Source organism: Paenibacillus sp. MBLB1832 (assembly GCF_032271945.1).
Lineage (GTDB): Bacteria > Bacillota > Bacilli > Paenibacillales > NBRC-103111 > Paenibacillus_E > Paenibacillus_E roseopurpureus.
Genome location: NZ_CP130319.1, coordinates 5,472,501 through 5,528,045, shown reverse-complemented (window position 1 = coordinate 5,528,045; position 55,545 = coordinate 5,472,501). Strand labels below are relative to the sequence as shown.

General features: G+C 44.7%; 70 protein-coding genes, 1 pseudogene and 1 other annotated feature (2 of these 72 running past the window's edge). Of the genes and pseudogenes, 68 read left to right on the top strand and 3 right to left on the bottom strand.

Annotated features, from left to right (window positions below; all coding sequences use genetic code 11):
• The 5 genes from MJB10_RS25135 to pssA form a co-directional block, all read left to right on the top strand.
• Positions 1 to 877, top strand: partial view of a protein arginine kinase gene (locus tag MJB10_RS25135; protein WP_314799823.1) — the 3' portion only. It extends 185 nt beyond the left edge of the window; 877 of the gene's 1,062 nt are visible here — the last part of the coding sequence; its start codon lies beyond the left edge, outside the window; its stop codon occupies positions 875 to 877.
• A 70-nt stretch (positions 878 to 947) separates the two neighbouring features.
• On the top strand, positions 948 to 3,389 hold the full coding sequence (gene clpC, locus MJB10_RS25130; protein ID WP_314799821.1) for an ATP-dependent protease ATP-binding subunit ClpC: 2,442 nt from the start codon (positions 948 to 950) through the stop codon (positions 3,387 to 3,389).
• A gap of 154 nt (positions 3,390 to 3,543) precedes the next feature.
• Complete coding sequence (gene radA / locus MJB10_RS25125; protein ID WP_314799819.1) at positions 3,544 to 4,911, top strand: DNA repair protein RadA; 1,368 nt, start codon at positions 3,544 to 3,546, stop codon at positions 4,909 to 4,911.
• 39 nt (positions 4,912 to 4,950) lie between these two features.
• The gene (gene disA, locus MJB10_RS25120) at positions 4,951 to 6,030 is read left to right on the top strand and encodes a DNA integrity scanning diadenylate cyclase DisA (RefSeq protein WP_314799818.1); all 1,080 of its coding nucleotides are present in this window, start codon (positions 4,951 to 4,953) and stop codon (positions 6,028 to 6,030) included.
• An 84-nt stretch (positions 6,031 to 6,114) separates the two neighbouring features.
• The gene (pssA, locus tag MJB10_RS25115; protein ID WP_314799816.1) at positions 6,115 to 6,873 is read left to right on the top strand and encodes a CDP-diacylglycerol--serine O-phosphatidyltransferase; all 759 of its coding nucleotides are present in this window, start codon (positions 6,115 to 6,117) and stop codon (positions 6,871 to 6,873) included.
• Positions 6,874 to 6,949: 76 nt separating this feature from the next.
• Here the strand turns inward: pssA and MJB10_RS25110 are convergent, their stop codons facing one another.
• Positions 6,950 to 7,345, bottom strand: coding sequence for a nucleoside triphosphate pyrophosphohydrolase family protein (locus tag MJB10_RS25110; RefSeq protein ID WP_314799814.1), 396 nt, complete (start codon positions 7,343 to 7,345; stop codon positions 6,950 to 6,952).
• Between the two features lie 153 nt (positions 7,346 to 7,498).
• Here MJB10_RS25110 and MJB10_RS25105 point away from each other — a divergent pair, with 153 nt between their 5' ends.
• The 62 genes and pseudogenes from MJB10_RS25105 (at position 7,499) to MJB10_RS24800 (ending at position 53,428) form a co-directional block, all read left to right on the top strand.
• Positions 7,499 to 8,566 carry a PIN/TRAM domain-containing protein gene (locus tag MJB10_RS25105; protein WP_314799812.1) on the top strand — a complete coding sequence of 356 codons (1,068 nt, stop codon included), beginning with the start codon at positions 7,499 to 7,501 and terminating at the stop codon, positions 8,564 to 8,566.
• Between the two features lie 50 nt (positions 8,567 to 8,616).
• Positions 8,617 to 9,318, top strand: coding sequence for a 2-C-methyl-D-erythritol 4-phosphate cytidylyltransferase (gene ispD, locus MJB10_RS25100; protein WP_314799811.1), 702 nt, complete (start codon positions 8,617 to 8,619; stop codon positions 9,316 to 9,318).
• Entirely contained in the window at positions 9,315 to 9,800 is a 486-nt protein-coding gene (ispF, locus tag MJB10_RS25095; RefSeq protein WP_314799810.1) for a 2-C-methyl-D-erythritol 2,4-cyclodiphosphate synthase, read from the top strand. The genes ispD and ispF overlap by 4 nt, the downstream gene beginning before the upstream one ends.
• A gap of 36 nt (positions 9,801 to 9,836) precedes the next feature.
• Complete coding sequence (gltX, locus tag MJB10_RS25090; RefSeq protein ID WP_314799808.1) at positions 9,837 to 11,291, top strand: glutamate--tRNA ligase; 1,455 nt, start codon at positions 9,837 to 9,839, stop codon at positions 11,289 to 11,291.
• A gap of 337 nt (positions 11,292 to 11,628) precedes the next feature.
• Positions 11,629 to 12,330: a serine O-acetyltransferase gene (gene cysE / locus MJB10_RS25085; RefSeq protein WP_314799806.1), complete on the top strand. Its 702-nt coding sequence runs from the start codon at positions 11,629 to 11,631 to the stop codon at positions 12,328 to 12,330.
• A complete protein-coding gene (gene cysS / locus MJB10_RS25080; RefSeq protein WP_314799804.1) occupies positions 12,311 to 13,711 on the top strand; it encodes a cysteine--tRNA ligase in 1,401 nt (466 codons plus the stop codon). Before cysE ends, cysS begins: the two co-directional genes overlap by 20 nt.
• Positions 13,708 to 14,142: a Mini-ribonuclease 3 gene (locus MJB10_RS25075; protein ID WP_314799803.1), complete on the top strand. Its 435-nt coding sequence runs from the start codon at positions 13,708 to 13,710 to the stop codon at positions 14,140 to 14,142. Before cysS ends, MJB10_RS25075 begins: the two co-directional genes overlap by 4 nt.
• Before the next feature lie 11 nt (positions 14,143 to 14,153).
• Positions 14,154 to 14,894 carry a 23S rRNA (guanosine(2251)-2'-O)-methyltransferase RlmB gene (rlmB, locus tag MJB10_RS25070; protein WP_314799802.1) on the top strand — a complete coding sequence of 247 codons (741 nt, stop codon included), beginning with the start codon at positions 14,154 to 14,156 and terminating at the stop codon, positions 14,892 to 14,894.
• A gap of 5 nt (positions 14,895 to 14,899) precedes the next feature.
• Complete coding sequence (locus MJB10_RS25065; protein ID WP_314799801.1) at positions 14,900 to 15,412, top strand: NYN domain-containing protein; 513 nt, start codon at positions 14,900 to 14,902, stop codon at positions 15,410 to 15,412.
• Between the two features lie 118 nt (positions 15,413 to 15,530).
• Positions 15,531 to 16,175, top strand: a complete 645-nt coding sequence (gene sigH / locus MJB10_RS25060) for an RNA polymerase sporulation sigma factor SigH (protein WP_314799800.1) — start codon at positions 15,531 to 15,533, stop codon at positions 16,173 to 16,175.
• A 223-nt stretch (positions 16,176 to 16,398) separates the two neighbouring features.
• Positions 16,399 to 16,548 carry a 50S ribosomal protein L33 gene (rpmG, locus tag MJB10_RS25055; RefSeq protein ID WP_079418041.1) on the top strand — a complete coding sequence of 50 codons (150 nt, stop codon included), beginning with the start codon at positions 16,399 to 16,401 and terminating at the stop codon, positions 16,546 to 16,548.
• A 19-nt stretch (positions 16,549 to 16,567) separates the two neighbouring features.
• Positions 16,568 to 16,780 (top strand): preprotein translocase subunit SecE, encoded by a 213-nt coding sequence (secE, locus tag MJB10_RS25050; protein WP_314799799.1) that lies wholly within the window; start codon positions 16,568 to 16,570, stop codon positions 16,778 to 16,780.
• 24 nt (positions 16,781 to 16,804) lie between these two features.
• Positions 16,805 to 17,338, top strand: coding sequence for a transcription termination/antitermination protein NusG (nusG, locus tag MJB10_RS25045; RefSeq protein ID WP_028557509.1), 534 nt, complete (start codon positions 16,805 to 16,807; stop codon positions 17,336 to 17,338).
• A 135-nt stretch (positions 17,339 to 17,473) separates the two neighbouring features.
• Positions 17,474 to 17,899, top strand: a complete 426-nt coding sequence (rplK, locus tag MJB10_RS25040; RefSeq protein ID WP_028557508.1) for a 50S ribosomal protein L11 — start codon at positions 17,474 to 17,476, stop codon at positions 17,897 to 17,899.
• A gap of 116 nt (positions 17,900 to 18,015) precedes the next feature.
• Complete coding sequence (gene rplA, locus MJB10_RS25035) at positions 18,016 to 18,708, top strand: 50S ribosomal protein L1 (RefSeq protein ID WP_028557507.1); 693 nt, start codon at positions 18,016 to 18,018, stop codon at positions 18,706 to 18,708.
• A gap of 54 nt (positions 18,709 to 18,762) precedes the next feature.
• Positions 18,763 to 18,915, top strand: a sequence feature (ribosomal protein L10 leader region).
• Between the two features lie 67 nt (positions 18,916 to 18,982).
• Entirely contained in the window at positions 18,983 to 19,492 is a 510-nt protein-coding gene (gene rplJ, locus MJB10_RS25030; RefSeq protein ID WP_314799793.1) for a 50S ribosomal protein L10, read from the top strand.
• Between the two features lie 65 nt (positions 19,493 to 19,557).
• Positions 19,558 to 19,923 (top strand): 50S ribosomal protein L7/L12, encoded by a 366-nt coding sequence (gene rplL, locus MJB10_RS25025; RefSeq protein ID WP_314799791.1) that lies wholly within the window; start codon positions 19,558 to 19,560, stop codon positions 19,921 to 19,923.
• Between the two features lie 145 nt (positions 19,924 to 20,068).
• A complete protein-coding gene (locus tag MJB10_RS25020) occupies positions 20,069 to 20,665 on the top strand; it encodes a class I SAM-dependent methyltransferase (protein WP_314799789.1) in 597 nt (198 codons plus the stop codon).
• Positions 20,666 to 21,024: 359 nt separating this feature from the next.
• Positions 21,025 to 24,564: a DNA-directed RNA polymerase subunit beta gene (gene rpoB / locus MJB10_RS25015; RefSeq protein WP_314799787.1), complete on the top strand. Its 3,540-nt coding sequence runs from the start codon at positions 21,025 to 21,027 to the stop codon at positions 24,562 to 24,564.
• A 68-nt stretch (positions 24,565 to 24,632) separates the two neighbouring features.
• Positions 24,633 to 28,253 carry a DNA-directed RNA polymerase subunit beta' gene (gene rpoC / locus MJB10_RS25010; RefSeq protein ID WP_314799786.1) on the top strand — a complete coding sequence of 1,207 codons (3,621 nt, stop codon included), beginning with the start codon at positions 24,633 to 24,635 and terminating at the stop codon, positions 28,251 to 28,253.
• A gap of 174 nt (positions 28,254 to 28,427) precedes the next feature.
• Positions 28,428 to 28,679, top strand: a complete 252-nt coding sequence (locus MJB10_RS25005) for a ribosomal L7Ae/L30e/S12e/Gadd45 family protein (RefSeq protein WP_314799784.1) — start codon at positions 28,428 to 28,430, stop codon at positions 28,677 to 28,679.
• Positions 28,680 to 28,841: 162 nt separating this feature from the next.
• On the top strand, positions 28,842 to 29,261 hold the full coding sequence (gene rpsL / locus MJB10_RS25000; protein WP_314799782.1) for a 30S ribosomal protein S12: 420 nt from the start codon (positions 28,842 to 28,844) through the stop codon (positions 29,259 to 29,261).
• 44 nt (positions 29,262 to 29,305) lie between these two features.
• On the top strand, positions 29,306 to 29,776 hold the full coding sequence (gene rpsG, locus MJB10_RS24995) for a 30S ribosomal protein S7 (protein ID WP_314799780.1): 471 nt from the start codon (positions 29,306 to 29,308) through the stop codon (positions 29,774 to 29,776).
• Positions 29,777 to 29,815: 39 nt separating this feature from the next.
• Complete coding sequence (fusA, locus tag MJB10_RS24990; RefSeq protein ID WP_314799779.1) at positions 29,816 to 31,891, top strand: elongation factor G; 2,076 nt, start codon at positions 29,816 to 29,818, stop codon at positions 31,889 to 31,891.
• A 39-nt stretch (positions 31,892 to 31,930) separates the two neighbouring features.
• Positions 31,931 to 33,121, top strand: a complete 1,191-nt coding sequence (gene tuf, locus MJB10_RS24985; RefSeq protein WP_314799778.1) for an elongation factor Tu — start codon at positions 31,931 to 31,933, stop codon at positions 33,119 to 33,121.
• A 365-nt stretch (positions 33,122 to 33,486) separates the two neighbouring features.
• Positions 33,487 to 33,795: a 30S ribosomal protein S10 gene (gene rpsJ / locus MJB10_RS24980; RefSeq protein WP_023482171.1), complete on the top strand. Its 309-nt coding sequence runs from the start codon at positions 33,487 to 33,489 to the stop codon at positions 33,793 to 33,795.
• A gap of 42 nt (positions 33,796 to 33,837) precedes the next feature.
• The gene (gene rplC / locus MJB10_RS24975) at positions 33,838 to 34,461 is read left to right on the top strand and encodes a 50S ribosomal protein L3 (RefSeq protein ID WP_056618299.1); all 624 of its coding nucleotides are present in this window, start codon (positions 33,838 to 33,840) and stop codon (positions 34,459 to 34,461) included.
• A gap of 16 nt (positions 34,462 to 34,477) precedes the next feature.
• On the top strand, positions 34,478 to 35,104 hold the full coding sequence (gene rplD, locus MJB10_RS24970; RefSeq protein WP_314799773.1) for a 50S ribosomal protein L4: 627 nt from the start codon (positions 34,478 to 34,480) through the stop codon (positions 35,102 to 35,104).
• Positions 35,101 to 35,391 (top strand): 50S ribosomal protein L23, encoded by a 291-nt coding sequence (gene rplW, locus MJB10_RS24965; protein WP_163953722.1) that lies wholly within the window; start codon positions 35,101 to 35,103, stop codon positions 35,389 to 35,391. Before rplD ends, rplW begins: the two co-directional genes overlap by 4 nt.
• Before the next feature lie 29 nt (positions 35,392 to 35,420).
• Positions 35,421 to 36,251, top strand: coding sequence for a 50S ribosomal protein L2 (gene rplB, locus MJB10_RS24960; RefSeq protein WP_314799772.1), 831 nt, complete (start codon positions 35,421 to 35,423; stop codon positions 36,249 to 36,251).
• A 36-nt stretch (positions 36,252 to 36,287) separates the two neighbouring features.
• Positions 36,288 to 36,566 carry a 30S ribosomal protein S19 gene (gene rpsS, locus MJB10_RS24955; RefSeq protein ID WP_314799770.1) on the top strand — a complete coding sequence of 93 codons (279 nt, stop codon included), beginning with the start codon at positions 36,288 to 36,290 and terminating at the stop codon, positions 36,564 to 36,566.
• 29 nt (positions 36,567 to 36,595) lie between these two features.
• Complete coding sequence (gene rplV, locus MJB10_RS24950) at positions 36,596 to 36,928, top strand: 50S ribosomal protein L22 (RefSeq protein ID WP_314799769.1); 333 nt, start codon at positions 36,596 to 36,598, stop codon at positions 36,926 to 36,928.
• Between the two features lie 13 nt (positions 36,929 to 36,941).
• Positions 36,942 to 37,604 (top strand): 30S ribosomal protein S3, encoded by a 663-nt coding sequence (rpsC, locus tag MJB10_RS24945; RefSeq protein WP_314799768.1) that lies wholly within the window; start codon positions 36,942 to 36,944, stop codon positions 37,602 to 37,604.
• A 3-nt stretch (positions 37,605 to 37,607) separates the two neighbouring features.
• Entirely contained in the window at positions 37,608 to 38,042 is a 435-nt protein-coding gene (gene rplP, locus MJB10_RS24940; protein WP_314799766.1) for a 50S ribosomal protein L16, read from the top strand.
• Positions 38,032 to 38,229 carry a 50S ribosomal protein L29 gene (gene rpmC / locus MJB10_RS24935; RefSeq protein ID WP_028557487.1) on the top strand — a complete coding sequence of 66 codons (198 nt, stop codon included), beginning with the start codon at positions 38,032 to 38,034 and terminating at the stop codon, positions 38,227 to 38,229. The genes rplP and rpmC overlap by 11 nt, the downstream gene beginning before the upstream one ends.
• 27 nt (positions 38,230 to 38,256) lie before the next feature.
• Complete coding sequence (gene rpsQ / locus MJB10_RS24930) at positions 38,257 to 38,520, top strand: 30S ribosomal protein S17 (RefSeq protein ID WP_314799764.1); 264 nt, start codon at positions 38,257 to 38,259, stop codon at positions 38,518 to 38,520.
• Between the two features lie 35 nt (positions 38,521 to 38,555).
• Positions 38,556 to 38,924: a 50S ribosomal protein L14 gene (rplN, locus tag MJB10_RS24925; RefSeq protein ID WP_028557485.1), complete on the top strand. Its 369-nt coding sequence runs from the start codon at positions 38,556 to 38,558 to the stop codon at positions 38,922 to 38,924.
• Between the two features lie 55 nt (positions 38,925 to 38,979).
• Positions 38,980 to 39,333: a 50S ribosomal protein L24 gene (gene rplX, locus MJB10_RS24920; RefSeq protein ID WP_079418006.1), complete on the top strand. Its 354-nt coding sequence runs from the start codon at positions 38,980 to 38,982 to the stop codon at positions 39,331 to 39,333.
• A 33-nt stretch (positions 39,334 to 39,366) separates the two neighbouring features.
• Complete coding sequence (gene rplE, locus MJB10_RS24915) at positions 39,367 to 39,909, top strand: 50S ribosomal protein L5 (protein ID WP_056618284.1); 543 nt, start codon at positions 39,367 to 39,369, stop codon at positions 39,907 to 39,909.
• A gap of 36 nt (positions 39,910 to 39,945) precedes the next feature.
• Complete coding sequence (locus MJB10_RS24910) at positions 39,946 to 40,131, top strand: type Z 30S ribosomal protein S14 (protein ID WP_029196455.1); 186 nt, start codon at positions 39,946 to 39,948, stop codon at positions 40,129 to 40,131.
• Between the two features lie 33 nt (positions 40,132 to 40,164).
• Positions 40,165 to 40,563: a 30S ribosomal protein S8 gene (rpsH, locus tag MJB10_RS24905; protein WP_314799758.1), complete on the top strand. Its 399-nt coding sequence runs from the start codon at positions 40,165 to 40,167 to the stop codon at positions 40,561 to 40,563.
• A gap of 29 nt (positions 40,564 to 40,592) precedes the next feature.
• On the top strand, positions 40,593 to 41,135 hold the full coding sequence (gene rplF, locus MJB10_RS24900; protein WP_314799756.1) for a 50S ribosomal protein L6: 543 nt from the start codon (positions 40,593 to 40,595) through the stop codon (positions 41,133 to 41,135).
• Positions 41,136 to 41,236: 101 nt separating this feature from the next.
• Positions 41,237 to 41,605, top strand: a complete 369-nt coding sequence (rplR, locus tag MJB10_RS24895) for a 50S ribosomal protein L18 (protein WP_314799755.1) — start codon at positions 41,237 to 41,239, stop codon at positions 41,603 to 41,605.
• A gap of 27 nt (positions 41,606 to 41,632) precedes the next feature.
• Complete coding sequence (gene rpsE, locus MJB10_RS24890; RefSeq protein ID WP_314799753.1) at positions 41,633 to 42,130, top strand: 30S ribosomal protein S5; 498 nt, start codon at positions 41,633 to 41,635, stop codon at positions 42,128 to 42,130.
• An 11-nt stretch (positions 42,131 to 42,141) separates the two neighbouring features.
• Positions 42,142 to 42,330 (top strand): 50S ribosomal protein L30, encoded by a 189-nt coding sequence (rpmD, locus tag MJB10_RS24885; protein ID WP_314799752.1) that lies wholly within the window; start codon positions 42,142 to 42,144, stop codon positions 42,328 to 42,330.
• A gap of 36 nt (positions 42,331 to 42,366) precedes the next feature.
• A complete protein-coding gene (rplO, locus tag MJB10_RS24880) occupies positions 42,367 to 42,807 on the top strand; it encodes a 50S ribosomal protein L15 (RefSeq protein WP_314799750.1) in 441 nt (146 codons plus the stop codon).
• Positions 42,807 to 44,111, top strand: a complete 1,305-nt coding sequence (gene secY, locus MJB10_RS24875) for a preprotein translocase subunit SecY (protein WP_314799749.1) — start codon at positions 42,807 to 42,809, stop codon at positions 44,109 to 44,111. The genes rplO and secY overlap by 1 nt, the downstream gene beginning before the upstream one ends.
• An 86-nt stretch (positions 44,112 to 44,197) precedes the next feature.
• Positions 44,198 to 44,848: an adenylate kinase gene (locus MJB10_RS24870; RefSeq protein WP_314799747.1), complete on the top strand. Its 651-nt coding sequence runs from the start codon at positions 44,198 to 44,200 to the stop codon at positions 44,846 to 44,848.
• The gene (gene map, locus MJB10_RS24865) at positions 44,848 to 45,600 is read left to right on the top strand and encodes a type I methionyl aminopeptidase (RefSeq protein ID WP_314799745.1); all 753 of its coding nucleotides are present in this window, start codon (positions 44,848 to 44,850) and stop codon (positions 45,598 to 45,600) included. Before MJB10_RS24870 ends, map begins: the two co-directional genes overlap by 1 nt.
• A complete protein-coding gene (locus MJB10_RS24860) occupies positions 45,601 to 45,915 on the top strand; it encodes a KOW domain-containing RNA-binding protein (RefSeq protein WP_314799744.1) in 315 nt (104 codons plus the stop codon).
• A gap of 2 nt (positions 45,916 to 45,917) precedes the next feature.
• Positions 45,918 to 46,136, top strand: coding sequence for a translation initiation factor IF-1 (infA, locus tag MJB10_RS24855; RefSeq protein ID WP_009676800.1), 219 nt, complete (start codon positions 45,918 to 45,920; stop codon positions 46,134 to 46,136).
• Between the two features lie 105 nt (positions 46,137 to 46,241).
• Positions 46,242 to 46,355 carry a 50S ribosomal protein L36 gene (rpmJ, locus tag MJB10_RS24850; protein ID WP_003333770.1) on the top strand — a complete coding sequence of 38 codons (114 nt, stop codon included), beginning with the start codon at positions 46,242 to 46,244 and terminating at the stop codon, positions 46,353 to 46,355.
• 18 nt (positions 46,356 to 46,373) lie between these two features.
• Positions 46,374 to 46,742, top strand: coding sequence for a 30S ribosomal protein S13 (rpsM, locus tag MJB10_RS24845; protein WP_314799735.1), 369 nt, complete (start codon positions 46,374 to 46,376; stop codon positions 46,740 to 46,742).
• Positions 46,743 to 46,760: 18 nt separating this feature from the next.
• The gene (rpsK, locus tag MJB10_RS24840; RefSeq protein WP_028557470.1) at positions 46,761 to 47,156 is read left to right on the top strand and encodes a 30S ribosomal protein S11; all 396 of its coding nucleotides are present in this window, start codon (positions 46,761 to 46,763) and stop codon (positions 47,154 to 47,156) included.
• 125 nt (positions 47,157 to 47,281) lie between these two features.
• Complete coding sequence (locus MJB10_RS24835) at positions 47,282 to 48,226, top strand: DNA-directed RNA polymerase subunit alpha (protein WP_090826685.1); 945 nt, start codon at positions 47,282 to 47,284, stop codon at positions 48,224 to 48,226.
• Between the two features lie 24 nt (positions 48,227 to 48,250).
• Positions 48,251 to 48,616, top strand: a complete 366-nt coding sequence (rplQ, locus tag MJB10_RS24830; RefSeq protein WP_163953683.1) for a 50S ribosomal protein L17 — start codon at positions 48,251 to 48,253, stop codon at positions 48,614 to 48,616.
• 142 nt (positions 48,617 to 48,758) lie between these two features.
• The gene (gene truA, locus MJB10_RS24825; protein WP_314799727.1) at positions 48,759 to 49,520 is read left to right on the top strand and encodes a tRNA pseudouridine(38-40) synthase TruA; all 762 of its coding nucleotides are present in this window, start codon (positions 48,759 to 48,761) and stop codon (positions 49,518 to 49,520) included.
• A 174-nt stretch (positions 49,521 to 49,694) separates the two neighbouring features.
• Positions 49,695 to 50,133, top strand: a pseudogene (rplM, locus tag MJB10_RS24820) (50S ribosomal protein L13).
• A gap of 18 nt (positions 50,134 to 50,151) precedes the next feature.
• Entirely contained in the window at positions 50,152 to 50,544 is a 393-nt protein-coding gene (gene rpsI / locus MJB10_RS24815; protein WP_057313444.1) for a 30S ribosomal protein S9, read from the top strand.
• A gap of 194 nt (positions 50,545 to 50,738) precedes the next feature.
• On the top strand, positions 50,739 to 51,431 hold the full coding sequence (locus MJB10_RS24810; protein ID WP_314799723.1) for a phosphoadenylyl-sulfate reductase: 693 nt from the start codon (positions 50,739 to 50,741) through the stop codon (positions 51,429 to 51,431).
• Between the two features lie 90 nt (positions 51,432 to 51,521).
• A complete protein-coding gene (gene cwlD, locus MJB10_RS24805; protein ID WP_314799722.1) occupies positions 51,522 to 52,283 on the top strand; it encodes an N-acetylmuramoyl-L-alanine amidase CwlD in 762 nt (253 codons plus the stop codon).
• Positions 52,284 to 52,336: 53 nt separating this feature from the next.
• Complete coding sequence (locus MJB10_RS24800) at positions 52,337 to 53,428, top strand: Mrp/NBP35 family ATP-binding protein (protein ID WP_314799721.1); 1,092 nt, start codon at positions 52,337 to 52,339, stop codon at positions 53,426 to 53,428.
• Positions 53,429 to 53,480: 52 nt separating this feature from the next.
• On the opposite strand, the gene gerD is transcribed toward MJB10_RS24800, so the two are convergent.
• Positions 53,481 to 54,251: a spore germination lipoprotein GerD gene (gerD, locus tag MJB10_RS24795; protein ID WP_314799719.1), complete on the bottom strand. Its 771-nt coding sequence runs from the start codon at positions 54,249 to 54,251 to the stop codon at positions 53,481 to 53,483.
• 138 nt (positions 54,252 to 54,389) lie between these two features.
• On the opposite strand from gerD, the gene MJB10_RS24790 reads away from it, so the two are divergent.
• A complete protein-coding gene (locus MJB10_RS24790) occupies positions 54,390 to 54,986 on the top strand; it encodes a KinB-signaling pathway activation protein (protein WP_314799717.1) in 597 nt (198 codons plus the stop codon).
• Positions 54,987 to 55,010: 24 nt separating this feature from the next.
• Here MJB10_RS24790 and pdaB read toward each other — a convergent pair whose 3' ends face one another.
• Positions 55,011 to 55,545, bottom strand: partial view of a polysaccharide deacetylase family sporulation protein PdaB gene (gene pdaB, locus MJB10_RS24785; protein WP_314799715.1) — the 3' portion only. It continues 248 nt past the right edge of the window; the window shows 535 of its 783 coding nt (coding positions 249–783); the start codon falls outside the window, past its right edge; the stop codon is at positions 55,011 to 55,013.

Genomic DNA, 55,545 nt, shown 5'->3' with positions numbered 1-55,545 from the left:
GAATGATGAACTGGAGACGATCAGCAATTTCTCACTGATTCCGCTCGATGAGCTTAATGAGCTGGAGCGAATGGTGCTGGTGGAGAAACATTTAATTAGTCCAAATTTAGCTAACGAATCCAGGAATGGTGCCGTTATTTTAAGCGATAATGAGTCTATTAGTATTATGATCAATGAAGAGGACCACCTTCGCATACAATGTTTATGTCCAGGTTTTCAGATTAAAGAGGTTTGGGACTTGGCCAATCAAATTGATGATATTTTTGAAACTCAGTTGGATTACGGCTATGATGAAAAAAGAGGATACTTAACGAGTTGCCCAACCAATGTGGGTACGGGAATCCGGGCTTCTGTTATGATGCATTTACCAGCGCTTGTACTGAGCCAACAAATTAATCGAATTTTATCCGCGGTTACACAAGTTGGGTTGACGGTTAGAGGATTATACGGGGAAGGTAGCGAAGCATTAGGTAATCTATTCCAAATCTCCAACCAAATCACGCTAGGTCAATCCGAAGAAGAGATCATTGATAATCTTTACAGTGTGGCCAGGCAGATTATTGAGCACGAACGCGCTGCAAGACATAAGCTATTGCAAGAGTCCAAAATGCGGATAATTGATCGTGTCAATCGCTCCCTCGGCATCCTCTCTTACGCGGGGATTATCGATTCGAAAGAAGCAGCTCAGCGCTTATCCGATGTACGTCTGGGGATCGATCTAGGGATTATCAATAATGTATCTCCTAACGTGTTGAACGAGCTTCTTGTGATGACACAGCCTGGATTTCTCCAACAGTATGCTGGGGAAAAGCTAAATGCCGATGAGCGAGACATGCGTCGTGCAGAGCTGATTCGAGAGAAATTTGGCAGGATATAAGCAGGGTCAGAATGGATTAGAATCATCCTTTTAGCAGGACAGAGAATTATTACTTTTGGAGGTGTTCGCTATGATGTTTGGCAGATTTACGGAACGTGCGCAGAAGGTGCTTTCTTTAGCTCAAGAGGAAGCTGTTCGATTAGGACATAACAATATTGGAACAGAGCACATTTTACTTGGACTTATTCGTGAAGGTGAGGGTATTGCTGCTAAAGCACTCGTTGCGCTCGGCTTAGGTCTTGAGAAAATTCAAGATGAAGTAGAATCTCTTATTGGTAGAGGGCAAGAGCAACCAACGAACATCGCCTATACGCCTCGAGCGAAGAAAGTGATTGAGCTTTCGATGGATGAAGCGAGAAAATTAGGTCACACGTATGTGGGGACTGAACATATTTTATTAGGCCTAATTCGTGAAGGTGAAGGGGTAGCCGCAAGAGTTCTTAACAACTTGGGTGTCTCCTTGAATAAAGCACGTCAGCAGGTTCTACAGCTTTTGGGCAGCAGCGAGACAGTGTCGCCAAGTCACGGCACGAATCCAAATGTGAACACGCCTACATTAGATGGGTTGGCAAGGGATTTGACGGCGTATGCGAAAGAAGGGCATTTGGACCCTGTTATCGGGCGTAGCAAGGAAATCGAGCGGGTTATTCAAGTATTGAGCCGCAGAACGAAAAACAATCCGGTGCTAATCGGTGAGCCAGGTGTCGGTAAAACAGCGATCGCGGAAGGTCTTGCTCAGAAGATTATCAACAATGAGATTCCTGAGACGTTAAAAGATAAACGTGTCATGACGCTCGACATGGGTTCTGTTGTTGCAGGAACGAAATATCGCGGCGAGTTCGAGGATCGCCTCAAAAAGATTATGGATGAAATTCGTCAAGCCGGTAATATTGTATTGTTCATTGATGAATTGCACACCTTGATCGGTGCGGGCGGCGCGGAAGGCGCGATTGACGCTTCCAATATTCTAAAACCAGCCTTAGCTCGTGGCGAGCTGCAATGCATCGGGGCTACGACACTGGATGAGTACCGTAAATATATCGAGAAGGATGCTGCGCTGGAGCGTCGTTTCCAACCAATTACGGTGGATCAACCTTCGCCAGAAGAGGCGATTCAAATTTTGTACGGTCTGCGTGATCGCTACGAGGCGCACCACCGTGTGAAAATCACGGATGCCGCGATTCAAGAGGCGGTTAAATTGTCGGATCGTTACATTACGGATCGTTTCCTTCCCGATAAAGCAATTGATTTGATCGACGAAGCGAGCTCCAAGGTGAGATTGCGTTCCTACACAACGCCGCCATCCTTGAAGCAACTTGAGAATAAACTAGAGAACATTCGTAAGGAGAAAGACGCGGCTGTCCAAAGTCAGGAGTTCGAGAAAGCAGCAGGCCTTCGTGATACGGAGCAAAAGCTTCGTGAAGAGCTAGACTCAACGAAGAACGAGTGGAAAGAGAAGCAAGGTCGTCTGGATACGGAAGTAACACCAGATGACATCGCTCAAATCGTGGCAAGCTGGACGGGAATTCCGGTAAGTAAGCTGGCTGAAGAAGAGACAGAGCGTTTGCTCAAAATGGAAGACATTCTTCATGAACGCGTCATCGGGCAAGAAGAAGCGGTTAAAGCGGTAAGCCGTGCTATCCGCCGCGCAAGAGCTGGTTTGAAAGATCCTAAGCGACCAATGGGCTCCTTCATCTTCCTTGGACCTACGGGTGTAGGTAAGACAGAGCTTGCACGCGCACTGGCTGAATCACTCTTCGGTGATGACAATGCGGTAGTTCGTATTGATATGTCTGAGTATATGGAGAAACATTCGACTTCCCGTTTGGTCGGAGCGCCTCCAGGGTATGTCGGTTATGAAGAAGGCGGTCAACTGACAGAGAAAGTTCGTCGTAAGCCGTATTCGGTGGTGCTTCTCGATGAAATTGAGAAAGCACATCCAGAGGTTTTTAACATCCTTCTGCAAGTGTTGGAAGATGGTCGGTTGACGGATTCCAAAGGACGTACTGTGGATTTCCGTAACACAATCATTATCATGACGTCCAACGTTGGCGCGGATACGATTAAGAAGAACTCCTCGCTTGGTTTCACGGCATCCATCGATGCAGGCAAAGACTACAACAACATGAAAGATAAAGTGATGGGCGAGTTGAAGAAGAGCTTCCGTCCTGAGTTCCTGAACCGGATCGATGAAATCATTGTCTTCCACTCTTTGGATGAGAAGCATATCGCTCAAATCGTTAGCTTGATGGCAGATGACCTGCGCAAACGTCTGAAAGAGCAAGAAGTGGACTTCTTGCTGACAGATAAAGCGAAGTTGTTCCTAGCGAAGGAAGGATTTGACCCGACCTATGGAGCGCGTCCTCTGCGTAGAGCGATTCAGAAGCACATTGAAGATCGCTTATCCGAAGAGTTGCTGAAAGGCAATATTTCAAAAGGTGATTCGCTTACAATTGATGAAAATGAAGGCGAACTCGTCGTTCAGAAGGGCGAAGGCGTTGCTACGAAATAACAAATAAGTCAAAGCATTTTGCTCCATCCAACAAGGGTGGGGCTAAATGCTTTTTGTTGCTTTCGGCACTTTCATGAGCACCATAAAAATGGTAAACTTTATGTGGTAAGGATAGCCAAAAAGGATATCCCCACGTTAGGAGTTATTTCTTTCAATGAGCAAACAAAAAACGAAGTTCAGCTGCCAGGAGTGCGGCTACGATTCGCCAAAATGGATGGGCAAATGCCCAGGTTGTCAGTCTTGGAATACGATGGTTGAGGAAATAGAAACCGTTGTTCGTACGCAAGGAATGAGCTCATCGATCCCCAAAGCGAAAGAAAAAGCAACACCGATCATACATATAGAAAGCAGCTCGGAACCGCGAGTTGTGACGAACAACAAAGAGTTGAATCGCGTGTTAGGCGGCGGTATCGTCCCTGGCTCACTCATCCTAGTAGGGGGGGACCCAGGTATTGGGAAGTCAACCTTGCTCTTACAAACATCCTTCGAACTCACACAAGCCCAGCAAAAGGTGCTTTATATATCGGGAGAAGAATCCATCAAGCAAACGAAGCTTCGCGCAGATCGATTAAACGCAACATCTCCGCTACTCTACGTGTTATGTGAGACTAATCTTGAACTCATCGAGGAAGCCATTCAAGATATTAATCCCGATTTCCTTGTAATTGATTCGATTCAAACGGTATTTCATCCCGCTATTACATCAGCGCCAGGAACGGTATCGCAAGTTCGAGAATGCACAGGCCATTTTATGAGAATAGCTAAAGGTAAGGGAATTGCAACGGTCCTTGTCGGGCATGTGACGAAAGAAGGAGCCATCGCGGGGCCCAGAATGCTGGAGCATATGGTGGATTGTGTACTATATTTCGAAGGAGAACGGCATCACTCCTACCGTGTGTTAAGAGCGGTGAAGAACCGGTTTGGCTCGACGAATGAAATTGGCATTTTTGAAATGCAGGAAGCTGGCCTGATTGAAGTCAATAATCCATCGGAACTTTTCCTGTCTGAAAGGCCGATTGGCGTAGCTGGATCCGCAGTGGTAGCGAGCATGGAAGGTACTCGTCCTGTTTTGGTCGAAATTCAAGCACTAGTATCTTCGACGAATTTCCCTTCCCCGCGGAGGATGGCGACGGGCGTGGACCATAATCGACTTTCGCTGATTATCGCGGTACTGGAGAAACGTATGGGCATGTTCCTGCAAAATCAAGATGCTTACTTGAATGTAGCCGGCGGCATTAAGCTAGATGAACCCGCGGTAGATCTGGCAATTGCTATCAGTATCGCATCTAGTTTCAGGGATCAGGCCACGCAACCTTTCGATGTGGTATTTGGTGAGATCGGTTTAACGGGAGAAGTGCGAGGCGTATCTCGAATCGATCAACGTGTGAAAGAGGCCGAGAAGCTCGGATTCCGCAGAGTCATTATGCCTGAGAAAAGTCTTAAAGGATGGACCCATCCCAAAGGGATGGAGATTATTGGTGTAAACACGGTGGCGGAGGCATTGAAAGCAGCTCTCGGTTAAGTTCGGACCTGCAAGCTGAAAGCCTTCAGGAGGAAAAAGATGAGTAAAGAAGAGACGAAACGAGATGTGATGAGCCAATTACTCCAGCTTGTAGCCCCGGGTACGCCTTTCCGAGACGGTTTGGAGAACGTGCTGCGTGCTAAAACAGGTGGTCTGATCGTTGTTGGTTTCAGTCCAGAAGTGACGGAAATCGTGGACGGCGGATTTTCGATAAATTGTGATTTTTCACCCAACTATTTATATGAGCTTGCCAAAATGGACGGTGCTATTATTCTTAGTGAGGATATTAAGCGTATTCTTTATGCGAACACGCAGCTCATTCCCGATTCTTCGATTTCTTCTTCGGAGACAGGGATTAGACATCGAACGGCAGAGCGCGTGGCCAAACAGACAAATAAATTAGTCGTCTCCATCTCGCAGCGGCGAAACGTGATTACACTCTATCAGGGAAATTTGAGATATGCGCTCAAAGATATTGGCGTTATTCTCACGAAAGCCAATCAAGCGATCCAGACCTTGGAACGGTATAAGGTCGTATTGGATCAGTCACTCACGAACCTTAGTGCCTCGGAGTTTGAAGAGCTTGTTACGCTGCATGATATCACGAATGTTATCGCTCGTTTTGAGATGGTTTTGCGTATTAAAGCAGAAATTAATCGATACATTAATGAGTTGGGCAACGAGGGACGATTAATTAGCATGCAACTTGAAGAGCTTGTTGGAAATGCGGAACTTGAAGCGCGCTTGCTCGTAAAGGATTATGTAAGAGAATTATCAGAGGAACGCGTCAAAGATATGCAAGCTGGATTGAAACGATTGTCCTCGGATGAGTTGTTAGAACCGCAACAAATCATTCGTCTATTAGGATACTCGCATACGAATTCAATTGCAGAAGAGCCTGTTTCACCGCGAGGTTTCCGAATCTTAGGGAAAATTCCGCGATTGCCTTCCATCATTATTGGGAACTTGGTTGAGAAATTCGGATACCTCCCGCACATGATGATGGCGACGATCGAAGAATTGGATGAAGTTGACGGAATCGGAGAAGTGAGAGCCCGCGCCATTAAGGAAGGTCTCAAGCGGATTCAAGAACAAGTGTTCATTGACAGACATATTTAAAGTGGATACAATCATAAAGTATCAAGTTGAGGTTTCATGAAGTCAAGTTTAGGGTATAGTAAATCCAGAGGTGGACAAAAACATATGTTAACGAAATCAATTCCCAGCCTATTTACAGTAGGGAACTTATTCCTAGGCGTTCTGTCGATCATCCTAGCTTTCAGTGGGGAACATGGCATCGCTGCCGTGCTAGTCATTGTTGCCATGCTATTGGATGGTCTCGACGGGCGTGTCGCCAGAGCATTGAATGCTCAAAGTGAGTTTGGTAAAGAATTAGACTCCTTATCCGACGTCATTTCTTTCGGTGTTGCTCCTGCTTTTATCATGTACGTAGTTGCATTTAATGACCCAACCGCGATTAGTCCGGCATTTGCTTGGATTGTCACAGCGATCTTCCCGATTTGCGGAGCATTACGCTTGGCAAGGTTCAATGTCGTTGCGGGTACGCCAGGCTATTTCATCGGGTTGCCGATTCCAGCCGCAGGCGGTGTGCTCTGTACATTGGCGCTGTTTGTGAACGATATTAACGTGTATGTTCTTCTTGTAAGTACTGTTCTCTTGTCATACTTAATGGTGAGCACAGTGAAATACCCAAACTTCAAGAAAGCGGGTATTCCGAAAGCAGCAATTTGGATTACGCCGATTATCGTGGCAGCTGCCATTCTCATCGCGATCAAATGGCCGGAGTCCATTTCCAAAATGATTTTCGTTCCGTTACTGCTTTATGCGTTGTACGGCCTAAAAAAAAACGTTGATGGGTATTTCATCCGTTTACGCAATCTTCGTAGAAAGAACAAGAGACGCGGCGTAGAAGACAACAATTCCGTTAAGTCGGATGTTTAACCGAAACGTGCGAAAATAAAAAGCATTTATTTTCTCCTGATGACTCAGGTAGAGAATAAATGCTTTTTTTTCATGATCATGACATGTTGAATAGTCCCAGTGTTGTGCATTTCTTAGATTCTTTGTCTACGACTTGCTCCAAATTAATGTCGAGTAAGTTGCTTAGTGCGGACATGTAGAACAAATTCCTGCCTAGTTCGTTGCTAACAACTTCCGTGCATTGTTCACATAAGTGACCAGATACATGGGTGCCAAGCACATGCTTAGCTTCATCCAACGTCATCTCAGGATGATATTCCTGTTTGGCAGCGTGAATTTGAATGCATCCACATTCTGTGATGGATTTCACCACGGAACGATTGGCAGCTGCGCCTGACTGTTGGAATTTGGATAAAACATCAAGCAGACTGCGGTGACGGAGTAACAATTCGGACACTTGATCTTGAAACTGCTTTAAAGTCAAGGAGCTCATTCCATCCACCTCGGGTGTGTTGGTATCTTCCATTTCATTATAAGGGATGCCCTTTAATATTTCAATTTTCAGACGAAAGAAGTGATTAACGTTGTATAAATTGGAACATAATTGTAATAAGGTTTAAAAAAAGTTAACGCAGGAGGTGAATCTGTGGTGAAGAAATGGATACAAATCATTTTGGCCATCATGGGTGGCAGCTTAGGTTATAAGTGGAGTGACGCGTTCCTTCGAACGACAGATGTAGCAAGTCAAGCAGGACAAGTATTTTGGATTAATAGTTTATGTGGGGCAGGTATGTTTTTGATTTCCGCATGGGTGGCAAGTGTAGGCATGAAGCTGCTGATCAAAGGGGAGCGTAATGTTACAGATATTCCCGTGTCTGATCTCCTATCAGGGACGCTGGGCCTTGTTATCGGATTGCTGATCTCGTTGATGCTGTTTCCTGTGATGGAGCAGGCGACATGGGCAGGGCCGTTCTTACCTTTCCTTGTGTCTGCGGTGCTGGGTGTCATGGGGTTCCGAATCGGTTACAGCAAGCGTGAAGAATTGGTTCAAGTCATTGCCAAGAGTCGCTCCGGTGGTACGGAGAAACAGACGCATCGCCCTTATGAAGAACATAAGATTCTAGACACGAGCGTAATAATCGATGGGCGTATTGCGGACATTTGCAAAACAGGGTTTATCGAAGGCACTTTAGTCATCCCCGAATTTGTGCTGGAAGAACTGCAGCATATTGCGGACTCATCCGATCTGCTTAAGCGGAATCGCGGGCGTCGCGGGCTGGACATTTTGAACAAAATCCAAAAGGAATTGGAAGTTAAAGTCCTCATCTATGAGGGAGATTTTGAGGAAATTGCCGAAGTGGACAGCAAGCTCGTCCGTTTAGCGAAAGTGCTGCAAGGGAAAGTCATCACGAATGATTTCAATTTGAACAAAGTCTGTGAGCTGCAAGGCGTCTCGGTCCTTAATATTAACGATCTTGCCAATGCCGTGAAACCCGTCGTTCTGCCAGGAGAAGAAATTATCGTTCAAGTCATTAAAGACGGCAAGGAGCATGGACAAGGTGTCGCGTATCTCGATGATGGTACGATGATCGTTGTAGAAGGTGGACGTGAATTCATCGGTATGACGCTTGAAGTGATGGTGACGAGTGTGTTGCAAACGTCCGCAGGTCGGATGATTTTCGCGAAACCGAAACTATTGGAAAAAGCCCAATAAAACCAGTATGATAAGGAGATGCAGCAGCAAAGTGTAAAGTTGGAGGACTTATGGGGAAGCTAGGGGTTATCATTGTGGCAGCGGGCCGAGGTTCGCGCATGGGTACTGCGGAAAGTAAACAATATCTGCAACTGGGACAGAAGCCAATTCTGGTACATACCTTGCAATTATTTCAAAACATACATGAAGTGGATAACATTGTTCTAGTTGTTGGTGCAGATGATGTGAGTCGCTGCGACGGTTACGTGGCGAGCTATGGACTTAGTAAAGTAACCTGTGTAGCAGGCGGAGCGGAGCGGCAAGATTCCGTGAGGCGAGGTTTGGCGCATCTGCAAGCTGGAACAGAATGGGTGCTTGTACATGACGGTGTTCGTCCTTTCGTCACACAAGAACAAGTGTTCTTGTGTCTAGCAAAAGCACAAGAAGCAGGTGCAGCAGTTCTGGCCGTTCCCGTCAAGGACACGATTAAAGTCGTAGATACAGAGAAGCGCATTCAATCCACACCCGATCGAAGAAGCTTGTGGGCAATCCAAACGCCACAAGCTTTTCGTCATGCTCTTCTCCAAGAAGCGCATGAGCTTGCGGTGCGTGATGAATTTATGGGGACGGATGATGCGATGCTCGTAGAGCGGATGGGTACCGTGGTCCATGTGGTTGAAGGGGATTATTATAATATCAAGATAACGACACCCGAAGATTTGCCTTGGGCTGAGTGGATACTACAAAACATAAGGGGAGAGGAACGCAAATGATACGCGTAGGTAATGGATTTGATGTTCATCAATTAGTAGAAGGACGTAAATGTATTATTGGGGGCGTGACGATTCCGTATGAAAAAGGGCTGCTAGGACATTCCGACGCGGATGTCTTGTTGCACGCTATTAGTGACGCGATCTTAGGCGCTCTGGGTCTTGGCGATATCGGCAAGCATTTCCCGGATACGGCCGAGGAGTACAAAGACGCAGATAGCTTGGTGCTGCTGAAGCGGGTATGGCAATTAGCGACGGAGCGAGGCTATAAGCTGGGGAATGCGGATTCGACCATCATTGCTCAGAAGCCGAAAATGCTGCCGTACATCCCGCAAATGGTGGAAATCATCGCCTCTGCCTTGGATGCGCAGCCTGATCAAGTTAATGTAAAAGCGACGACAACTGAGCAACTCGGCTTTACAGGTCGTGGCGAAGGAATCGCGGCGCAATCGGTTGTTTGTTTAATTCGAGATGTGCTAAAATAGCAGGTATTCATGCATGGAAGAAAAGGGGATACATCGATGAATACACCTTTACGCGTGCGTTATGCACCTAGTCCGACTGGACATTTACATATTGGCGGTGCGCGGACCGCACTGTTTGATTATTTATTAGCTCGCCGTCACGGCGGTGCGTTTGTTGTGCGTTTTGAAGACACGGATCAGACCCGTCATAAAGAGTCCGGCATCGAGGATCAGTTGAACGGCTTGAGATGGCTTGGTCTTGAGTGGGATGAAAGTGTAGATATTGGGGGTCCTTACGGTCCCTATCGTCAAATGGAACGTCTCGATATTTACCGTACTTATCTAGATAAGCTGCTGGAGAGCGGACATGCATATGGATGCTACTGTTCCGAGGCAGATCTTGAGCAAGAGCGTGCGGAGCAGGAAGCGAGCGGGGAGATGGGCGGATACTCAGGCAAATGCCGTAATCTGACGCCAGAGCAAATTGCCGCGTATCAAGCAGAGGGACGCGTGCCGTCCACACGATTCCGGGTGCCAGCAGATCGGATCATCGGCATTGACGATAAAGTCCGCGACCATGTGGAATTCGATTCCAATGGCATCGGTGACTTTATTATCGCGCGCCCAGATGGCATTCCGACTTACAATTTCGCGGTTATCGTAGACGATCACTTGATGAAGATCAATTTGGTCATCCGTGGAGAAGAGCATCTGTCCAATACACCGAGACAAATTCTGATGTACGAAGCATTAGGTATGCCGATACCGGAGTTTGCCCATTTAGCTTTAATTTTGAATCAAGACCGCAAAAAAATGAGCAAACGGGATGAGTCGATCATCCAGTTTATCGAGCAATACAAAGAGCTTGGCTATTTGCCAGAAGCGGTGCTGAACTTTATTGCTTTGCTGGGCTGGTCGCCTGGCGGGGAAGAAGAGATGTTTACCAAAGAAGAACTAATCGCGCAGTTCGATCTGGATCGTGTATCCAAGAGCCCGGCTGTGTTTGATATGGATAAATTGAATTGGATGAACAATGCGTATCTGAAAAAGACGCCGCTACCGCGTGTCGTAGACCTGTGTTTGCCGCACTTGCGCAAAGCGGGCTACATTCAGGGCGACTTGGACGTCGCTGGTCAAGAGTGGGTAACGGCGCTTGTTGGCCTGAACCAGGAAAGAATGCGCTACGCGGCAGAAATCGTTGACCTTGCGAGTCTCTTTTTCAAAGAAGAGCTAGTCATCGACGACGAAGCGGCTGCCGTGCTGAAGGAAGAGCATGTACCTGTCGTATTGGCGAGCTTCTTAACACAAGTGGAACAAGCGGAAGCCTTCACGGTTGAAGCGATCCCAGCGCTGCTGAAGGCCGTGCAGAAGGAAACAGGCTTCAAAGGGAAGCAACTGTTCATGTCGATTCGCTCCGCGCTGACAGGTCAAGTGCATGGCCCAGATCTGAATGTGTCCCTTTTCTTGCTTGGCCAAGAAAAAGTCGCTTCACGCTTGCGTAGCTTATTGTAAAGCATCTTACTTTTCGTTATACTTAATGCAATGAAATAAGAAATGCCTTGATCAGGAGAGTATGATTAAGTGAGGATTCATCAGAGAGGATAATCGGAGCCTAACGGCTTCGGCTGTGAGTTATCCATTCCTTATAATCAGAAATGCACCTGGGAGCAGCCGCGCCGAATACTCACGTTGAGTCGAGTAGGCGCAGTCGGAACCCCCACGTTACGGGATGTTGAGTTGGGAGACTTCCGAGTCACCAAGCAGAGTGGAACCGCGATAACCACGCCTCTGCAGCCTTAGGGCTGCAGGGGCTTTTTTATTTTTTCATACAAATGAAGTGGGTGAGCTTATGTGGTCAACGATCAAATCTGATATTTCTGCCGTATTCGATAACGATCCTGCAGCACGGAGTTGGTTTGAGGTAGTGTTTACGTATTCGGGACTCCATGCGATTTGGGCGCATCGAATTGCGCACGGACTATACCGAAGAAAGATGTACACGTTAGCCCGAATCGTATCTCAAATCAGCCGGTTTATGACAGGCATCGAAATCCATCCAGGAGCAACCATTGGCCAACGTTTGTTTATAGATCACGGTATGGGTGTGGTCATCGGGGAAACCTGCGAAATTGGAGACGACGTCATCCTCTATCAAGGGGTAACTTTGGGTGGAACAGGCAAAGAGAAAGGTAAGAGACACCCAACAATTGGAAATAATGTAGTTATTGGTTCGGGTGCCAAAGTTCTCGGGTCTTTCCTCGTCGGGGAGAATTCCCGGATTGGCTCAAACGCGGTGGTCATTCAGGAGGTTCCTTCCAATAGTACGGTTGTCACCATACCTGCGAAGCTTGTGAAGCGAGATGGTGTTCGCGTGAATAGACTAGACCATGGCAATTTGCCTGATCCCATTATTGATATTTTCCAGGAATTACAGCAGCAGATCACAGATTTGAAAGATCAACTTGAGCATGAACGGCAAACGAATAAATGGCAAACGAAACAACGGAATAAGAATGGAGAACTGAGAGAACATGACACTCAAAGTATATAATACGTTAACCCGCAAGAAGGAAGAGTTTGTTCCTCTTGAGCCAGGTAAGGTGAAGATGTACGTTTGCGGGCCAACAGTCTATAACTACATCCATATTGGAAATGGCCGGCCGGTTATCTTTTTTGACGTCGTTCGCCGTTACTTGGAATCGCAGCAATATGAAGTCACTTATATTACAAACTTTACCGATGTCGATGATAAAATGATTCGAAAAGCCGAAGAAATGGCGGTTTCCGTGCCAGAGCTTGCCGAAACATTTATCGCAGCCTTCTTGGAGGACATTGGGGCGCTAGGTGTTCATGATGCTACGCTGAATCCGCGTGTGACCGAGAATATGCAGGAAATCATTGATTTCATTGCTGCGCTTGTAGATAAAGACTTTGCGTACGAAGCACGCGGCGATGTGTACTATCGCACTTCGAAATTTGCTGAATATGGCAAGCTGTCGAATCAAAATTTGGAAGAACTACAATACGGCATCCGCGTCGAAGTTGACGATCGGAAGGAGAATCCGCAGGACTTTGTCCTCTGGAAAGCTGCGAAGCCAGGCGAGATTTTCTGGGATAGCCCTTGGGGTAAAGGACGTCCAGGGTGGCATATTGAGTGCTCCGCGATGGTACGCAAATATTTGGGCGAAACCATTGATATTCACGGCGGCGGACAAGATTTGACGTTCCCTCACCATGAATGTGAAATTGCCCAAACCGAAGCGGTAACGGGTCATCCGATGGCCAATTATTGGTTACACAACGCTTTCCTTAATATTGATAATGAGAAAATGTCGAAATCACTTGGAAACGGAATCCTCATCCGTGATCTGATTAAGCAAATCAAGCCGCAAGTGTTCCGCTTTTTCATGCTGTCTGCCCACTACCGCAACCCGCTTAATTTCAGCGATGAGAGCTTGAAGCAAGCGGCGAATGCGCTCGAACGCATTCAGAATGCTTACGATAATATGAAACACCGTCTGGCGACAGCTTCGGCGACGGGTGAAGTTGACGTGGCGATATCTGAGCGTTTACAGACCATTTCTAAGCAATTTGTGGATAAAATGAACGATGACTTCAACACGCCGGATGCGATTACCGCGGTGTTTGAGCTCGTTGCGGAAGCGAACCTGTACTTGCAGCAGGAGCGGGTGAACGCCGACGCTGTTCGATTATATATGAATCAATTGGAAGCTTTCGATGCAACACTGGGCATTCTTACGCCTCAAGCGGATGAATTGTTGGATGAAGAAATCGAACAATTGATTGTTGAGCGCACAGAGTCGCGGAAAACGAAGAATTGGGCGCGTGCGGACGAAATCCGCGATTTGCTGACGGAGAAAGGGATTTTCCTTGAGGATACACCGCAAGGTATTCGCTGGCGCCGCAAATGAGTGAACAAGATCTAGTGTTTACAAATTTATTTGCGTTTCCTCCCTCGAAAAGCCCAGAACTGCTCAACCCGCTAGTGCTCGCTTATATCGGAGATGCGGTCTACGAAGTGTTTATTCGACAATATGTGATCTCAGGTGCCAATCACCGCCCTAATCACTTGCATCGCGCATCGACGGGCTATGTCTCAGCCAAGGCGCAGTCTAAGCTGTTGACAGCCCTGATGCCTATGTTGACGGAAGCGGAAGTTGACATTGTGAAGCGGGGACGTAACGCAAAGTCAGGAACGACGGCGAAGAACGCGGAGGTGCTGGAATATAGGCACAGTACCGCGTTTGAGTGCCTCATAGGCTATTTATATTACAAGCAAGCGTTCGAGCGGTTAAAAGAAATATTAAACTTCGCGATCGCATTCGATCCGAAGCAGCAATAGGAGGAAGTTCAATGGATGAAGATATCATTGGCGGGAAGCACTCCGTGATGGAGGCGCTTCGCGCAGGACGGTCAATTAATAAAATATGGATTGCCGAAGGCGCGCAAAAGCAATTTGCAGGTCCCATTGTTGCTGAGGCCAAAAATTTAGGCATTATTGTCCAATTTACGGACAAGCGCAAGCTGGATCAAATGGCGGAAGGACTGCAGCACCAAGGTGTTGTTGCCCAAGTTGCGGCTTATGAATATGTAGAAGTCGAGGACATTTTAGCCAAAGCGAAGCAGCTGGGCCAAGAGCCGTTCATCCTGATTTTAGATGAAATTGAGGATCCGCATAACTTGGGTTCGATCCTACGGACAGCTGATTGTACAGGGGTTCACGGGGTTATTATCCCGAAGAGACGTTCCGTAGGACTAACAGCAACGGTTTCCAAAACATCCGCAGGCGCTGTTGAATACGTACCTGTCGCACGTGTAACGAACATCGCGCAGACAATCGAGCTATTGAAAGAACAGGGAGTTTGGGTAGCGGGTACGGATGTATCCGCCGCGCAGGATGTCTATAAAGCGAACTTCACGATTCCGATTGCACTTGTGATTGGGAATGAGGGCAAGGGCGTGGGGCGGCTCATTAAGGAACGATGCGATTTCCTAGTGAAGCTGCCGATGGCTGGACATGTTAATTCCTTGAACGCCTCTGTTGCCGCGGGTGTGTTGATGTACGAAGTGATCAGACAGCGCAATAAGAGCTAAGTGGTATGGAACAGATCCTGATTGTAGACGGCTACAATATTATCGGGGCTTGGCCAGAATTAAGTAAATTGAAAGACACGGATCTAGAAGGGGCTCGCGACCAACTCATTCACATGTTAGCGGAATATCAGTCCTTTTCTGGAATGAAGGTATACCTCATCTTTGATGCCTATATGGTACCTGGCCTTGGGAAGAAGTATATACAGAATAAGCTTGCAGTGCTCTATACCAAAGAGAAAGAAACAGCCGACGAACGAATCGAACGATTGGTTACGAATCTCATGGGCAGGCGCAAAGAAATCTTTGTAGCCACATCAGATATGATTGAGCAGCATGTGATATTTGGCAAAGGGGCGCTTCGTCTTCCCACGAGCGAATTATGGCAGAAGATAAAACAGAATCGCCGAGAGGTTCGTGAACGGATCACTCATGAGGTCACAACGAGGAAAAATCCAATAGAAAGCAAACTGAGCGATGTGGACAAAGCGAAGTTCGAACGATGGAGAAGAGGGCAGTAAATCCTCCAAATGCTAGAAATGGTGCGGTTCCTCATTGACGGTGTGAGATTTCATCATGTATACTTAACCTAACTTTTATAGTGAATCTGGGTAGTCTTGCAGGCCGGAGGGATTGTTGGTGAGTGTCGACCTCAAAGAACTGAGAATATATGATTATGACCTCAAGCCAGATGAAGACATTGTCGAAGCAGTCCGTGAAGGCAGTAGCGAAGCTTTGGAATATCTTATCAATAAATACAAGAATTTTGTTCGCGCCAAAGCGCGTTCGTATTTCTTGATAGGTGCAGACCGAGAAGATATTGTGCAGGAAGGTATGATAGGTTTATACAAATCTATCCGCGACTTCCGTGGAGACAAGCTTGCTTCATTTAAAGCCTTTGCTGAGCTGTGTATTACGAGACAGATCATCACGGCGATTAAGACAGCAACACGTCAAAAGCATATACCTCTTAATTCCTATGTGTCTCTGGATAAGCCCATCTATGATGAAGATTCTGACCGTACATTGCTTGATGTCATCAGCGGTTCCCGGGTGACCGATCCGGAAGAACTGGTTATTAATCAAGAAGAGTTTACGGGACTTGAAGATAAAATGGGAGAGATATTGAGTGACTTAGAGCGTAGAGTTCTCATGCTCTACCTTGACGGCAGATCGTATCAAGAGATCGCGGTAGATTTGGATCGTCACGTTAAGTCGATTGATAATGCTCTTCAACGTGTCAAGCGGAAGCTTGAGCGCTATTTAGAAGTTAGAGATTTGTAGAAATGCCCGTGCCGCTAGAGCTGTACGGGTGTTTTTCTTTGTTAGTATGTTTAGCAACCATCAGGAGAGCCTATACTGATGATACTCTTGCAATTGTAAGACTTCTACCTTGACACTCGAGGGGCAGTTGTGATAAAGTGTTTCAGGTAGCCCTAAAAGTCGCTTTCTTTTTGATGCGCTTAGAAGGGCTTTAATTAGAAAGTGTCTGTAGGAGGTGTACATCATGCGGGTCATCATCACATTAGCGTGCACAAATTGCAAACAAAGAAACTATGCATCCACTAAAAATAAGCGCAACAATCCCGACCGTATTGAGTTGAAGAAATATTGCAAATTTTGCAATGAACATACTGCTCATCGCGAGACTAGGTAGTTCTTTGGAGGTGTAGTTTGTGGCGTTCTTGGCTAGAATGAGACAAAGCTTCGGATCCACTTTTTCCTTCTTCACTGATAGTTGGTCAGAACTCAAAAAGGTCAAGTGGCCAAGTCGCAAAGAGATGACGACCTATACGCTTGTCGTTATAGGGACAGTAGCTTTTGTTGCTATTTATTTTTTTGTGCTGGATCTTGGAATTTCTGAGTTGCTGCGCCTTGTTTTTAAATAAACAGGACTATAGGTGAATTTATTCATGGAAAAAAGATGGTACGTCGTACATACCTATTCAGGGTATGAGAACAAAGTGAAAGCCAACTTAGAGAAGCGCGTTGAGTCTATGGAAATGACGGACAAGATCTTTCGTGTGCTTGTGCCTATGGAAGAGGAACTGGTGAATAAGGATGGCAAGAAGAAAGTTGTCATGCGTAAAGTTTATCCAGGGTATGTTCTCGTGGAAATGATTCAAACCGACGATTCTTGGTACGTAGTACGTAATACGCCAGGAGTAACTGGATTCGTAGGTTCTACAGGATCTGGCTCTAAACCAACTGCATTATTACCTGAGGAAGTTGAATCAATCCTGAAGCATATGGGAATGGAAGAGCCGAAGGAAGTAATTGACTTCGAACTCAAAGAGACTGTACGCGTTAAGGTTGGTCCATTTGCGAACTTTGTTGGCTCTGTCGAAGAGATTATTGCTGATAAAGGCAAACTGAAGGTACATGTCAACATGTTCGGAAGAGAAACACCGCTTGAGCTCGATTTCGACCAAGTTGAGAAACTCTAAAGGACATGACAACCAAAAGGCTCTACCAGGTCTATTCCTTGGGATAGACCTACGTTAGTGGGATCGCTTAGATCTTTGAATAGCGAGGCTTTGATTCGTCGAGGGCTCCTATATTACTGCAAGGAGGTGTCTATCATGGCAAAAAAGGTTATTAAAATCGTGAAGCTTCAAGTTCAAGCTGCGAAAGCAAATCCAGCACCACCGATCGGTCCAGCATTGGGTCAAGCAGGTGTGAACATCATGGCTTTCTGTAAAGAGTTTAACGCTCGTACTGCTGATCAAGTTGGTCTAATCATTCCAGTTGAAATCACAGTTTTCGAAGATCGTTCCTTTACATTCATCACTAAAACGCCTCCGGCTGCAGTTCTACTTCGCGTCGTTGCTGGTATCGAAAAAGGATCAGGCGAACCGAACAAGAAGAAAGTTGCAACTGTGAAACGCGCTAAAGTTCGCGAAATCGCTGAACAAAAAATGCCTGACCTAAATGCTGCATCCGTTGAGGCTGCTATGCGTATGGTTGAAGGTACTGCTCGCAGCATGGGAATCGTCATCGAAGATTAATTCCGCAAGGAATGCGACTGTGTAAGCTCACAGCTTACAGAAGTGTTTTCCACGAAAACATAGAAGTCGCTCGGTGGGAGGATTATCCGCTAATACCACTAAGGAGGATAAATATTATGCCTAAACACGGTAAAAAATACCGCGAAGTAGCTCAGCTTGTAAATGCTGAAACTTTGTATGATCCGTCAGAAGCAATCGAGCTTGTTAAGAAAACAGCTCCTGCTAAATTCGATGAAACTGTAGATGTTGCAGTTCGTCTGGGTGTAGACCCAAGAAAACAAGACCAAGCTGTTCGTGGTGTCGTTGTACTTCCACACGGTACTGGTAAAACAAAACGCGTTCTCGTATTTGCAAAAGGCGAGAAGGCAAAAGAGGCTGAAGCAGCTGGTGCAGATTTTGTTGGTGATGCAGATATGATCAACAAAATTCAACAAGGTTGGTTCGAATTCGATGTTTGCGTAGCTACTCCTGATATGATGAGCGAAGTTGGTAAACTGGGTCGTATCCTCGGGGGTAAAGGTCTTATGCCGAACCCTAAAGCAGGAACAGTTACTTTCGACGTGACTAAAGCTGTTCAAGAGATCAAAGCTGGTAAAATCGAATACCGTCTTGATAAAGCAGGTCAAATCCATGCTCCACTTGGTAAAGTATCTTTCGATGCAGATAAGTTGAACGAAAACTTCAAAGCATTGGTTGATGCACTTGTTCGTGCGAAACCGGCAGCGGCTAAAGGTGTATACCTGAAAAACATTGCTGTATCTTCCACAATGGGTCCAAGCGTACGCGTGAACCTGTCATCCTTCAGATAAGTAAAAGCTTCCAGTTGACTTCGGTTACTGGGCGTGATACTCTATCAAAGGTCCTAAAAATGAATATGCAAACCGTAGACAGTAGGTGCCAACGTGCTTAATTTCCTACCGAGGTGTTATGATATATATAACGATTTCTTTGTACGCAGGGAAAAAGTGAACACATCATGCCTTCGTAGCGTCTACGAAGGCATTTCTTATTCATGATAAGAAATGCTAATGCTCCTACTGTTTGCGATCTTGAAAGATAAATGCATAAGAAGTGAGGTGTACTATGGCAAACGCGAAAATTCTTGCAGAGAAAGAACAAGCAGTAGCTGAAGTAACTGAAAAGTTCAAAGCTAGTACTTGTACAGTCGTGGCAGATTACCGTGGTTTGAACGTAGCTCAAGTAACTCAGCTGCGCAAAAGCTTACGTGAAGCTGGTATCGAATTTACAGTTCTTAAGAACTCCTTAGCGAGACGCGCAACGGCTAACGCTGAACTGACTGAGTTGGATGAGTTCCTAACAGGACCAACAGCTATTGCTTTCAGCAATGACGATGTAATCTCCCCAGCTAAAATCTTGACTGAATTTGCGAAAAAGAACGATAAATTAAGCGTAAAAGCTGGCGTGGTTGAAGGCCGCGTAGTTGGTGCCGCTGAAATCAAAGCACTTGCTGAACTTCCATCCAGAGATGGTCTTCTCTCCATGTTGCTTAGCGTTCTTCAAGCTCCAGTTCGTAACTTTGCACTTGCTGTTAAAGCAGTTGCAGAGAAAAAAGAAGCTGAAGGTCAAGCTTAATTACCACGTACCAAACGTTTTACAAACCAAAAAACTAATTTATTAATGATAATGGAGGTTTAACCATGAGCACAAATGCAACGATCCTAGAAGCAATCAAAGGCATGACAATCTTGGAATTGAACGACCTGGTTAAAGCAATCGAAGAAGAGTTTGGCGTAACAGCAGCTGCTCCAGTAGCAGTTGGCGGTGGCGCAGCAGTAGCAGTTGAAGAAGCTCAAACTGAGTTTGACGTTATCTTGACAAGTGCTGGCGCATCCAAAATCAACGTAATCAAAGTAGTTCGCGAAATCACAGGTCTTGGCCTGAAAGAAGCGAAAGACCTTGTTGACGGAGCTCCAAAACCAGTTAAAGAAAAAGTTAGCCAAGAAGAAGCAGAAGCTGTTAAAGCTAAGCTTACTGAAGCTGGCGCTTCCGTAGAAGTTAAGTAATTTTTTTTTCTTAGAAAACCTCTTGAAGCTTGACTTCAAGAGGTTTTTTCGACTGTATGGCCTAAGTTTTTACCCTTAGGAAAGCCTTAGGAACGCTCGTAGTTATTTGTTTTTCCTATAGGTAGAAAGAGGAGGGACTTCAAGCGTGTCAGAGCATTATTACACACAACGACCGACTGTTAAGAGCGATGTGCATACGATGCAAGAAGTGCTGCGCGGCAAAACTTTTACATTTTTGACGGATGCTGGTGTATTCTCGAAAAAAGGTGTCGATTACGGGAGTAAGGTTTTAATAGAAACCATGGAGCTGCCCGCTGATGCTGCCGTGCTTGATGTGGGGTGCGGTTACGGCCCTATGGGTTTGAGCGCAGCGCATTTATGTCCGCAAGGGCACGTGACGATGTTGGATATCAATGAGAGAGCGGTTGAACTGTCGAAGGAAAATGCGCGGCGAAACGGCATTACGAATGTGACAGTCCTTCAAAGTGATAGATTGGAACAAGTGAAGGACCAAAAGTTTGACGTAGTATTGACGAACCCGCCTATTCGGGCTGGGAAGGAAACAGTTCATCGCATTTTTGAGGAAGCGCATAATTGTTTGGTACCAGGGGGATCGATTTGGGTCGTCATTCAGAAGAAGCAAGGATCTCCTTCTGCCGTGAAGAAGCTCGAATCGATGTACAGTGAAGTTGCTGAAATTTCGAAGGATAAAGGATATCGCATTTTGAAAGCTACAAAGTAAGCAACTAGGCTGATATACGTGGGAATTAGTTTGACTTGACATTTCAAATGTGATATTATAAAAAAATGTCAGTATTAAGATGGGACACATGTCTTTAGTTAGTAAAAATGTCAAGTCTTATTTTTCATCTCGTAGGAATAAAATTTAAACCTGTAACGTATAATGTTTGAATTTTGGGAAATTCTAACAGGATGAGATGAGATACTTGGAAAAGCTTTATTGTAAACAGGGAAAAACCTTCATCCATACAGTCGCTTATTCGGACGGGCTCCACTAACGGAGGCGTCCTGAGTGTACGTCGGTCGAAGTTTTTCTTCTTTCTTTTTATTTATTGAGTAGAGTTGAGGGGTGAATGAAAGTTGGCGGGACATCTTGTTCAATTTGGACGACGTAAACGCAGGACTTATGCACGAATTAATGAGGTGCTGGGCATTCCAAACCTGATTGAAATCCAGCAAAAATCGTATGAGTGGTTTTTGGAAGAGGGACTTCGTGAGATGTTTCAGGATATCTCCCCGATTCAGGATTTTACAGGGAACCTAGTACTGGAGTTTATTGACTACAGCTTAGGCGATCCTAAGTATTCGGTTGATGAATCCAAAGAACGCGACGTAACTTATGCGGCGCCGTTAAGAGTCAAAGTCCGTTTGATTAATAAGGAAACTGGAGAGGTCAAGGAACAAGAAGTGTTCATGGGGGATTTCCCTATTATGACCGACACAGGAACGTTCATTATTAACGGTGCGGAGCGTGTAATCGTCTCCCAGCTCGTTCGTTCGCCCAGTGTTTATTATAGCACGAAAGTGGATAAAAACGGCAAAAAAACTTACACAGCAACGGTTATTCCGAACCGCGGAGCATGGTTGGAGCTTGAAACAGATGCGAAAGATATCATCTATGTTCGTATTGATCGCACGCGTAAAATTCCAGTTACCGTATTGCTTCGTTCGTTAGGTTTTGGCACAGATGCTGAGATTCTAGATTTGCTTGGCGACAACGAATATATTCGTAACACGCTCGATAAAGATAACACGGATTCTACGGAAAAAGCGTTAATCGAAATCTATGAGCGTCTTCGTCCAGGCGAACCTCCTACACTTGATAATGCAAGAAGCTTGATCGTTGCTCGTTTCTTTGATCCGAAGCGCTACGATTTGGCCAACGTAGGTCGCTACAAAATCAACAAAAAACTACACATCAAAAACAGATTGTTCAATCAACGTTTGGCTGAAACATTGGTAGATTCCGAAACGGGTGAAATCATAGCAGAAGCTGGACAATTATTGGATCGTCGTGTGCTTGATGAGATCCTGCCTTTTATTGAAAAAGGTGCGGGCTATAAAGAGTTCTCCATTCCTAAAGGTGTAACTGGCGCGGACACAATCCCTGTTCAGTGCATCAATGTGTATTCACCGACAGAAGAAGGTAAGGTTGTTAAAGTCATTTCTAATGGTGTTATTGATAAAACTGTCAAGAACATTACGCCTGCCGATATCATTTCTTCCATTAACTACTTCATTAACTTACTTCATGGCATTGGGAATACAGATGATATCGACCACCTTGGTAACCGTAGACTTCGTTCCGTTGGTGAGTTGCTGCAAAACCAATTCCGTATCGGTCTTTCCCGTATGGAACGTGTTGTTCGTGAGCGTATGTCGATTCAAGATGCGAATGTCATCACGCCGCAAGCGTTAATCAACATTCGTCCTGTTATCGCATCGATCAAAGAGTTCTTCGGCAGCTCCCAGCTTTCTCAGTTTATGGACCAAACGAATCCGCTTGCTGAATTGACGCATAAGAGACGTCTGTCTGCACTCGGACCTGGTGGTTTGACGAGAGAGCGCGCAGGGATGGAAGTCCGTGACGTGCATCACTCTCACTATGGCCGTATGTGTCCAATTGAGACGCCTGAGGGACCGAACATTGGTCTGATCAACTCCTTGTCTACGTTTGCCCGTATTAACGAGTACGGCTTTATTGAGGCGCCTTACCGTTGGGTAGATCCGAAGACAGGTTACGTCACTGATCAAATCGCGTATTTGACTGCGGATGAAGAGGATAACTACGTTATCGCACAAGCGAACGCGCAATTGACGGAAGATAACAAATTCGTTGAAGATGCGATTATCGTTCGTTACAAAGATGACAACTTAACGCTTCCGGTTGAACGTGTCGACTACATGGACGTTTCTCCGAAACAAGTTGTTTCCGTTGCGACAGCATTGATTCCGTTCCTTGAAAACGATGACTCCAACCGTGCGTTGATGGGTTCCAACATGCAGCGTCAAGCGGTTCCGCTTTTGATCCCTAAAGCGCCGCTTGTAGGTACAGGTATGGAGCACAAAGTTGCTAAGGACTCGGGAGTATGTATTGTCTCCAAATTCGATGGAATTATTGAGAAGGCTGCTGCGAATGAAATTTGGCTGCGTCGCCAGGAAATGGTGGATGGCAAACTAGTTAGCGGCAACATCGTTAAATATAAGCTTCACAAATTTATGCGTTCCAACCAAGGTACTTGCATTAATCAACGTCCGATTGTTAAAAAAGGGCAATTGATTAAAGCTGGTGATATCTTGGCGGATGGTCCATCCACAGAGCAAGGTGAATTGGCGCTTGGACGTAACGTAGTCGTTGCCTTCATGACTTGGGAAGGTTACAACTATGAGGATGCGATCTTGCTAAGCCAAAAACTTGTCAAAGAAGATGTGTACACATCCATTCACATTGAGGAATACGAGTCTGAAGCTCGTGATACGAAGCTAGGACCAGAAGAAATCACACGCGACATCCCGAACGTAGGGGAAGACGCGCTTAAGAATCTTGATGAGCGTGGCATCATCCGTGTTGGTGCCGAAATCGGTGCTGGCGACATCCTCGTTGGTAAAGTTACGCCGAAAGGTGTAACGGAGTTGACTGCGGAAGAAAGATTGCTGCACGCGATCTTCGGTGAGAAGGCTCGTGAGGTTCGTGATACGTCCCTGCGCGTACCGCATGGTACAGACGGTATCGTTGTCGATGTGAAAGTATTTACGCGTGAGAATGGCGATGAGTTGCCTCCTGGTGTGAACCAACTCGTTCGTGTCTATATCGCTCAAAAACGGAAAATTTCCGAGGGTGATAAAATGGCAGGACGTCACGGTAACAAAGGGGTTGTAGCCCGTATTCTTCCAGAGGAAGATATGCCGTTCCTGCCAGATGGTACACCTGTTGAAGTCGTTCTGAACCCACTAGGGGTTCCTTCACGGATGAACATCGGTCAAGTACTTGAGGTTCACTTAGGTATGGCTTCCAAATATTTAGGTATCCACGCAGCAACGCCAGTATTTGATGGAGCGCGTGAGTATGACGTATTTGATGCCATGGAAGAAGCTGGCATGCAACGCAGTGGTAAAACGATTCTGTACGATGGTCGTACAGGAGAGTCCTTCGAGCGTGAAGTAACTGTCGGCGTCATGTACATGATCAAATTGGCTCACATGGTTGACGATAAAATCCATGCCCGTTCCACAGGACCTTACTCTCTTGTTACTCAGCAGCCGCTGGGTGGTAAAGCGCAGTTCGGTGGACAACGTTTCGGGGAGATGGAGGTATGGGCGCTTGAGGCTTATGGTGCTGCCTATACACTGCAAGAAATTCTTACAGTCAAATCAGATGACGTTGTTGGTCGTGTGAAAACATACGAATCTATCGTCAAAGGCGAGAACGTTCCAGAACCAGGTGTTCCAGAATCGTTCAAAGTTTTGATCAAAGAGCTTCAAAGCTTAGGTATGGATGTCAAAATTCTGTCTGGCGATGAGGAAGAGATCGAAATGCGCGAGGCTGACGATGACGACGAAGTCACAAGTGATAAATTAAACCTAAACATCGAAGGCACCGAACTGGGCGTCAACGATTAAGAACACCACAATAGATCGAGAACGATTCACTGCATAGTGGGTTTAAATTCTTAAAGGAGGGTTGCTCCTTGATGGACGTTAACAACTTCGAGTTTATGAAAATCGGCTTGGCATCACCCGATAAAATTCGCTCTTGGTCCCGTGGGGAAGTAAAGAAGCCGGAAACAATTAACTACAGAACGTTAAAACCAGAGAAAGAAGGTCTTTTCTGCGAAAAGATCTTCGGACCTACCAAAGATTGGGAATGTCATTGCGGTAAGTACAAACGCGTTCGCTATAAAGGCGTCGTTTGTGACCGCTGTGGCGTAGAAGTGACTCGTCAAAAAGTACGTCGTGAGCGCATGGGGCACATTGAGCTTGCTGCTCCTGTCTCACACATCTGGTATTTTAAAGGGATTCCGAGTCGTATGGGTCTAGCTTTAGATATGTCTCCAAGATCATTGGAAGAGATCATCTACTTCGCGTCCTATGTCGTAACGGATCCTGGTGATACACCGCTGGAGAAGAAGCAACTATTGTCGGAGAAAGAATACCGCAGCTATCGTGAAAAGTACGGGTATGCTTTCCAAGCAGGCATGGGTGCAGAAGCAGTCAAAAAGCTTCTTATCGATATTGATATCGAGCGTGAAGTAGATACACTCAAGGAAGAACTCAAAACAGCACAAGGTCAACGTCGTAACCGTGCGATTAAGCGCCTTGAAGTTATGGAAGCATTCCGTAACTCCAAGAACTTGCCTGGTTGGATGGTACTAGATGTACTTCCAGTAATCCCGCCAGAACTTCGTCCGATGGTTCAGCTTGATGGTGGTCGTTTTGCGACATCCGACTTGAATGATCTTTATCGCCGTGTAATTAATCGTAACAACCGTCTTAAAAGATTGCTCGACCTAGGTGCACCGGATATCATTGTTCAAAATGAGAAACGGATGCTCCAAGAAGCGGTTGACGCATTGATTGATAATGGTCGCCGCGGCCGTCCAGTAACAGGTCCAGGTAACCGTCCTTTGAAATCTCTCAGCCACATGCTGAAAGGTAAACAAGGTCGTTTCCGTCAAAACTTGCTCGGTAAACGTGTTGACTACTCGGGTCGTTCCGTTATCGTTGTAGGACCTCATCTAAAGATGTATCAATGTGGTCTACCGAAGGAAATGGCACTTGAATTGTTCAAGCCTTTCGTAATGAAAGAGCTAGTCAATAAAGGCTTAGCTCATAACATCAAGAGCGCGAAACGTAAAGTTGAGCGTGTAAGCCCTGATGTTTGGGATGTACTAGAAGAAGTAATTAAGGAGCATCCGGTTCTATTGAACCGTGCCCCTACGTTGCATAGACTTGGGATTCAAGCGTTCGAACCAATTTTGGTTGAAGGTCGCGCGATCAAACTGCATCCGCTTGTATGTACAGCGTACAACGCTGACTTCGACGGTGACCAAATGGCTGTTCACGTACCTTTATCATCCGAAGCTCAAGCTGAAGCTCGCTTGCTTATGCTAGCGGCGGGTAACATTTTGAACCCGAAAGACGGTAAGCCAGTTGTTACGCCTTCGCAGGATATGGTTCTGGGAAGCTTCTACCTAACAACGGATAACAAATTTGCTAAAGGTGCAGGTTCCATTATCCGAACTGTACACGAAGCAGTTTCTTCCTACCAATCAGGCAAAATGGCCCTGCATGCGCGTGTAGCGATTCCTGCTAAAGCGTTGAATAAAACGAGTTTTACGGCGAAACAACAAGATGCCATGTTGATTACGACCATCGGTAAAATCATCATGAACGAAATCTATCCAGCAGATTTTCCTTACATCAATGAGCCGACGAAGACGAACCTATTGAACGGTATTCCGGATTCTCACTTTGTATTTGAGAAGGGTGCAGATTTGAAAGCCATCATGGCTGAGCGTCCTGAGAACAAAGCGGTAGGTAAAGAATATCTAGGATCCATCATCGCTGAATGTTTCCGCAAATATCATACGACACAAACGTCGATGATTCTGGATAAAATTAAAGAGCTTGGATTCACGTATTCAACGAAAGCGGGTATTACCGTAGCTGTCTCCGACGTTGTTGTTCCAACGGAGAAAGTCGCAATCCTGAAAGATTGCGAAGAGAAAGTGCGCGTAGTAACGAACCAATACCGCCGCGGTTTGATTACTGATGAAGAGCGTTATGACCGCGTTATTGCGATCTGGAGTAAAGCGAAGGATGAAATCACAGAAATATTGATGAAATCCCTAGATAAGTACAACTCCATTTCCATGATGGTTGAATCCAAAGCGCGTGGTAACAAATCACAAATTACACAGCTTGGCGGTATGCGTGGTTTGATGGCGAATCCATCTGGTAAAATTATGGAGTTGCCGATTAAATCGAACTTCCGTGAAGGTTTAACGATCTTAGAGTACTTTATTTCCACGCATGGAGCGCGTAAAGGTCTTGCCGATACAGCACTTCGTACAGCGGATTCAGGTTACTTGACGCGTCGTCTCGTTGACGTAGCACAAGATGTGATCGTTCGTGAAGACGATTGTGGAACAGATAAAGGCTTCATGGTTAGCAAAATCCAAGACGGTAAAGAGGTTATCGAGGACCTTTACGATCGTATTGAAGGACGCTATGCGTATGAAACGCTTCGTCACCCACAAACAGGTGAAGTCATCGTTCATCGCAATGAACTGATTGAATCAGGTATTGCGGATGCGATTATTGAAGCTGGTATCGAGAAACTCCAAATTCGTTCCGTCCTAAGCTGCCGCACGAACCATGGTGTATGTAAGAAGTGTTACGGTCGTAACTTGGCTACAGGTCAATTCGTTGAGGTTGGTGAGGCAGTAGGAATTATTGCCGCGCAATCCATTGGTGAGCCTGGAACACAGTTGACGATGCGTACGTTCCATACGGGTGGTGTTGCAGGAGACGATATTACACAAGGTTTGCCGCGTATTCAAGAGCTCTTTGAAGCACGTAATCCGAAAGGTCAAGCGATTATTTCTGAGATCGACGGTGTCGTTAAAGAAATTCGTGAGGCGAAGGATCGTCGTGAGATCGAAGTTCAAGGTGAAGCGGAATCCAAGGTGTATGCAGTTCCTTACGGCTCCCGTGTTCGTGTAACACTGAACCAACAAGTAGAAGCTGGAGATGAGTTGACTGACGGATCCATCGACCCGAAAGAGATGCTTCGCATCAAAGGTATCCGCGGCGTTCAGAACTACATCCTTCAAGAAGTTCAACGCGTTTATCGTAACCAAGGGGTAGAAATTAACGATAAGCACATCGAGGTTATGGTACGTCAAATGTTGCGTAAAATCCGTATCGTTGATGCGGGGGATACAACATTGCTGCCAGGCTCATTCGTTGATATTCATGAGTATGAAGCGGCGAATAAGGTTGCTTTGTTTGCAGACGCTGAGCCTGCTGTTGCGCGCCCTATCTTGCTTGGTATCACCAAAGCATCGCTTGAAACAGACTCCTTCTTGTCTGCGGCATCCTTCCAAGAGACAACACGTGTCTTGACAGATGCAGCAATTAAGGGGAAAGTCGACCAATTGTTAGGTTTGAAAGAGAATGTTATCATTGGTAAACTGATTCCTGCAGGAACGGGTATGCCGAGATACCGCAACATTCGTATTACGAACCCTAACGAAGTCGTCGTTCAAGATGAAGATTTGGAAAAAGAAACAGTAGCAGTAGAATAATCATATAAATGAGGCGGCCACTAGATAGAGTGTGCTGCCTCTTTTGGTGATAGTGGATGGGTTAGAGCTAGTAAAAATGATAGAACTTATCCCTTGACACTCGCAATTCAAAATGCTACTATATCGTAGTGTGCCTAAGTCGATATTCTTTCCTTTTTTTAATGGGGGTGCCTAATGTCTTATGAAATAGTCAAACAGGCCAAGAATCGATGTGTGGGCACGAAGAAAGTAACAAAAACTGTCGAGCAAGACAAGGCGATTGAAGTTTTTGTTTCGAAAGATGCAGATCCGCGATTGACGATAAATCTGGTGGCCCTCTGTAAACAGAAAGGTGTACCTGTAACCTACGTAGATTCTATGAAGATGCTAGGTAAAGCGTGTGGAATTGAAGTTGGAGCTGCGGTAGCAGCTGTTGTAAATGAATAAAAGCTAATGACGTTTTTGTGATTGGGATTAGTATGAATGAATCCTCGTGAATTGTTCTGCCTTCCAAAGCAAAGACTTTCTCTTTGCTCATTTATGACTCGCCTGGATCTGTGGGCTTGCAAGAAGTACATTATGTTATGACTGTAGGGAGGAGGTAACGAAATGCCAACAATTAACCAACTAGTACGTAAAGGTCGTCAAGCTAAGGTGGATAAATCTAAATCACCAGCTTTACAAAAAGGGTTCAACGCTTTGAAAAGAGAGGCAACGAATTTGAGCGCTCCTCAAAAACGTGGTGTCTGCACGCGTGTAGGTACAATGACTCCGAAGAAGCCGAACTCCGCACTTCGTAAATATGCCCGTGTTCGTTTGACGAACCGTATTGAGGTAACAGCTTACATTCCAGGAATTGGACACAACCTGCAAGAACACAGCGTTGTTATGATTCGTGGTGGAAGGGTTAAAGATCTTCCAGGGGTACGTTATCACATCGTTCGTGGCGCGTTGGATACTTCCGGTGTTAACAACCGTAAGCAATCCCGTTCCAAATACGGTACGAAACGTCCGAAAGTTAAAAAATAAGAGATAATAATCAGGGATGATTCTTATAAGAAAGGGGGATAACTATGCCTCGTAAAGGTCCAGTTACTCGCAGAGACGTATTGCCAGATCCGATTTATAATAGCAAACTAGTTACTCGTCTTATCAATCGCATGATGGTTGATGGAAAAAGAGGGGTAGCACAAACCATTCTATACAACGCTTTTAACCTCGTGAAAGATCGTACAGGTAAAGAGCCGATGGAAGTGTTTGAAGCTGCTATCAAAAACATTATGCCAGTACTTGAAGTTAAAGCTCGCCGTGTTGGGGGAGCAAACTATCAAGTGCCGATCGAAGTTAGACCTGACCGTCGTTCGACATTAGGTTTGCGTTGGTTGGTGAACTATTCCCGTCTTCGCGGTGAGAAGACGATGGAAGAAAGATTGGCTAATGAAATTATCGATGCTAGCAACAGCACAGGTGCTTCCGTTAAGAAACGTGAAGATACACACAAAATGGCTGAAGCAAATAAAGCATTTGCACACTACCGTTGGTAGAATTCTAAAACAATTAAAAGAAAGGAGACATAACGACCTATGGCTAGAGAGTTCTCCTTAAAAAACACACGTAATATCGGGATCATGGCTCATATCGATGCTGGTAAAACGACAACAACAGAGCGTATTTTGTACTACACTGGTAAAGTTCATAAAATCGGAGAGGTGCACGAAGGTGCTGCTACGATGGACTGGATGGAGCAAGAACAAGAGCGCGGAATCACGATTACTTCCGCCGCTACAACTGCGCAATGGGACGGTCACCGCATCAATATCATCGATACCCCAGGACACGTTGACTTTACCGTAGAGGTAGAGCGTTCCCTTCGTGTGTTAGACGGAGCAGTTGGTGTATTTAGTGCGAAAGAGGGCGTTGAGCCTCAATCGGAGACAGTTTGGAGACAAGCTGATAAATACCACGTTCCACGGATTGCTTATGTTAACAAAATGGATATCATCGGTGCAGACTTCCTGCAAGTTGTTGAATCCATGCGTCAAAAACTTGGTGCAAATGCAGTGGCTATTCAACTTCCAATCGGTGCTGAGAATGAGTTCAAGGGTATCATCGATTTAGTTGATGAAGTTGCTTATATGTACAAAGATGATCTTGGTAAGGATATCGAGAAAATCGAAATTCCAGCTGAGTTCAAAGATCAAGTTGCAGAACTACGTTTGGAACTGATCGAGAAAGTTGCTGAGCTTGATGAAGAGCTCACAATGAAATATCTCGAAGGTGAAGAGCTTACTGTTGATGAGATTAAGGCTGCCCTTCGTAAAGGTGTCTGCGAAGTTAAAATCTTCCCAGTTATCGTTGGGTCTTCTTACAGAAACAAAGGTGTGCAATTGATGTTGGATGCGGTAATTAACTACCTTCCATCTCCAGTTGATGTACCTGACATCAAAGGTGTTCTAGACGACGGTACTGAAGTGGTTCGTAAGTCTGCTGATGACCAACCGTTCTCAGCGCTTGCATTCAAAATCATGACAGATCCTTTCGTTGGTCGTCTAACGTTCTTCCGTGTTTACTCTGGTACATTGAACTCTGGTTCATATGTTATCAATGCGACAAAAGGAAAACGTGAACGTGTTGGTCGTATTCTTCAAATGCATGCGAACAGCCGTCAAGAGATCAGCATCGTTTACTCTGGTGATATCGCGGCTGCTGTTGGATTGAAAGATACAACAACAGGTGATACACTTTGTGATGAGAAAAACCCAGTTATCCTTGAGAAAATGGTCTTCCCTGAACCGGTTATCCAGCTTGCTGTTGAACCGAAGACGAAAGCTGACCAAGATAAAATGGGTATCGCATTGCAAAAGCTTGCTGAAGAAGATCCGACTTTCCGTGCTTCCACAGACGAAGAAACAGGACAAACGATCATCGCAGGTATGGGTGAGCTTCACCTTGAGATCCTAGTTGACCGTATGCTTCGCGAGTTCAAAGTAGAAACGAATGTTGGTAAGCCGCAAGTTGCTTACCGTGAAACATTCCGTGCGCCAGCTAAAGTTGAGGGTAAATTTGTTCGTCAATCTGGTGGTCGTGGTCAATACGGACATTGTTGGGTTGAGTTCGAACCGCAAGAAGCTGGAGCAGGTTTCACATTCGAGAGCAAGGTAGTCGGCGGAGCTATTCCAAGAGAATACATCGCACCTATCCAAGCTGGTATCGAAGAATCCATGAAAAACGGTGTAATCGCAGGATTCCCGCTCGTGGATATCAAAGCTACTGTTGTCGATGGATCTTACCACGATGTTGACTCCAATGAAATGGCGTTCAAAATCGCAGGTTCCATGGCGCTAAAAGCTGCGAAAGAAAAATGTAAACCGGTTCTTCTTGAGCCAATAATGAAGGTTGAAGTTACTGTACCAGAAGAGTACATGGGCGATGTTATGGGTGACCTTAACTCCCGTCGTGGACGTATTGAAGGTATGGATAACCGTCATGGCGCGCAAATCATCCGTGCTAAAGTGCCTTTGTCCGAAATGTTTGGTTATTCCACAACACTTCGTTCAAGAACACAAGGCCGTGGTGTTTACTCCATGGAACTTTCACATTATGAAGAAGTACCTAAGTCAATTGCAGAAGAAATTATTGCAAAAGGCAAAGGCGCTTAATATAAAACTAATAGTCACTCTAAGGAGGAATCGTTTAAAATGGCAAAGGCTAAATTTGAACGTACTAAACCGCATGTTAACATCGGTACTATCGGTCACGTTGACCATGGTAAAACAACTTTGACTGCTGCAATCACAACTGTATTGTCCAAAAGATACGGTGGAGCTGCAGTAGCATTCGACCAAATCGATAAAGCTCCAGAAGAGCGCGAGCGCGGTATCACAATCTCCACAGCTCACGTTGAGTACGAAACTCCTAACCGTCACTACGCACACGTAGATTGCCCAGGACATGCTGACTATGTTAAAAACATGATCACAGGTGCTGCTCAAATGGACGGCGCTATCTTAGTAGTATCCGCAGCTGATGGCCCTATGCCACAAACGCGTGAGCACATTCTTCTTTCCCGTCAAGTAGGCGTACCGTACATCGTGGTATTCCTTAACAAATGTGACATGGTTGAAGACGAAGAATTGCTTGAATTGGTTGAGATGGAAGTTCGCGACCTTCTTAACGAATATGAGTTCCCTGGCGATGATACTCCAATCATCCGCGGTGCAGCTCGTGAAGCTCTTCAAAACCCAGATGGTGCATGGGCTGATAAAATCGTTGAGTTGTTCGAACAAGTCGACACTTACATCCCAACTCCAGAGCGTCAAACGGACAAACCTTTCCTTATGCCAGTTGAGGATGTTTTCTCAATCACTGGTCGTGGAACAGTTGCTACTGGCCGTGTAGAGCGTGGTACTGTTAAAGTACAAGAAGAAGTTGAAATCGTTGGTATCGCTGAAGAAACTCGCAAATGCGTAGTTACAGGCGTAGAGATGTTCCGTAAATTGCTTGACTCCGCTCAAGCAGGTGACAACATCGGTGCTCTTCTTCGTGGTGTTGATCGTAAAGATATCGAGCGTGGACAAGTACTTGCTAAGCCAGGTTCAGTTAAACCACACACGAACTTTACAGCTCAAATCTACGTTCTAACTAAAGAAGAGGGTGGCCGTCACAAGCCTTTCTTCACTGGTTACCGTCCACAGTTCTACTTCCGTACAACTGACGTTACTGGTATCATCAACCTTCCAGAAGGAACTGAGATGGTAATGCCAGGTGATAACATCACTGTTACTGTAGAACTAATCAACCCAATCGCAATCGAAGAAGGAACACGCTTCGCGATTCGTGAAGGCGGACGTACAGTTGGTGCGGGCGCGGTTGCTACAATTCAAAAATAATCTCTCCTTGAGAGACAGAACATCCATCGATTTATCGATGGATGTTTTTTCATTATGGACTGGAAACAGAATGCAGTAGTTTTAGATAATTCATTCTATTATAATGTAGAAACGGATTGAGGAACGACAGATCGTTATTAGTTATATAGAAGTGAATTGAACGTGTAAATAATATTGTGCATCTGCCTAATATTTCACTTGCTTTTCGTTTTATAATTTTATATAATATTAAACGTTGGTCTGTGACGTTGCGATGATGTGAAAGGTTGCCGACACACCAGGCCCCTTTGCCATGGGGATGGTCGTTGGAGAATTTTCACGGAGTATGTCCGATACTAAATTGGGCGATAGAAGGAGGGACTTATATGGCAAAGCAAAAAATTCGTATCCGTTTGAAGGCTTATGATCACAGAGTTATTGATCAATCAGCTGAGAAAATCGTGGAAACTGCCAAGCGTTCCGGTGCAGGTGTATCCGGTCCGATTCCGCTTCCGACAGAGAAGCAAATCATCACGATTCTTCGTGCGGTGCACAAGTACAAGGATTCGCGTGAGCAATTCGAAATGCGTACGCATAAGCGTCTAATCGATATTGTGAATCCAACACCACAAACAGTTGATGCTTTGATGCGTCTAGACTTACCGTCTGGCGTTGACATCGAGATCAAACTGTAAAACAACTATAGAGTTAATACGGAAGGAAAAGAGGTGTCAACGATGAAAGGTATCTTAGGAAAAAAACTTGGGATGACACAATTGTTTACTCCGGAGGGCAATGTTGTTCCGGTAACTGTCATTCAAGCGGGACCATGTGTGGTGCTGCAAAAGAAAGATGTGGATAACGACGGATATGAGTCGATCCAAATCGGTTTTGATGATGTAAAAGCTAGCCGTATCATTAAACCAGAGCTTGGCCATGCGAAAAAAGCAGGGGCAACGCCTAAGCGCTACGTTAAAGAAATTCGTGGCATTCAGTTGGGTGACTATGAAGTAGGTCAAGAGCTGAAAGCAGATCTGTTCGCAGAGGGCGAATTCGTTGATGTAACGGGTACTTCCAAAGGTAAAGGGTTCCAAGGTAACATCAAAAGACATAACCAATCCACTGGGCCAATGGCACACGGATCACGTTATCACCGCGGACCAGGTTCGATGGGTTCCATTCAAGCAAACCGTGTTCCTAAAGGTAAGAAATTGCCAGGACATATGGGTAACGAAACAGTAACACTTCAAAATCTTCAAATCATTAAAGTAGATGCTGAGCGTAATGTATTGCTAGTTAAAGGTTCCATTCCAGGTCCTAAAAACAGCTACGTTAGCGTGAAGTCTGCTGTTAAAAAGTAAGAAAGGAGGAAGACAGATGCCAAAAGTAGCTTTATATAATGTAACAGGTGCTCAGGTAGGAGAAGTTGAACTGTCTGACGTTGTTTTCGGAATTGAGCCTCACGTTCATGCGATTCACGAAGCTGTTCTTTTGCAACAAGCAGCTGTTCGTCAAGGCACTCACAAGACTAAAGGTCGTTCGGAAGTTCGCGGCGGTGGTCGTAAACCTTGGAAACAAAAAGGTACAGGACGCGCTCGTCAAGGTAGTATTCGTGCTCCACAGTGGAAAGGCGGCGGTACCGTATTCGGACCAACACCTCGCAGCTATGGTTTCAAATTGCCAAGAAAAGTTCGTCGCTTAGCGATCAAATCTGCTTTGTCCTCGAAACTTATCGATAACAACTTGATTGTATTGGATCAACTTGAATTGAATGCTCCGAAAACGAAAGATTTCGTAGCGATTCTAAACAACCTTAAAGTAGATCGCAAAGTACTAGTTGTGGGCGTTGCTAACGACTCCAATGTTGCTTTGTCTGCTCGTAACATCCCAGGTGTGAAATTTGTTGCTGCTGATGGAGTTAACGTTCTAGATGTCATGCTTCATGACAAATTGATCTTAACACAAGAGGCTGTACAGAAAGTTGAGGAGGTGCTTGCACAATGAAAAATCCACGCGACATTATCAAGCGCCCGATCATCACTGAGCGTACAAGCGACCTAATGGCTAACAAAAAGTATGTTTTCGAAGTGGATCTTCGCGCTAACAAAACAGAAATTAAACAAGCTATTGAAGCGATTTTCAAAGTGAAAGTTACAAATGTAAATACACTCAGAATGCCAGCTAAGCCTAAACGCTATGGTCGTCACTCTGGCTACACTTCCATCTGGAAGAAAGCTATCGTGTCCTTGAGCGCAGAAAGCAAAGAATTGGAATTCTTTGAAACGGTATAACCCATTTCTTAAAGTAAGGAGGAAACAGAGTGCCAGTTAAAAAATATAAACCAACCTCACCAGCTCGTCGTGCGATGTCGGTTTCTACTTTTGAAGAAATCACAACGTCAACGCCAGAGAAATCTTTGCTTGCACCTTTAAGTAAAACTGCTGGTCGTAACAACCAAGGTAAAATCACGGTTCGTCATCATGGCGGTGGACACAAACGTAAATACCGTATCATCGATTTCAAACGTACTAAAGATGGAATACCAGGACGCGTTGCTACAGTTGAGTACGATCCTAACCGTTCCGCTAACATCGCATTGATTCACTATGCGGATGGAGAGAAAAGATACATCATCGCACCTAAAGGTCTTAAAGTTGACGATCGTATCGTATCTGGTCCAGATGCAGATATCAAAGTAGGTAACGCACTTCCATTGGAAAACATTCCAGTTGGTACAGTTATCCACAACATTGAGTTGAAGCCTGGTAAAGGTGCACAATTGGTGCGTGCTGCAGGTACAGAAGCTCAATTGCTTGGTAAAGAAGAAACTTATGTAACGATCCGTCTTTCTTCCGGTGAAGTTCGTAAAGTTCTAAAAGTTTGCCGCGCAACAATCGGTTCTGTTGGTAACGAAGATCACGAACTTGTGAAAATCGGTAAAGCAGGACGTAATCGTTGGAAAGGCAATCGTCCTCAAGTTCGTGGGGTTGTTATGAACCCGAATGATCACCCGCACGGTGGTGGTGAAGGACGCGCACCAATCGGACGTAAATCACCTATGTCTCCATGGGGTAAACCGACGCTTGGTTTCAAAACTCGTAAAAAAGGTAAAGCATCCGATAAATACATTGTACGTCGTCGTACGAAGTAATTCAGTTCTTGAGGTTCAAGGAAGGGAGGAACACCCATGGGTCGCAGCTTAAAGAAAGGTCCATTTATTGATGGACACTTACTGAAAAAAGTAGAAGACTTGAATACTGCTGGCAAGAAATTAGTTGTCAAAACCTGGTCCCGTCGTTCTACAATTTACCCGCAATTCGTTGGTCACACTTTCGGAGTTTACGACGGAAGAAAACACGTGCCAGTATATGTAACGGAAGATATGGTTGGGCATAAGCTTGGTGAATTTGCTCCAACACGTACGTATAAAGGTCACGATGACGATAAGAAAACCGGAAAACGTTAATTCATTTTTAACCGAGAGGAGGTACTACCATGCAAGCTAAAGCAATATTGAACCACGCTCGGATTGCTCCTCGTAAAGCAAAGCTAGTTGTTGACTTGATTCGGGGAAAAGCGGTAGGTGAAGCGATCGCAATTTTGCGTCATACACCGAAAGCAGCTTCTCCAATTCTGGAGAAACTATTGAATTCCGCAATTGCCAATGCAGAGCATAACTATTCGTTAGATCCAAACAAACTTGTTGTTTCCGAGACTTTCGTAAATCAAGGGCCAACAATGAAAAGATTCCAACAACGTGCGATGGGCCGCGCTAGCGCGATCAGAAAACGTACCAGCCACATCACAATCGTGGTATCTGAAAAATAAGGAGGGGTAACGTGTGGGTCAGAAAGTACACCCGATAGGTTTTAGAATTGGTGTCATTCGTGATTGGGAGTCCAAATGGTTCGCAGAAAAAGATTTTGGAACTCTGCTGCTTGAAGACGTTAAAATTCGCGAATACTTAAAAAATAAACTTAAAGATTCAGCAGTTTCCCATTTCGATATCGAGCGCGCGGCTAATCGCGTTAACGTAACGATTCATACTGCTAAACCAGGAATGGTTATTGGTAAAGGCGGAGCTGAAGTTGAAGTTATTCGTAACTATATCGCAGCTATGTCGAACAAAAAAGTTCACATTAACATTTCTGAAATTAAACACCCAGATCTTGATGCTATCCTAGTAGCTGAATCTGTTGCACTTCAATTGGAGCGTCGTGTTTCCTTCCGTCGTGCGATGAAACAAGCTATGCAAAGAACTATGAGATCCGGAGCAAAAGGTATTAAAGTTGCAACTAGCGGACGTCTTGGCGGTGCTGAGATTGCTCGTACGGAAGGATATAGCGAAGGAACTGTTCCACTTCATACACTTCGTGCAGATATCGACTATGGTACAGCTGAAGCAGCTACTACTTATGGACGTATTGGTGTAAAAGTATGGATCTACCGTGGAGAAGTGCTTCCGACAGCTAAGAAAAAGGCTCAGCCGGAAGGAGGAAATTAAATCATGTTAGTACCTAAACGTGTAAAACACCGCAAAGAACACCGCGGTAACATGAAAGGTCGCGCTAAAGGCGGTACGGAAGTTGCTTTTGGCGAATTCGGTCTGCAAGCGACTGAGCCGGCATGGGTAACCAACCGTCAAATCGAAGCAGCACGTATTGCCATGACACGTTACATCAAACGTGGCGGTAAAGTTTGGATTAAAATCTTCCCAGCTAAACCAGTTACACAAAAACCGCTTGAAGTCCGTATGGGTAGTGGTAAAGGTAGCGTGGAAAAATGGGTTTCCGTAGTAAAACCGGGCAAAATTTTGTTTGAACTTGCTGGTGTAAGCGAAGAGGTTGCTCGCGAAGCGATGCGTCTTGCAGCTCACAAGCTTCCAATCAAAACGAAGTTCGTGAAAAGAGAAGAAGTAGGCGGTGAAGCAAATGAAGGGTAGTGAATTCCGGAACTTAACCACTGCTGAAATCGAGCAAAAAGTTAATGGTTTTAAAGAAGAACTCTTTAACCTCCGTTTTCAACTAGCTACTGGTCAATTGGACAACCCGACTCAAATCCGTGATTTGCGTAAAGAGATCGCTCGTGCCAAGACTATTTTGCGTGAAAGAGAACTGGGTATTGGGTAACCAAATCTAGAAGGGAGTGTTCCTTAGATGGCTGAACGTAACGATCGTAAAGTTCTGATCGGTAAAGTTGTCAGCGATAAAATGGATAAAACCATTGTTGTTGCTGTAGAAACTTACAAAAAACATGAACTCTATCACAAGAGAATCAAATATACGAAAAAGTTCAAAGCGCATGACGAAAACAACCAAGCTAAGATTGGTGACACTGTGAAAATCAGTGAAACTCGACCGTTGTCCAAAGATAAAAGCTTTAGACTGGTTGAAATTCTTGAAGTGGCAGTTGTTATCTAATAATTTAGACATGAACCCCGAAAGGAGGGAATACGATGATTCAACCATTTACTCGTTTGGCTGTCGCTGACAACTCAGGTGCGAAACAATTGATGTGTATCCGTGTTTTGGGTGGTACTGGTCGTCGCGTTGGTCACATTGGTGATTTGATCGTATGTTCAGTAAAAGAAGCAACACCAGGTGGCGTTGTCAAAAAAGGTGACGTTGTTAAAGCAGTTATCGTTCGTACGAAGAGCGGTGCTCGCCGTAAAGACGGTTCATATATCTCATTTGATGAGAATGCAGCTGTTATCGTGAAAGAAGATAAGAGCCCACGTGGTACTCGTATCTTCGGACCAGTTGCTCGCGAACTTCGCGATAGAGACTTCATGAAGATCGTATCCTTGGCTCCAGAAGTTATCTAAGACGTGTTACGATGTTGTTTTCCAAAGCGGAGAACCCCAGGAGGTGTAGAAGCTAATGCCAAGACTTAAAAAGAGACTAGAATCTCATAACAATAAATTGCACGTGAAAAAAGACGATACAGTTTTCGTTATCACGGGTAAAGACAAAGGTAAAAAGGGCCGCGTTATCGCAGCTTACCCTCGTCAAAATCGTGTGTTAGTTGAAGGTGTGAACATGGTTAAGAAACATGCGAAACCATCCCAACAAAACCCACAAGGCGGTATCTTGAATCAAGAAGCTGCTATCCACGTTTCTAACGTGATGCTGATTGATCCTAAGAGCGGCAAACCTACTCGCGTAGGATACAAAGTATTGGATAACGGAACGAAAGTTCGCATCGCGAAAAAATCCGGCGAAGTTATCGACTAATACACACATGTATGGAAAGGAGGAAATTGAATCATGGCAGTAAGATTGAAAGATCGTTACTTGAATGAAATTACGCCTGCGTTAATTCAAAAGTTCAACTATACAACAGTTATGCAAGTGCCAAAAATCGAGAAAGTTGTAATCAACATGGGTGTTGGTGAAGCAGTATCGAACTCCAAAGTACTTGACACTGCAGTAGAAGATCTTCAGAAGATCTCTGGTCAAAAGCCAGTAGTTACAAAATCCAAAAAAGCGATCGCGGGTTTCAAACTTCGTGAAAACATGCCAATCGGTGCGAAAGTAACTCTTCGCGGCGAGCGTATGTACCACTTCTTGGATAAGCTTTTCAACGTATCACTTCCACGTGTACGTGACTTCCGCGGTATTTCCAACAAAGCATTTGATGGACGTGGTAACTACACGCTTGGTTTGAAAGAACAACTCATTTTCCCAGAAATTGAGTACGATAAAATCGATAAAGTTCGTGGTATGGATATTGTTATCGTTACAACGGCTAAGTCCGACGAGGAAGCTCGCGAGCTTTTAACACAACTCGGAGCGCCTTTCGTAAAATAGGTTACCAGTCGTACCTATCAGGAGGTGTTATATTAAGTGGCAAAAACTTCGATGAAAGTCAAACAGCAACGTACCCCGAAGTTTAAAGTGCAAGCATACACACGTTGTGAGCGCTGCGGACGTCCGCATTCAGTGCTTCGCAAGTTCAAAATTTGTCGGATTTGTTTCCGCGAATTAGCACACAAAGGTCAGATTCCAGGCGTGAAAAAAGCAAGCTGGTAATCACCCTATTTTCGGGAAGGAGGTTTACACAAAATGGTCATGTCAGATCCAATTGCAGATATGCTAACACGCATTCGTAATGCGAACATCGTACGTCATGAAACAGTTGAAATCCCTGCATCTAAAGTGAAGAGGGAAATCGCTGAAATCCTTAAAAAAGAAGGATTTATCCGTGATGCTGAGTACGTTCAAGATAGCAAACAAGGTATCATTCGTTTGTTCCTGAAATACGGATCAAACAATGAGCGTGTTATCTCTGGTTTGAAAAGAATTTCTAAACCAGGTCTACGCGTTTACACTAAATCACAAGAAATCCCTCGTGTATTGGGCGGATTAGGGATTGCCATCATCTCCACATCTCAAGGAGTAATGACGGATAAAGATGCTCGTCAATCCAAAGCTGGCGGAGAAGTTATCTGCTACGTTTGGTAATACAATTGTAATTGAATGGAGGTGCAAACATGTCTCGTATTGGTCGTAAGCCAATCACCATTCCAGGTGGTGTAAATGTAACACTAGACAATACTCAACTTACGGTTAAAGGTCCTAAAGGTACGCTTTCCCGTGAATTTCATAAAGATATGAAAATTAGTGTTCTAGAAAACGAGATTTCCGTTGAGCGTCCTTCCGATAACAAGCTCCACCGGTCCCTGCATGGTACAACACGTAGTGTTGTTGCCAACATGGTAAGTGGTGTAACGGAAGGTTTCACGAAATCTTTGGATCTAGTAGGCGTAGGTTACCGTGCTAACAAGAGCGGTGACAAATTGGTTCTCAACGTTGGGTACTCCCATCCAGTTGAAATCAATCCTGAGAACGGTATTGAGTTCGATGTTCCAACGAACACGAAAATCATCGTTAAAGGTATTGATAAAGAGCTAGTTGGCGCAATGGCAGCGAAAGTTCGTTCCGTACGTGAACCTGAGCCGTATAAAGGTAAAGGTATCAAGTATGAAGGCGAGCGCATTCTTCGTAAAGAAGGTAAAGCTGGTAAGAAGAAATAAGATCGAAAGATCGCGGGTAATAGCTAAGAGTTCTCAAGGGAGAACTTGCTACGTAAGCATAAGCCTCGCATCATAAGATGATGAAAGGAGTGTAAGTATAGATGATTACTAAAAGCGATAAAAATAAAGCTCGTCTGAAAAGACACCTTCGTGTTCGTAAGAAAATTGAAGGTACAACTCTTCGCCCACGTTTGAACATTTTCCGTTCATCCAAGCATATGTACGCTCAACTGATCGATGATACAACTGGTGTAACACTAGTATCGGCATCGACTCAAGATAAAGAGTTGAAAAGCGAAATCGGTAACGGTGGTAACGTTGAAGCTGCTCGTAAAGTTGGCGCATTAATCGCGGCACGTGCGAAAGAAAAAGGTGTAGACAAAGTGGTTTTTGACCGCGGTGGATACCTGTATCATGGTCGTGTGCAAGCATTAGCTGACGCAGCTCGTGAAGCTGGTCTTGAATTCTAGAAATAAATTAATAAGGAGGTAAAAGACTTGCGTGTAGATCCTAATACTTTAGAGCTAACAGAAAAAGTCGTAAATATTAATCGCGTAGCTAAAGTAGTAAAAGGCGGACGTCGTTTCAGCTTCAGCGCACTTGTCGTCGTTGGCGATGGCAATGGCTGGGTTGGTGCAGGAATCGGTAAAGCATCCGAAGTTCCAGATGCAATCCGTAAAGGTATTGAAGATGCGAAAAAGAACTTGATTCATGTTCCACTCGTAGGCACTTCGATTCCTCACCTTGTTACTGGTAAATTTGGCGCAGGACGCGTTCTATTGAAACCAGCTTCCCAAGGTACAGGAGTTATCGCTGGCGGACCAGTTCGTGCAGTACTTGAACTTGCTGGTGTAGGCGATATCTTGACAAAATCCCTGGGTTCATCGAACTCCATGAACATGGTTAACGCAACGCTTGAAGGCTTAAGCCGCTTGAAAAAAGCGGAAGAAGTTGCAAAGCTTCGTGGTAAAACTGTTCAAGAGCTATTAGGTTAGGAGGGGTAAACATGGCTAAACAATTACAAGTTACCCTAAAGCGCAGCCTGATTGGCCGTCCTGAAACGCAACGCATTACAGTGAAAACACTTGGTCTTCGCAAGTTGCACCAAACTGTTGTTCACCAAGACAATGCAGCGATCAGAGGAATGGTTAATCAAGTGAGCCATTTGGTAGAAGTTAAAGAAATCGAAGCATAGAATTACGAAATTAAGATCTAGAGGAGGTGTGCAACGATGAAGTTACATGAGCTAAGTTCTGCTACTGGTTCTCGTCAGACTCGTAAACGTGTTGGCCGCGGTACAAGTAGCGGTATGGGTAAAACATCAACTCGCGGACATAAAGGTCAAAACGCACGTTCCGGTGGAGGAGTTCGTCCTGGTTTCGAGGGTGGACAAAATCCTTTGTACCGTCGTTTACCTAAACGTGGTTTCACGAACCGTTTCCGTACGGAATACGCGATCGTAAACCTTGAAGATTTGAACAACTTCGCAGCTGGTACTGAAGTGACTCCAGAAGTATTGATGGAGTCTGGTATTGTTAAAGCTCCTAAAGATGGCATCAAAATTTTAGGAAACGGTGAAATCACAGTAAAATTAACCGTTAAAGCGAATAAGTTCTCTCAATCAGCGATTGAGAAAATCCAAGCTGCCGGCGGTCAAACCGAGGTGATTTAATGTTCAGTACCATTGCCAACATCTTCAAAGTAGAAGATTTACGCAGAAGGATTCTCTTTACGTTAATCTTGCTAATCGTCTACCGTTTGGGTGCTTTTATTCCGGTGCCGAACATTAATACGGATGTTCTGAAACTTCAAGATCAAGCGAATCAAAGTGATGTCTTTGGTTTGCTTAACACGTTTTCTGGTGGTGCGCTATTCCAATTTTCCATCTTCGCGATGGGAATTATGCCTTACATCACGGCTTCCATCATCGTTCAACTTTTGTCCATGGATGTCATCCCGCGCTTTGCGCAATGGGCGAAAGAAGGGGATGTTGGAAGAAAGAAAATGACGCAAGTGACTCGATACGGTACGATTGTGCTTGGTTTGATTCAGGCTTTTGGATTATCAATCGGCTTTAACCGCCTTTACAGCGGTTTGGTTATTGATGCTGGCTTTACAACCTTTGCTTTAATAGCTATCGTGTTGACCGCGGGCACAGCTTTCTTGATGTGGCTTGGTGAGCAAATCACGGAGTATGGGATTGGAAATGGTATTTCCATTATCATCTTTGCTGGGATCGTTGCGGCGATTCCAACAAGCATTCAGCAAATGTATAAATCACTTGTAGCTTCGGACGCAGCGTTGTTCCTTACTATTGTGAAGTTTATTATCATTGCTGTGGTCGTTGTATTGATTATTGCTGGGGTTATATTTGTACAACAAGGTGTTCGTAAGATACCTGTACAATATGCTAAGCGTGTAGTTGGTCGTAAAATGTATGGTGGTCAAACAACGCACATTCCACTTAAAGTGAATGCTGCTGGTGTTATCCCCGTAATCTTTGCATTATCACTTTTGATGTTTCCTCCAACCATTGCAAGTTACTGGAGAGGAAATGTAGTGGCAGAATGGATTATTAATAACTTGAGTATTAACCAAACTGCACCATTAGCGATTGTACTTTATGTATTGCTGATTATCGGGTTCACTTACTTTTATACCTTCGTGCAAATTAATCCAGTACAAATGGCCGACCAGATGAAGAAAAATGGTGGATACATACCTGGTATCAGACCGGGTAAAACCACATCGACTTATCTGACTCGCGTAATGACACGTATTACTCTTTCTGGAGCTTTGTTTCTCTCAGCAATCTCTATTCTTCCGATGCTATTCGGAGGACTTGCCGGGTTGCCTAGTTCGGTTAAGATAGGTGGTACATCTTTACTTATCGTAGTAGGCGTTGGTCTTGAGACTATGAAGCAAATCGAGAGCCAATTGATTAAGCGTCATTACAAAGGATTTATCAATAAATAGCGAATAGGTTCTGGTGCGGCATGTTCTGCTACATCGGCACCTATTGTGCTGTTCGTAATGCCGAGTGCGTTGGGGAGGTTTTAATTGTGAACGTAATATTTATGGGGCCTCCTGGTGCAGGCAAAGGTACGCAAGCAGAGAAGATCGTTTCCGAATTTCAAATACCTCATATCTCTACGGGAGATGCTTTTCGCTTAGCAATGAGCCAAGGTACTCCGCTTGGTCTTGAAGCAAAAGGATATGTAGATAAAGGACTTCTTGTTCCTGACGAAATTACGAACGGTATTGTGAGAGAGCGTCTTGCCCAGCCGGATTGCGATAAAGGATTTTTGCTAGATGGGTTTCCAAGAACGGTAGCTCAAGCCGATGCATTGTCTGATATTGTGAATTCACTTGGTAAGAAGATTGAAGTTGTTATCAATCTAGCTGTTGATCGCAGCTTCCTGTTAGCAAGACTAACTGGCCGAAGAATTTGTAAATCCTGTGGCTCTACGTATCATGTCATCTTCAACCCACCTCAACAAGAAGGCGTATGCGATAAATGTTCCGGTGAGTTGTACCAACGATCTGATGATACGGAAGAGAAAGTCGGAACACGCTTGGATGAGTATATCAACAAGACAGCTCCGCTGCTGGATTACTACCAAAAGAGGGAATTATTGCGTGAGGTTAACGGGGAACAAGACATTCATGCGGTAACCGAACAAATTGGCTCACTGCTACGAGGTCTAGCGTAATGATCATTTGTAAGTCCGAGGTTGAACTAGACCTAATGCGAGAAGCTGGGCGTATCGTAGCCGAGACGCACCGCTTATTGGCAAGGGCGATTCGTCCGAACATTACAACGAAAGAACTTGATCAGATCGCAGAGGAATTCATTCGCAGTCAGGGAGCAATTCCATCATTCAAAGGTTACAATGGTTTTCCTGGAAGCATTTGTGCTTCAGTCAACGAAGAATTAGTTCATGGTATTCCTGGTCCAAGAAAGCTGGTTGAGGGTGATATCATTTCGATTGATATCGGCGCTCAATATAAAGGTTATCATGGAGATTCTGCTTGGACATATCCTGTCGGTGAAATTTCTGAAACAGCTCAGCGTTTGCTGACTGTTACAGAACAATCGCTCTATCGAGGCATTGCAGAAGCTAAACCGGATGCTAGACTCTACACGCTGTCGCATGCAATCCAAACTTGTATTGAAGACGCAGGCTTCTCCGTGGTTATAGAGTATGTCGGTCATGGTATTGGAACGGATCTTCACGAAGAACCACAAATTCCGAACTATGGGATACCCGATAAAGGTCCTCGACTCAAACCAGGCATGGTCTTAGCCATTGAACCAATGGTGGTTGTTGGTGAAAGATATGTCCAAACACTAGAAGACGATTGGACCGTAGTTACTTCAGATCGTACTTTATGCGCTCATTTCGAACACACGGTTGCTATTACGGCAACAGGTTATGAAATATTAACTTTGCCTAGATCGTAGGTGAATGGAGTGGAGAGTAAGATTCCGCAAGTTGGTCAAATCGTAAAGGTGCTTCGCGGTAGAGATCCCGGGGAATACGCGGTCGTGATTGGGCTTGTGGATCATCGCTTTGTCTGGCTTGCCGACGGCGATCACCGCAAATTCGATCAACCGAAGAAGAAGAACCTGAATCATCTTCAGTTACAAGAAATGATTAGCAGTGAAGTGGCGTCAAGCATTAGGGAAACAGGTCGTGTCACTAATGGGAAATTGCGTTTCGCAATCGCCAAATTCGTTGAACGAATGCAAGATGAAGCACAAGAGAAAGGAGAATGACTGTGGCCAAAGAAGATGTAATTGAAGTAGAAGGTACAGTGATTGAACCTCTTCCGAATGCAATGTTTAAAGTTGAATTGGAAAATGGTCATAAAATCCTAGCCCATGTTTCAGGAAAAATCAGAATGCATTTTATCCGCATTTTGCCTGGAGACAAGGTTACCGTAGAATTATCGCCTTATGATTTAACGAGAGGCCGTATAACCTACCGTTTTAAATAAATGTTCGGCTTTGATGGAATTAACTCTCTCAAGGCGTATGCTTACGAAGCAAGTTTTCTCACGAAAACGCAACATGGTTGCTTACGATGAAAAGGAGGGCTTAAAATGAAAGTAAGACCGTCGGTTAAACCGATTTGCGAGAAATGTAAAGTCATTCGCCGTAAAGGCAATGTTATGGTTATTTGCGAAAACCCGAAACACAAACAAAAACAAGGTTAAAAGGAGGTGCATCCGTAGATGGCACGTTTAGCTGGAGTTGACTTACCTCGTGATAAGCGAGTTGTAATCGCGTTGACTTACATTTTCGGTATTGGTAACACAACTGCTCAAAAAATCATAGAATCCACAGGAATCGATGGCAGTACTCGCGTTCGCGACCTGACAGAAGATGAAGTGAGCAAAATCCGTGATGTAATTGATAAGACTCTTAAAGTAGAAGGCGACCTTCGCCGCGAAATTTCCTTAAACATTAAACGTCTAATCGAAATTGGATCCTACCGTGGTCTTCGTCACCGCCGTGGTCTTCCTGTTCGTGGTCAACGTACTAAAACTAACGCTCGTACACGTAAAGGTCCTCGTCGTACAGTAGCTAATAAGAAGAAATAATAAAGGGGGTTAGAGCTAATGGCAAAACCTAAAAAAGTTGTCCGTACGAAACGTCGTGACCGGAAAAATATTGAGAGCGGTGTAGCACACATCCGTTCAACATTTAACAACACGATCGTGACGATCACAGATCCTCATGGTAACGCAATTTCTTGGGCAAGTTCAGGAAACCTTGGATTCAAAGGTTCCCGTAAAAGTACTCCTTTTGCAGCGCAAATGGCAGCTGAGAAAGCAGCTAAAGCAGCGATGGAGCACGGTTTGAAAACTGTTGAAGTTATGGTTAAAGGTCCAGGCGCTGGCCGTGAAGCAGCAATTCGCTCTTTGCAAGCAGCAGGTCTTGAAGTAAACCTGATTAAAGACGTGACTCCTGTTCCTCACAACGGCTGCCGTCCTCCAAAACGTCGTCGCGTATAATTCAGGATCACTTTGTAGTATAATTATTCCAAAATCGTGAATAATGATTTGAAGGATAGGCATACTATGAGATTTTCAACGAAGTATCCAGAGGGAACCGACGTAATGAATGGAGGGTACATTTCATGATCGAGATCGAAAAGCCAAAAATAGAAACCGTAGCATTAAGTGAAGATGGCGCTTATGGTAGATTTATCATTGAGCCTTTGGAGCGTGGCTATGGTACAACCTTAGGAAACTCACTACGTCGTATCCTACTGTCCTCTTTGCCGGGGGCAGCAGTAACCTCTGTCCAAATCGATGGCGTTTTGCACGAATTTTCAACGATTCCTGGCGTGCTTGAGGATGTAACGGAAATTATCCTCAACTTGAAAGGTTTATCGTTGAAAATTCACTCTGATGAAGAGAAAGTGCTAGAAATTGATGCTGAAGGAGAAGGTAATATTACAGCGGCTGATATCCGCGGTGATAGCGATGTAGAGATTCTTAACCCGGATTTACACATTGCTACCTTGTCTCCTGATGCACGTCTTCATATGAGGATTCATGCGGGCAGAGGGCGCGGTTACGTCCAATCAGACAAAAATAAGCATGAAGAGCAGCCGATTGGTGTTATTCCAATTGACTCCATCTACACGCCTATTACTCGGGTAAACTATAGTATTGAGAATACTCGCGTCGGCCAAGTGACTAACTATGATAAGTTGACCCTCGAAGTGTGGACCGATGGAAGTATTCGACCAGAAGAAGCAGTGAGCTTGGGCGCGAAGATCCTTACTGAGCATTTGCTCCTATTCGTTGGATTGACGGATGAAGCAAAAGACGCTGAGATCATGGTTGAAAAAGAAGAAGATAAGAAAGAGAAAGTTCTTGAGATGACGATCGAAGAACTCGACCTTTCCGTTCGTTCTTACAACTGTCTCAAACGCGCAGGGATTAACACCGTACAAGAGCTGATTACCAAAACAGAAGAAGACATGATGAAAGTTCGGAACTTAGGTCGCAAATCCCTTGAAGAGGTTCAAGAGAAACTTGAAGAGCTGGGTTTAGGTCTACGTACTGAGGAATAATCGTGTCAGAAGGAGGTTAACTCAATGAACTACAGAAAATTGAACCGCGATTCCAGTAATCGTAAAGCATTATTTCGTGATCTGGTAACGGATCTGTTCATACATGAGCGCATTCAAACAACAGAAGCAAAAGCAAAAGAAATTCGTTCAATCGCTGAGAAGTTAATTACTCTTGCGAAACGCGGAGATCTTCATGCACGCCGTCAGGTTGCTGCTTTTGTTCGTAGAGAAGCTGCTAACGAAAATCAAGATGCGATTCAAAAACTATTCTCTGAATTGGCTACTCGTTATTCCGAGCGTCCAGGCGGATACACACGTATCCTAAAACTGGGACCACGCCGCGGTGACGCTGCACCAATGGTTTACCTAGAGCTAGTAGATCGCGCATAGAAGACGGATGGGAAAGGGTGGACGGAATCACTAGATTCTGGTGAAGCCCTTTTTTTTGCAGTCTTAGATCGGCTACTTAGTATGAAGCTTATCACAAGCTTTCTCTTCTGGGGAGAAAGGATGACTCATGGAGGAACAAGCCTTGAGAAATCTACGGTTTACCATTAGCTATGATGGCACCGCGTATTCTGGCTTTCAGATACAGCCTAAGTCTGACACGATTCAGTATCGGTTGGAACAAGCTGTTTATCTACTGACAGGAGAAACGGTGAAAGTCATTTCATCAGGACGTACGGATGCAGGTGTGCATGCGAAAGCACAGGTCATCAATTTTACAACAACTTCTAAGATTCCAGTGGAACGTTGGTGTTTAGCTCTAAATGCTAGACTACCCAAGGATATCGTCGCACATACCGCGGAAGAAGTCCTCCCTACATTTCACTCTCGCAAAGCTGCGAAACGTAAAACGTATTGTTATACGATTCGCTCGGCGCGCTTCCCTGATGTCTTTCACCGCAATTACGAATATCATCACCCTACGCATTTGAATGTGGAAGCCATGAGAGAGGCGCTCCCTTGTTTGCTGGGCGAGCATGATTTTACTTCGTTTTGCACCGTTAGAACCGATAAGGAAATCAAAGTGAGAACCCTGTACGAGGTTCGTATGGAGACGGAATCTGACGCGTATTTAGCAACGGGTAAAGTAGATCGAATCCGATTAATTATTACAGGTAACGGTTTTCTTTATAACATGGTCAGGATCATCGTAGGAACGCTGCTACAGATCGGTGAAGGCAAGAGACCACCCAGTGATATGCTGCGTGTTCTCGAGGCACAAGATCGCTCACTAGCGGGCCCTACAGCTGAAGCCATGGGGTTAACCTTGTGGAAAGTCGACTATTAAAAAGTTAACTTCACCACTTGCTTATTAGAAGCTTATCGTGTAAAATATAACTTGGCTTTCGTGATCGGCTATCCCACAGCCCCTGATCACAAATGACCGATATCTATCCATCGCTTTTGTTAAACAACAACTATAACGTATGAATTTTGAGATATATTTTTAGGAGGATTAAGCATGCGCACGACATATATGGCGAAGCCAAATGAAGTAGAGCGTAAATGGTACATTGTTGACGCTGCAGGCCAAACACTTGGCCGTCTTGCAAGTGAAGTTGCTAGCATTATCCGTGGTAAGCACAAACCGGAGTTCACTCCACACGTAGATACTGGCGATTTCGTTATCGTTATCAATGCTTCACAAATTAAGCTTACGGGTAAGAAAATGCAAAACAAAATGTACTACCGTCACTCTTTGTACCAAGGTGGTTTGAAAGTGACATCTGCTCAGGATTTGCTTAACACAAAACCTGATCGCATGATCGAATTCGCAGTTCATGGTATGCTTCCTAAAAAACCGTCTTGGCGACAGCTTGAAAACTAAGCTTAAAGTCTACGGTGGAGCAGAGCACCCGCACACAGCACAACAACCAGAAGTTTGGAATCTTCGCGGTTAATATAAGGAGGAACGTTTCGTGGCACAAGTTCAATATTATGGAACGGGTCGTCGTAAGCATTCGGTAGCGCGTGTGCGCTTAGTACCGGGTGAAGGACGTATCATCATCAACAAACGTGATCTAGATGAGTATTTCGGTCTAGAAACATTGAAGCTAATCGTTAAGCAACCACTTGCTCTTACTGAAACTATTGGTCAATACGATGTTCTAGTTCTTGCAAATGGCGGCGGAATCAGCGGACAAGCTGGCGCAATTCGTCACGGTATCTCCCGTGCATTGTTGAAAGCTGATCCTGAGTACCGTGGATCCTTGAAAAAAGCAGGATTCCTAACTCGTGATTCCCGTATGAAAGAACGTAAAAAATACGGATTGAAAGCCGCTCGTCGCGCTCCTCAATTCTCCAAACGTTAAGATATTGTGCCTCTGGCACGCCAAGAAAAACCTTTTCGGCTTTATGGCCGTCAAGGTTTTTTCTTTTTTTATCTCGAAAAAGAAGTTAATACCAAAATGATGAAAAGTCATTGACACCTTTTAGAAGTCGGCTATAATTAAGTATAAATCATACAATAACAGTCGGGATTATCGACTATTGGAGGAATCGTACAATGAATCTTTTCGAGAAAGAAGCATTTGTGACGAAAGCATCGGAAGAATTCGAAAATCAATCACCAGAGGCTTTATTGAAGCTTGCAGTAGATACATTCCCAAGCCTAACGCTTGCTTGCAGTTTTGGTGCTGAAGATGTTGTGCTGGTTGATATGCTTCAGAAGATTAATCCAAACGTAGATATTTTTTATCTGGACACGAACGTTCATTTTGAAGAGACCTATGAAACCAAAGAGCGTCTTGAAAAGCACTATGGAACGAAATTTGTTCAAGTTTTGCCTAAGATCACATTAGAAGAGCAGGCGGCCCAGTTTGGTGAAGAGCTTTGGAAGAGTGATGCGAACCAATGCTGCAACATTCGAAAGGTTGAGCCGTTGACGGATATCCTTAGAAACTATGATGCTTGGATTACGGGGATCCGCCGCGATCAAGCGCCTACGCGTGCTAACGCTAAGAAAGTGGAATATGATGTGAAGTTCGGTTTGATCAAATTCAACCCGTTAGCGGCTTGGACATCTGAACAAGTGTGGAATTACATTCGTGAGCATAATGTGATCTATAATCCGCTTCATGATCGTAACTATCCTAGTATCGGCTGCTCCCATTGCACACGTCAAGTGATGCCGGGTGAAGACGCTCGCGCAGGACGCTGGTCGAATTCGGAGAAAACGGAGTGTGGGCTGCACAAATAAGATAGAGTCCACGTGTAGTCTGGTATATTTGTCCACCCTGTCCCATATAGATGATACAGAGTCTATAGGGGAACAGAGGTGGATTTTTTGATGCGTAAACGAAAGAAAAGGTTAGTGGTTTGGCTGACCTTGAGCGGAAGTATGAAGCTGGTGCTTTCAGCACTTTTGGTTGGACTAGTTGTCTTTATTTATGCCTACGAGCTTCCTACAACGAAGACGTGGTCCGATTGGACGCTCCCTCTATCCGGCAAAACAATTGCATTAGACGCAGGCCACGGTGGCCCTGATGGAGGCGCAGAGAGCAAGGATGGCGTGATTGAAAAAGATATTAACCTGGCGATCACCTTACAGCTGCGCGACTATTTGCAACAAGCAGGAGCGGTTGTTGTGCTAACAAGAGAAACGGATACAGACCTTGCAGAATCTGGAACGAAGGGATACAGCAAGAGGAAGACGCAAGATCTCCATAATCGCGCCAACCTCATTCAAGAAAACAATGCGGATCTGTTCCTTAGTATTCATTTGAATAGTATTCCTTCTGAGAAGTGGCGAGGCGCACAAACGTTTTATTATTTGAATAACCCAAACAATCCGAATTTAGCTGCTTTAATCCAAGCTGAATTGCGTCGTAATCTGGAAAATACCGATCGTGTAGCAAAGCTGGCAGATAAAACAGTCTATTTATTAAAAACGCTGAAAATCCCAAGCGCGCTGATTGAGGTAGGCTTTCTATCAAATCCAGAAGAAGCCAAATTGTTGGCGGATGAGCGATATCAAAAAATGCTCGCGGCTTCCGTATACCAAGGTATTTTGAGATATTTTGCTGGGGAAAAAGTGGGAACGGCCTCGTAATGTGGTATAATGGAAGCCGCGATACCAATGTCCCTATAAAGGTGTGATCGAGCATGATTCAGAAGGAACAACTACTTGAAGCGTTGCAGACGCTGATTGAACCGCATTTTAATAAAAGCATCGTTGAATTAAATTTAGTCCGTGATGTGATGATTAAAGAAGAATCCGTATCTTTGAGCCTTATCGTTTTGACTGAGGATGAAAGTTACAAAGAGCAAGCTAGAGCTGCCATTCAGCAAACTTTAGCAAATATAGGTGTTCAGCAAGTACATATTCGGTTCAGATTGATGACTGAGCATGAACGCAGCCGCTTGGAAGAAACTGCGCACAACCATAAGCATGACGCAGAGAAGAAGCCTGTTCAACCTCCGATTCAACAGCCGATCCTAGGACAATCCTCGACCGTCGAGTTTATTGCTGTGGCTAGTGGGAAAGGTGGCGTGGGCAAATCGACAGTAACTGTGAACCTAGCTGTAGCGCTCGCGCGAAAAGGTAAAAAAGTCGGTATCATTGATGCGGATATTTATGGCTTCAGCATTCCAGATATGATGGGCATTGAGGAGCAGCCTCAGCTCGTAGAGAACGTCATTTTACCAGTTGAGAAGTTTGGGGTTAAGGTTATTTCGATGGGCTTTTTCGTCCAGGATAATGCTCCTGTGGTGTGGCGTGGGCCGATGTTGGGTAAAATGCTCCGCAACTTCTTCAACGAAGTGAACTGGGGAGACGTTGAATACATCCTGTTAGACCTTCCACCAGGTACGGGGGATGTCGCGCTTGATGTACATCAATTGATTCCACAAAGCAAAGAAATCATTGTCACCACACCGCATGCGACGGCTGCATTTGTAGCTGCGAGAGCAGGGGCGATGGCTATTCAGACAGATCATGAAATTCTAGGGATCGTCGAAAACATGTCCTATTATGAGAGCAAAGATGGTAATGTGGATTACATTTTTGGTAAAGGTGGAGGTGCGAAGCTTGCGGAAGATCTGCATAGCGAATTGCTTGCACAAATTCCGTTGGGCGCACCAGATAATCATATTTCGGAAATCGATTACTCACCTTCCGTTTATAAGGCAGACTCAAAGGCAGGGCGCATTTACCTTGAAGTGGCAGACAGGGTTATTTCGAAGTTAGAAAAGTAACGGAGATAAAGAAAGGAAGAGGGCAGGCGTGCTGCTACTCTTCCTTTTTGCATTAAGAACCAGAATCTTGGCCGTCTTTTTTCTCGCCATCCTTTTTCTCAGTGTCATCCGATGACTCATCTTTCTTCTTCTCGCCCTCTTTTTCCCCTTCCTTTTCTCCTGCCTTCTCTCCTTCTTTAGCGGCGCTTTTGGCAGATGGCATTTGATCAGGTTTACTTTGCTGTGAAATCGCTGTTTTCAGCAATTCCACCAACTGCGCCCGAAATAGAGGGCTTTGGATGGATTCTTCCATGACAGTCATCATTTGTTGACGGTATGGCGCTGTTTTCATTACATCAAGCACCATCTTTTCATAATCAGGGTTTTTCATGACGTCAATGAGCGATTTCTGGTAGGCTGGATCCTTCAGAAGCTCCTTAAACATTTGTTTCGTTTCTTTCTGAATCGCCATGGCGAAGTCGCCAGCGAACTTCGGATCCTTCATCATATCGGTGAGAAACTTATTATTTTCTTTGGCCGTAAGTACATCCTTAACAGCCATTTGCAATTGAAGCGACTCATTCGCGGACAACAGCTTAATTTGAGATTGACCTGCAACGCCATTTGCACCGACATCCCCATTCATAATGCTGCGGTTTGCCGCACTAATGGCTTTTTTGCCATCATCGGATTTCAAAATATCAAGAATCATCGTCTTCGTTTCTTTATACGTATTGGCTTGAGATTGGCCCTGCGAGGAGGTATCGGATCCGCAAGAAGCGAGAAGAAAAGCCATCGAAATCATAGGTAGGACATGCAATTTTCTAAGTCTGATCTGTGACATAACCATATGCTCCCTTCCCTTAACTTTAATAGTCTTAGTATGCGTGGTTAGAGAGAGATTATTAGGGATCACAATTGGCTTTTTATCGCAAAGGTTGGTACAATTAACAATTAGAGTTGATGTGTGGGGGTATAGATCGTGACGTTGCGTAAATGGTTTCATTTTTTTTGGACAACATTGTTAATCGGTATGATTGTTTCTACAGGGATTGGACTTATACTTCAATTTTCTGACAAAGAGTTTTCAGTGATGGGATTATCAGCCGTCGGATTTAATTTAATAAATATGATTCTCGGCGGTGCCACAATAAGCGTATTAAGTCAAATGGGATTTTTCGCATACTTAATCGTACGATTTATTGCCATGGGTCTGATTCGGTCCAAATGGGTATGGGATGTTTTACAAGTGGCGATCGTCGTAATTGTAGTATTCGATCTCGTCTATTTGAGAAAAACGAATTCTGAGAGTTCAGATTCACTGCTGGGTTACGTTATTTTGCCAATCATCGTCCTATTGATTTCATTAGCGGTAAGCTATTGGAAGGTTAAGTTAACGAATAAGAACGCATTTATTCCAACGCTTTTCTTCATGAGTGCGGTAACCGTGCTTGAAGCTGTACCTGCTTTAAAATTGGATAACCCAGCATCAAGTCTCTTTATGTTGGCGCCGCTGTTCGTTTGTAATGCATGGCAAATTTTGACCTTGCATAAAATATTGGAAAACAAAAAGAGCTAATCCGATTAGCTCTTTTTCAATATATTAATGAATTTGTTTCATAGCCTGATCCTCAACAGGAGTCGTTTCAACTTCTGTCTGCTTAATCAACTCACTAACACTAACGAATTGATAACCTTTGGAACGCAGCTGCTCGATAATGGCAGGTAATGCCTGCTGTGTTTGCTGTGATGAATCGCTGGCGTGGAGGAGAACGATGTCACCGGGATGTGCCTTATTAACTACGCGGTTTACGATCGAATCTACACCTTTATTCAACCAGTCCTGAGAGTCCGTATCCCACTGGATAACCGAATACCCTAAGTCATCGGCAATACGCAAGACACGTTTGTCGAAATCTCCGTTAGGGAGTCGGATAAGATTCGGTTCTTTACCGATTAATTCCGTCAAAATGCCGTGGGCTGTCGTAATCTCTTTACGAATATCTTCATCGCTGAGACTGCTGTAATTATCAAACTTATTGCCATGCGAACCGATTTCATAGCCTTCACTCTTAATTTGTGCAACAATGTTTGGATGACTCTTGCTCCAAGGTGAAGATAAGAAGAAGGTGGCATTT

Excerpts from the sequence above, each read along its gene's own strand:
- MJB10_RS24800 (WP_314799721.1), top strand. The coding sequence starts at position 52,337 with ATGATTCAGAAGGAACAACTACTTGAAGCGTTGCAGACGCTGATTGAA.
- rpsM (WP_314799735.1), top strand. The coding sequence starts at position 46,374 with ATGGCACGTTTAGCTGGAGTTGACTTACCTCGTGATAAGCGAGTTGTA.
- rpsS (WP_314799770.1), top strand. The coding sequence starts at position 36,288 with ATGGGTCGCAGCTTAAAGAAAGGTCCATTTATTGATGGACACTTACTG.
- rplW (WP_163953722.1), top strand. The coding sequence starts at position 35,101 with ATGAAAAATCCACGCGACATTATCAAGCGCCCGATCATCACTGAGCGT.
- rplR (WP_314799755.1), top strand. The coding sequence starts at position 41,237 with ATGATTACTAAAAGCGATAAAAATAAAGCTCGTCTGAAAAGACACCTT.
- pssA (WP_314799816.1), top strand. The coding sequence starts at position 6,115 with ATGTTAACGAAATCAATTCCCAGCCTATTTACAGTAGGGAACTTATTC.
- MJB10_RS24810 (WP_314799723.1), top strand. The coding sequence starts at position 50,739 with ATGAATCTTTTCGAGAAAGAAGCATTTGTGACGAAAGCATCGGAAGAA.
- rplD (WP_314799773.1), top strand. The coding sequence starts at position 34,478 with ATGCCAAAAGTAGCTTTATATAATGTAACAGGTGCTCAGGTAGGAGAA.
- rplJ (WP_314799793.1), top strand. The coding sequence starts at position 18,983 with ATGGCAAACGCGAAAATTCTTGCAGAGAAAGAACAAGCAGTAGCTGAA.
- rpsH (WP_314799758.1), top strand. The coding sequence starts at position 40,165 with ATGGTCATGTCAGATCCAATTGCAGATATGCTAACACGCATTCGTAAT.
- MJB10_RS24835 (WP_090826685.1), top strand. The coding sequence starts at position 47,282 with ATGATCGAGATCGAAAAGCCAAAAATAGAAACCGTAGCATTAAGTGAA.
- rplF (WP_314799756.1), top strand. The coding sequence starts at position 40,593 with ATGTCTCGTATTGGTCGTAAGCCAATCACCATTCCAGGTGGTGTAAAT.
- rplN (WP_028557485.1), top strand. The coding sequence starts at position 38,556 with ATGATTCAACCATTTACTCGTTTGGCTGTCGCTGACAACTCAGGTGCG.
- rpmC (WP_028557487.1), top strand. The coding sequence starts at position 38,032 with ATGAAGGGTAGTGAATTCCGGAACTTAACCACTGCTGAAATCGAGCAA.
- rplV (WP_314799769.1), top strand. The coding sequence starts at position 36,596 with ATGCAAGCTAAAGCAATATTGAACCACGCTCGGATTGCTCCTCGTAAA.
- MJB10_RS25065 (WP_314799801.1), top strand. The coding sequence starts at position 14,900 with ATGGAACAGATCCTGATTGTAGACGGCTACAATATTATCGGGGCTTGG.
- rplQ (WP_163953683.1), top strand. The coding sequence starts at position 48,251 with ATGAACTACAGAAAATTGAACCGCGATTCCAGTAATCGTAAAGCATTA.
- MJB10_RS25110 (WP_314799814.1), bottom strand. The coding sequence starts at position 7,345 with ATGAGCTCCTTGACTTTAAAGCAGTTTCAAGATCAAGTGTCCGAATTG.
- rpsG (WP_314799780.1), top strand. The coding sequence starts at position 29,306 with ATGCCTCGTAAAGGTCCAGTTACTCGCAGAGACGTATTGCCAGATCCG.
- rpmD (WP_314799752.1), top strand. The coding sequence starts at position 42,142 with ATGGCTAAACAATTACAAGTTACCCTAAAGCGCAGCCTGATTGGCCGT.
- rplE (WP_056618284.1), top strand. The coding sequence starts at position 39,367 with ATGGCAGTAAGATTGAAAGATCGTTACTTGAATGAAATTACGCCTGCG.
- rpsQ (WP_314799764.1), top strand. The coding sequence starts at position 38,257 with ATGGCTGAACGTAACGATCGTAAAGTTCTGATCGGTAAAGTTGTCAGC.
- rplC (WP_056618299.1), top strand. The coding sequence starts at position 33,838 with ATGAAAGGTATCTTAGGAAAAAAACTTGGGATGACACAATTGTTTACT.
- MJB10_RS25075 (WP_314799803.1), top strand. The coding sequence starts at position 13,708 with ATGAGTGAACAAGATCTAGTGTTTACAAATTTATTTGCGTTTCCTCCC.
- ispD (WP_314799811.1), top strand. The coding sequence starts at position 8,617 with ATGGGGAAGCTAGGGGTTATCATTGTGGCAGCGGGCCGAGGTTCGCGC.
- tuf (WP_314799778.1), top strand. The coding sequence starts at position 31,931 with ATGGCAAAGGCTAAATTTGAACGTACTAAACCGCATGTTAACATCGGT.
- rlmB (WP_314799802.1), top strand. The coding sequence starts at position 14,154 with ATGGATGAAGATATCATTGGCGGGAAGCACTCCGTGATGGAGGCGCTT.
- rpsJ (WP_023482171.1), top strand. The coding sequence starts at position 33,487 with ATGGCAAAGCAAAAAATTCGTATCCGTTTGAAGGCTTATGATCACAGA.
- rplO (WP_314799750.1), top strand. The coding sequence starts at position 42,367 with ATGAAGTTACATGAGCTAAGTTCTGCTACTGGTTCTCGTCAGACTCGT.
- rplP (WP_314799766.1), top strand. The coding sequence starts at position 37,608 with ATGTTAGTACCTAAACGTGTAAAACACCGCAAAGAACACCGCGGTAAC.
- cysE (WP_314799806.1), top strand. The coding sequence starts at position 11,629 with ATGTGGTCAACGATCAAATCTGATATTTCTGCCGTATTCGATAACGAT.
- fusA (WP_314799779.1), top strand. The coding sequence starts at position 29,816 with ATGGCTAGAGAGTTCTCCTTAAAAAACACACGTAATATCGGGATCATG.
- nusG (WP_028557509.1), top strand. The coding sequence starts at position 16,805 with ATGGAAAAAAGATGGTACGTCGTACATACCTATTCAGGGTATGAGAAC.
- disA (WP_314799818.1), top strand. The coding sequence starts at position 4,951 with ATGAGTAAAGAAGAGACGAAACGAGATGTGATGAGCCAATTACTCCAG.
- rplK (WP_028557508.1), top strand. The coding sequence starts at position 17,474 with ATGGCAAAAAAGGTTATTAAAATCGTGAAGCTTCAAGTTCAAGCTGCG.
- gltX (WP_314799808.1), top strand. The coding sequence starts at position 9,837 with ATGAATACACCTTTACGCGTGCGTTATGCACCTAGTCCGACTGGACAT.
- map (WP_314799745.1), top strand. The coding sequence starts at position 44,848 with ATGATCATTTGTAAGTCCGAGGTTGAACTAGACCTAATGCGAGAAGCT.
- rpmJ (WP_003333770.1), top strand. The coding sequence starts at position 46,242 with ATGAAAGTAAGACCGTCGGTTAAACCGATTTGCGAGAAATGTAAAGTC.
- cysS (WP_314799804.1), top strand. The coding sequence starts at position 12,311 with ATGACACTCAAAGTATATAATACGTTAACCCGCAAGAAGGAAGAGTTT.
- rplX (WP_079418006.1), top strand. The coding sequence starts at position 38,980 with ATGCCAAGACTTAAAAAGAGACTAGAATCTCATAACAATAAATTGCAC.
- MJB10_RS25005 (WP_314799784.1), top strand. The coding sequence starts at position 28,428 with ATGTCTTATGAAATAGTCAAACAGGCCAAGAATCGATGTGTGGGCACG.
- cwlD (WP_314799722.1), top strand. The coding sequence starts at position 51,522 with ATGCGTAAACGAAAGAAAAGGTTAGTGGTTTGGCTGACCTTGAGCGGA.
- radA (WP_314799819.1), top strand. The coding sequence starts at position 3,544 with ATGAGCAAACAAAAAACGAAGTTCAGCTGCCAGGAGTGCGGCTACGAT.
- ispF (WP_314799810.1), top strand. The coding sequence starts at position 9,315 with ATGATACGCGTAGGTAATGGATTTGATGTTCATCAATTAGTAGAAGGA.
- gerD (WP_314799719.1), bottom strand. The coding sequence starts at position 54,251 with ATGTCACAGATCAGACTTAGAAAATTGCATGTCCTACCTATGATTTCG.
- rpsK (WP_028557470.1), top strand. The coding sequence starts at position 46,761 with ATGGCAAAACCTAAAAAAGTTGTCCGTACGAAACGTCGTGACCGGAAA.
- rplA (WP_028557507.1), top strand. The coding sequence starts at position 18,016 with ATGCCTAAACACGGTAAAAAATACCGCGAAGTAGCTCAGCTTGTAAAT.
- secY (WP_314799749.1), top strand. The coding sequence starts at position 42,807 with ATGTTCAGTACCATTGCCAACATCTTCAAAGTAGAAGATTTACGCAGA.
- rpsL (WP_314799782.1), top strand. The coding sequence starts at position 28,842 with ATGCCAACAATTAACCAACTAGTACGTAAAGGTCGTCAAGCTAAGGTG.
- rpmG (WP_079418041.1), top strand. The coding sequence starts at position 16,399 with ATGCGGGTCATCATCACATTAGCGTGCACAAATTGCAAACAAAGAAAC.
- rplL (WP_314799791.1), top strand. The coding sequence starts at position 19,558 with ATGAGCACAAATGCAACGATCCTAGAAGCAATCAAAGGCATGACAATC.
- clpC (WP_314799821.1), top strand. The coding sequence starts at position 948 with ATGATGTTTGGCAGATTTACGGAACGTGCGCAGAAGGTGCTTTCTTTA.